Source organism: Isoptericola jiangsuensis, from assembly GCF_002563715.1.
Taxonomy (GTDB): domain Bacteria; phylum Actinomycetota; class Actinomycetes; order Actinomycetales; family Cellulomonadaceae; genus Isoptericola; species Isoptericola jiangsuensis.
Genome location: NZ_PDJJ01000001.1, coordinates 3,183,804 through 3,241,474 on the forward strand (window position 1 = coordinate 3,183,804; position 57,671 = coordinate 3,241,474).

A 57,671-nucleotide genomic window follows, 5' to 3' on the forward strand; every position below is an offset into this window, starting at 1 on the left:
AAGGGCATGACCGACGAGATGCTCGCCTGGCAGACCGAGCGGTTCCGGGAGCTGGAGACCGCCGACGACGGCTGGGTCGTCACCGTCCGCCCCGAGCAGGTCGTCGAGATCGCGTTCGACGGCGTCCAGCGTTCCACCCGCTACCCGGGCGGCGTCGCGCTGCGGTTCGCGCGCGTGCTGCGCTACCGCGACGACAAGCCCGCCGCCGAGGCCGACACGATCGACACCGTGCGCGGCCACCTGCCCTGACGCCGCCCCGCCGGGTGTCGAGCGTCTCTGAAAGTCCGGCATGGAGCGCGGATGCCGGACTTTCAGAGACGCTCGACGCGCGGTGTCTGTCGGTCAGCGGCGCCCGCGCCCCCCGGACCTGCCGCCCTTGCCGCCCTTCGGGCCGCGCCCGGACCCCTTGCCGCCCGGCGTGCCGCCCTTGCGGGGGCCGCCGCGACCGGCCTGGCCGCGCGAGGACCCGCCCTTCGACGCGCCGCCTGCCCCGGCGCGCGCCCCTCGGCCCTTGGTGTCGCGGGACTTCTTCTCCGCGGGTGCCTCGGCGGCGCGCGGCCCGCGCGAGCTGTTCGCGGTGCGGCCCCGCACGATGCCCACGAGCTCCTGGACGAGGTCGTCGTCCCGGTCGCGCGACCACACGAGACCCACGGGGGCGAGGGGCGCGTCGTCGATGAGCCGGTGCACGACGTCCTTGCGGTGGTGCAGGCGGGCCAACGACATCGGCACCACGGTGATGCCGGACCCGTTCGCCGTCCACGCCACGGCCTCGGCCGTGGTCGACGGCGCCGGGGTCACGAGGGTGCCCGAGCCGTCGTCGTACACCTCCGGGGCGCGGCCGGGGCGCGGCTCGTCACCGCCGAACAGGACGTCGTCGGCCGCCACCCACACCACGTCCTCGGCGAGGTCGGCCGCGGCGACGTGCTCGTCCTCCTCCGTCGCGGCGAGCAGGTGGTCCTTCGACACGACGACGACCGGCACCTCCTCGTACAGGCGGATCGCGTGGAAGTCGTCGGCGTCGACGGGCAGGCGCCCCAGCGCGGCGTCGACGTCACCGGTCCGCAGCGCGGCCTCGACGGCCGCGGCCTCGACCTGGACCAGCTCGAGCCGGACGTCGGGGACGCGGTCCCGCCAGGTCCGTGCCCACTTCCCCGGGGTCGCGCCGGGCACGTACCCCCAGCGGAACACCGGGCGGCCGTCGTCGGGCTCCTCGGGCAGCTCGTCGTCGGGATCGACGTCGGGCCAGCCCTCGGGGACGTCCGCCGCCTCGTCGTCGCGCTCATCGTCGCGCTCGGTGTCGACCGCGGAGCCGTCCGCGCCGTCGGCGTCACGCTCGGCGTCGACCGCGGAGCCGTCCGCGCCGTCGGCGGGCCCGGCGTCCTCGGGCGTCACGTCGTCCGGGGTCCGGTCAGGCGTGCCGTCCGGCACCGTGTCGTCGCTCACGCGACCAGGCTACGTGTCGGCGGCAGGGGCCTGCCGCGTCTACCCTGGGCTCATGGCCGGAACCCCCTACTCCCAGCAGGTGCTCAAGCCGACGAACGCGGCGAAGCGGCTCGGCGTCTACCTGCCCGCCACTCCCCCGGAGTTTCAGGAGAAGGGGATCACGCGCGCGGAGCTCGAGCAGCTCGAGGAGAACCCGCCGCAGTGGCTCGCCGACCTGCGTCGCAACGGGCCGCACCCGCGTCCCGTGGTGGCCGGGCGCCTCGGCATCTCCATCGCCGGTCTGGCGCGCGGCGGCATCACCGACCCGCTGACCACCGAGGAGATCGACGCCCTGCGCGACGAGCCGCCGGCCTGGCTGGTCCGCGAGCGCGAGACGGCCGCGAAGGTCCGCGCCGAGGAGGACCGCATCGCGGCGGAGCGCACGCCCCGCGACTGACGGTGGTGGTTCGTCGTCCGGACCGAGGTCCTGGGCGCTCGAATGAATCGGTCGCTTCGCTCCCTCTGCTCTCGCGACCAGGACCTCGGTCCGGACGACGACGCTTCGGTCTACTGCTGGCCGACGCGGTCGGTGTGCCCGAGGGCGAGGTCGGGGGCGACGGCGTCCCGCACGGCCTTCTTCAGCGGCGGGATCTCCGGGAACCCGCCCTGCTCCTTGCGGTCCCACAGCAGCACGGGTTCGCTGCCGGGCGTGGTGACGAGCTCGACGCGGAACACCCCGCCGGTGCCGGGGACGAGCGCGACCTCGCCGAGCCGGGTGCGGAACGTCTGGAGGAGCTCCTGGGCGACCCAGGCGGCGCGCATCAGCCAGCGGCACTGCGTGCAGTAGGTGATGGTCACGCGGGCGTCCGACGACGTGGCTTCGTCCATGCGCCCAGACTACGGTCGTGCCGTGACTGATCCTTCGCTGCCCGCGCAGCTCACGCCCTTGCTGGACGGGCTCGTGCCCTGGCCCGACGACGGCACCCGCGCGGACGGGCCGGTGGCGGTGGACGCCACGGACCGGTTGTTGCTGGCGCACGCCGCGGAGCGGGTGGCTGCGGCGGGTCCGGGGGACGTGGTGGTGCTGGGCGACCGGTTCGGGGCGCTGACGGTCGGGGTGCTGGCGCTCGGTGCGCCGGACGTGCGCGGGCACACCGACGCGGTGACGGCGGAGCGGGCGATCGCCCGCAACCTCGACGAGACCGCGGCGGAGGTGGGCGTGGGCCGTCCCGTGCGGCTGGTGCCGGAGCTCGGCCGGGACGTCCTCGACGGCGCCCGGACGGTGCTGCTGCAGCTCCCGAAGTCGCTGGCGGAGCTCACGGAGGTCGCGGAGGCCGTGGCCCGGTGGGCGGCGGACGACGTGGTGCTGCTGGCGGGCGGGCGGGTCAAGCACATGACGCGGGCCATGAACGACGTCCTGACGGACCGGTTCACGGATCTGCAGGTCAGCCTGGCGCGCGGCAAGTCGCGCCTCCTGGTCGCGTCGGGCGTCCGGCCCGAGGCCCGGCAGGCGCCGCCGCTGTACCCGGCGCGGGAGCAGGTGACGGACCCGGAGCTGCTGGCGGCGGCGACCCCTACCGCGGGCGGCGCCGCGCCGACGCACCTCGACGTGGTCGCGCACGGCGGCACGTTCGCGGGTGCGGCGCTGGACCACGGCACCCGGTTCCTGCTCAGCACCGCCGGGCGGTGGCCTGCCGCGGCGCGCGTGCACGACGCCGTCGACCTGGGCTGCGGGTCCGGGCTGCTGTCCGTCGTGCTCGCGCGCCGCTACCCGGACGCGCGGGTCGTCGCGACGGACCGGTCGGCGTCCGCCGTCGCGTCGACGCTCGCCACGGCCGCGGCCAACGGCGTCGACGTCACGGTCACGCGGGACGACGCGGGCGGCGACCTACCGGACGCGAGTGCCGACGTCGTCGTCCTCAACCCGCCGTTCCACGACCGGGCCGCGCTGCGCACGGACGCCGCGCACCGCATGTTCGCGACGGCTGGCCGCGTCCTGCGTCCGGGCGGTGAGCTGTGGTGCGTCTACAACACGCCGCTGCGCTACCGCGGCTCCCTGAGCCGCGCCGTCGGCCCGACGGAGCACGTCGCGCAGGACGTCCGCTTCACGGTCACCCGGTCGCGCAAGCCCTGATCCCCGCCTGCCGGGAGCCGACCCCGGGTGCCGAGCCGGCTCCCGGCCACGGCGGTTCCACTGCGCGTCGAGCGACGACCGTCGTCGACGACGGTCCAGGCCGGGAGCCGGCCGGACGACGTGGGTGACCTCACCCCAGACCGTCACGGACCGACGGGAGGCAGGGGACGCAGGCGGGGCAGGTCCTCCTGCGCCTGGTCGTCATCCCCGAAGTGGAGGGCCCCCTGGGGCCCGTGAACGCGACCTGGCGCAGGAGGACCTGCCCCGCCGGAACCGATCAAGCCGGATCAGTGCACGTCGACGACGTCCACGACGAAGACGAGGGTCGCGCCGCCGGGGATGCCGGCCTGCGGGACGCCGCGCTGGCCGTAGCCGTGCTCGGCGGGGATGGACAGCAGGACACGGTCGCCCACGTTGCGGCCGACGAGGCCCTTGTCCCAGCCGCCGATGACGGCGCCGACGCCGATGGGGAAGTCGATGGTGGCGCCGCGGTCGTAGGAGTTGTCGAAGACGTCCCCGCCCCAGGTCTGGCCGAGGTAGTTGACGACGATGGTGCGGCCGGCGTCGACGACGGGGCCGGTGCCCTCGACGAGAACCTGGACCTGGAGGCCGGCGGGCGCCTCGGGCGTCGGGAAGGTGATGACGGGCTTGTCGCCGAAGGTGCCGGTGGCGGTGGGCAGCGTGGTCACGGTGTACCTCACGGGGTCGGGGGGCCGCCGGTCGTCCGGCGGCAGTGCGCCGTCCAGCCTACGCGGAGACGGGTGCGGGGGCCGTGCGCGCGCCTGTGATCTCGCTGGTGGCGGAACGTCCTTGGGCGAGGAGCTCGGCGACGGCGGTGCGGGCGGGCGGGCTGGCGGTGAGGCCGTCGCGGACGAGGGCGTACAGGGCGCGGACGGGGGTGGGCCGGACGACGGGGACGGCGACGACGCCGGGCGGGAGCTGGGCGGCGCCGAGGCGGGGCAGGACGGTGATGCCGATGCCGGCGCGGACGAACGCGACGGCGGTGGGGTAGTCGTGGGCCTCGACGTGGAAGGTGGGGCGGAACCCGGCGGCGTGGCACGCCTCGAGGAGGTTGCGGCGGCACCAGCCGCGGGCGAAGTCGTTGTCGATCCAGCGTTCGGTGCGCAGCTCGGCGAGCTCGATCTCGGCGCGGCCGGCGTGGGGGTGGTCGGTGGGCAGGACGGCGACGTAGGGGTCGTCGAGGAGGTGGTGGGCGGTGAAGCCGCGGCCGGGGTCGTAGCCGTCGTAGGCGACGACGACCTGGACGTCGGGGCGGTCCTCGACGCGGTCGGCGATGGTCTCGGCGAGGGCGAGGTCGAGCCGGACGCCGGGGTAGTCGGTGGTGAGGCGGTGGACGACGCGGGGCATCCAGGCGGCGCCGACGGAGGCGAAGTAGGCGACGGACAGGGTGCCGGTGCGGCCGGCGCGGAGGTCGGCGACGACGGTCTCGGCCTCGCCGAGGCGGGCGAGGACGCGGTCGGCCTGGGCGGCGAGGGCGAGTCCGGCGGCGGTGGGTCGGACGCCGCGTCCGGAGCGTTCGAGGAGGGTGAGGCCGGTCTCGCGGGCGAGGGCGGTGACGTGCTGGCTGACGGCGGAGGGTGTGTAGCCGAGGTTCTCGGCGGCGGCGGCGACGGAGCCGCTGGCGACCACGGAGCGGAAGATGCGGAGCCGGTGCACGTCGAGCATGTCTCGACCATACAGTCGCACTGAACGATCCGGAAGTGATCGGGACTGGTGCTGAACGGTCGACGGGGCGACGATCGTGCCATGACGACCACGACGCCCGCTCAGCCTCCCCGGACCGTCCCCGGCCTCGACGCCTCCCCCGGCGCCCCGGTCGTCGTGCCCGCCTCCCCGTCGGGCCCGGGCGCGCCGTCGTCGGGGACGTCGGCCCGCACGGTCGCCGCGATGGTCGTCACCGTCGTGCTGTGGGCGTCGGCCTTCGTCGGGATCCGCGCGGTCGGGCACGACGTCGCACCCGGTCCGCTCACCCTCGGTCGGGTCGCCGTCGGGTCGGCGGCCCTGACCGTGCTGCTCGGCGTGGTCGCGCTGCGCCGTCGCCGGTCCGCCGCACGCACCGCGGGCGGCGCTCCCTCCGGGGTCGCGGGGTTCCCCCGGGGCCGCCTCCTCGCCCTGGTGGCCGCCTGGGGCGTCGCCTGGTTCGGCTTCTACAACCTGGCCCTCAACGCCGCGGAGCAGCACCTCGACGCCGGCACGACGGCCCTGCTGGTCGGCATCGCGCCCGTGCTCGTGGCGCTCCTCGCGGGCTCCCTGCTCGGGGAGGGCTTCCCGCGGCGGCTGCTCGTCGGGATGGCCGCCGCGCTCGCCGGGGTGGTGGTGATCGCGGTGTCGACGCCGTCGGGCCGCTTCGACGTCGCCGGCGTGCTGCTCGGCCTGGCCGCCGCCGTGCTGTACGCCGGGTCCGCGACCCTTCAGAAGCGGCTGCTGCCGCACCTGGACGCCCTCACCATGACCTGGCTCGGCTGCCTGGCCGGCACCGTCGCGGCGCTGCCGTTCCTGCCGGCGCTGGTCGACCAGCTCGCGGACGCGCGGCCTTCGGCGGTGCTCGGGATCGTCTACCTGGGCGTGTTCCCCACCGCGATCGCGTTCACCACGTGGGCGTACGTGCTGCGCCGCACGACGGCGGGCCGCACGGCCGCGGCGACGTACGCCGTGCCGCCGCTGACGGTCCTGCTGTCCTGGGCGGCGCTCGGCGAGGTCCCGCAGGCGGCGGCGCTGGCGGGCGGCGCGGTCGCCCTGGCCGGAGTGGCCGTGGCGACGCTCCCGCGGCGGCGCGCGGCCCGCCCGGCCTAGGCCTTCTGTCCGACCAGGCCGAGCAGCCGGTCGACCAGCCGGCCGGCGTCCGCGGCCGGCAGCGGAACGGAGAACAAGGCGTAGAAGTACAGGGGCGCCACGACGACCTCGAGCAGCTCGGCGAGCGTCGGCACCTGCTCACCCCGGTCCCGCGCACGGTCGAGCATCGCCTGGAGCTGCCGCTCGCGCTCGCGGAACGCCCGGCTTGGGGTGCGCGGCTCGCCGGGGCGGATCTCGAGGACGACGGCCCGCAGGATCAAGGGCACGAGCGAGTCCTGGAGCGGCGCGGCGACGGCCGCGGCGTAGACCTCGAGGTCGCCGCGCAGCGTGCCGGTGTCCGGCAGCGCGGCGGTGGTCGACGACCACTCGTCGACGACGTCGTCGAGCAGGGCGGGCATCGTCCCCCAGCGGCGGTACAGCGTGGCTTGGTGCACCCCGGCACGCTCGGCGACCAGAGGGATGGAGATCTCTTCCCACCGGCGCTCCTCCAGCAGCTCCAGCGTCGCCTGGTGGACCGCGGCCCGGACCCGCGCCGAGCGACCGCCGGGCCGCCGCATCTCCTTGCCGTCGCTCACGCGGGTGATGCTAAAGCGAAACCTCTTGCGTTACGCACAGGACGCGCCATAACCTGCTGATGCGAACATTCTCGCGTTTAGCAACGGAGGATCGTCATGAACAGCTCCCGGACCGCCGCACGGCGCCTCACCCTCCACTACCTGGAGATGGTGCTGGCCATGTTCGCCGGCATGTTCCTTCTGGGCTGGGCATGGACGCTGGCCTGGCCCGGACGCGCGGAGCACGCCGGTGCCGACGCGGCGCTCATGGTCCTCGACATGACGGTCGGCATGGCCGCGTGGATGGCGGTCCGCCGCCACGGCACCCGGATGATCGTCGAGATGTCCGCGGCGATGGTCGCGCCCTTCGCCCTGCTGGCCGTGCCCGTCGCCGCGGGACTCCTCTCCGTCGACGTCCTCCACACCGTCGGGCACGGGGCCATGCTGCTCGCGATGCTCGTCGCGATGCTGCTGCGCCGCTCCCACTACACCGCCGACCACCGGTCCCACCGGCACCCGGCCCTGCCCGCCCCCGCACCGGCGGCGGAGCCGGCCGCCGACTGACCGGCGGCTACAGCGCCGCTGCCTTGCCCTCCAGCACCCCCCGCTCGCGGGCGTTGCCGCACAGCCGGGCCGCGAGCGCCAGCTCGGCGCGGGCCTCGTCGGTGCGGCCCAGGCGGGCGAGGAGCTCGCCCCGGACGCTCGGCAGCAGGTACGACCCGGACAGCACCTCCCGTGCCACGAGGTCGTCGACCAGGGGCAGGGCGGCGGCCGGGCCGGACGCCATGGACACGGCGACGGCGCGGTTGAGCTCGACGACGGGTGACGGTGCGACCTGCCCGAGCGCCTCGTAGAGCAGCACGACCCGTTCCCAGTCGGTGTCCTCGACGGAGCGGGCCACCGCATGCTGCTCCGCGATGGCGGCCTGCAGGCCGTACGGGCCCAGCCCGCGCCCGACGACGACGGCCCGGCGCAGCGCGGCCCGGCCGCGGCGGATCGCGCCGACGTCCCACCGGCTGCGGTCCTGGTCGGCGAGCAGCACCGGGGAGCCGTCGGGGCGGGTGCGGGCCGGGAACCGGGCGGCGGTCAGCTCCAGCAGGGCCAGCAGCCCCGCGACCTCCGGCTCGTCCGGCAGCAGACGCGCGAGCACGCGCGCCAGCCGGACCGCCTCGCGGGCGAGGTCGGCCCGCATCCAGTCGTCGCCGCTCGTGGCGGACGACCCCTCCGTGAAGATCAGGTAGACCACCTGCAGGACGGACCCGACCCGCTCGGGCCGGTCGGCCTCCGGCGGCACCTCGAACGGGACCCGCGCGGCGGCCAGCGTCTTCTTCGCGCGGGTGATGCGGGCCTGCACGGTGGGGGTCGGGACGAGGAACGCGCGGGCGATCTCCTCGCTCGACAGGCCCCCGACGACGCGCAGCGTGAGCGCGACCCGTGCCTGCGTGGACAGCACCGGGTGGCAGGCGGTGAAGATCAGCGCGAGCCGGTCGTCCGGGATGACGTCGGGGTCCCACAGCAGGTCCGGGTCCTCGTCCGCCACGAGCGACCCGCCCGCGTGGGCGCCGCCCTCGGGCAGGTCCCGGCCCAGCGTGGCGTACCGCTCGTCGCGCCCGGACCGACGACGGAACGCGTCGATGGCGCGACGTCGCCCCGTCGTGAGGAGCCACGCCGTGGGATCACGCGGCACGCCGTCGCGGGGCCACGCGACGAGCGCCTCGGTGAGCGCCTCGGACGCGACGTCCTCCGCGAGGGCGAGGTCGCCGGTGTACCGCGCGAGCGCGGCGACGATCCGGGCGGAGTCCATCCGCCAGGTCGTCTCCACGGCGCGGCGTGCGGCGGCCTCGCCCCCGTCGGCGCCGGTCACGGTCGGTCCGTCCCTCGTCGTGGCTCGTCGCGGGTGGCGGCGCTCAGAGCTGGCCGGCGCGCTCGCGCCACGCCCGCTCGGCCTGCACGTACTCGTTGTCCGCCGGGAACTCGTCGATCGACGGGACGCGGCGGATCTCCACCTTCATGCCCGGTCCGGCGAGCGGCGCCTTCCTCGCCCAGGCGACGGCCTCGTCCTTCGTCGCGACGTCGAGGATCCAGAAGCCGTTGAACAGCTCCTTGGTCTCGCCGTACGGGCCGTCGGTGACGGTCGGCTCGGGCGTCGAGTAGTCGACGACGACGCCCTGCGACGGGTCGTCCAGCCCTTCGGCGGCGACGAGCACGCCGGCCTCGATGAGCTCGTTGTTGTAGCGGCCCATCGTGGCGAGCATCTCGTCGAAGCTGATGTCCGAGCTCTCGAACGCCGCCTGGCTCTCGTCGGTGCCCCGCATGATCAGCATGTACTTGGCCATGATCGTCCCCTCGTCGGTGAAGGCCCCTCGGTGGGACCCTCTCACCCCCAGGTCGAACGGGGAACCGGAGGATCGACACGCGTCGTGAGACTTTCTTCCCGGCGGCCGCCCGGGGCGCGCCGCGGTGCGTGCCACCTGCCCGTCGGCGCGCCACGTCACGAGCGTGTGAATCTTCTCGCCGCAGGGCGGTCGCGGCTGGCGCGCGCGCCCCCGCACGTCGCACCCTGGTCCCATGACGCTCGACTTCCAGGCCCCGCCCCGGCCCGACGGCCGCAGCACGTTCCCGTCGATCGCGGACTACGCCTTCCTGTCCGACTGCGAGACCAACGCCCTGGTGGCCCCGAGCGGCGCCGTGGAGTGGATGTGCGTGCCGCGGCCCGACTCCGCCAGCATCTTCTCCGCCGTGCTCGACCGCGGTGCCGGCCACTTCCGCGTGGGGCCGCACGGGGTGCGGGTCCCGGTCGCGCGCCGCTACCTGCCCGGCACGCTCATCCTGGAGACCACCTGGCAGACGTCCACCGGCTGGCTGGTGGTGCGCGACGCGATGGTCATGGGGCCGTGGCACAACGTCGAGGAGCGGTCCGGCACGCACAAGCGCACCCCGACCGACCACGACGCGGAGCACGTGCTGCTGCGCACCGTGAAGTGCGTGTCCGGCACGGTCGACCTGGAGGTCGTGTGCTCCCCCATGCCGGACTACGCGCGCGGGGAGGCCGACTGGGAGTACGTGGGCGACGGCTACTCGACGATGGTGGCGCGCACGGGTCACGCGAACCCGGACCTGCGGCTGTCGTCCTCGCTGCGGTTCGGGCTGGAGGGCCGGCGCGTGCAGGCCCGCTCCCGCCTCGAGGAGGGTGACACGCACTTCGTGGCGCTGTCCTGGTCCCCGCTGCCCGCCCCGTCGTCGTGGGCGGAGGCCGTCGAGAAGATGTGGCGCACGGAGCAGTTCTGGCGCGACTGGATCACGCAGGGCGCGTTCCCCGACCACCCGTGGCGCATCTTCCTGCAGCGGTCCGCCCTCACCCTCAAGGGCCTCACGTACGCCCCGACGGGCGCCCTGCTCGCGGCGGCCACGACGTCCCTGCCGGAGACGCCCGGCGGCGAGCGCAACTGGGACTACCGCTACGCGTGGATCCGCGACTCCACGTTCGCCCTGTGGGGCCTGTACACCCTGGGGCTGGACCGGGAGGCGAACGACTTCTTCGCGTTCATCCTCGACGCGTGCCGGGACAACAAGCAGCTCCAGATCATGTACGGCGTCGGTGGGGAGGAGGACCTCACCGAGCACGAGCTCTCCCACCTCACCGGGTACGAGGGCGCGCGCCCCGTGCGTGTCGGCAACGGCGCCTACGACCAGAGCCAGCACGACGTGTGGGGCGCCGTGCTGGACTCGGTGTGGCTGCACACCCGCAACCGTGAGCAGCTCCCCGAGGCGCTGTGGCCGGTGCTCAAGCGGCAGGTGGAGGAGGCCGCGAAGCACTGGCACCTGCCCGACCGCGGCATCTGGGAGGTGCGGGGCGAGCCGCAGCACTTCACGTCGTCGAAGCTCATGTGCTGGGTCGCGCTCGACCGCGGCGCGCGCCTCGCCCGCCTCTACGACGAGCCCGACTTCGCGGAGCAGTGGCAGAAGCTCGCCGACGAGATCCACGCCGACATCTGTGCGAAGGGTGTCGACGAGCGCGGCGTGTTCACCCAGCGGTACGGCGACGACGCCCTCGACGCGTCGCTGCTGCTGGTGCCGCTGCTGCGGTTCCTGCCGCCGGACGACGAGCGGGTGCGCGCCACGGTGCTCGCCATCGCGGACGAGCTCACCGAGGAGGGCCTCGTGCTGCGCTACCGCGTGGAGGAGACCGACGACGGCCTCAGCGGTGAGGAGGGCACGTTCACCATCTGCTCGTTCTGGCTGGTGTCCGCGCTGTGCGAGATCGGCGAGATCGACCGGGCGCGGTCGCTGTGCGAGCGGCTGCTGTCGTTCTCGTCGGCCCTCAACCTGTACGCCGAGGAGATCGACCCGCACACCGGCCGCCACCTGGGCAACTTCCCGCAGGCGTTCACCCACCTGGCGCTCATCAACGCGGTCATGCACGTGATCCGCGCCGAGGCCGAGCCGGTCGACCACCGCTCGTTCCGCACGCCGCACCGCTCCTGACCGGCTCGCGCGAGCCTCCCGCGCGGCGGGGACGACGACGGCCGGGCACCTCGTGCGAGGTGCCCGGCCGTCGTGGTGGGGTGCCGTCAGGCGCCGGAGGTCACTCGCCGCCGCGCAGGATGGCGATGAGGCGCAGCAGCTCCAGGTAGAGCCAGATGAGCGTGACCATGAGGCCGAACGCCGCCGACCAGGCGTACTTGGCGGGGGCGCCGCCCTCGACGCCGCGCTTGATGGCGTCGAAGTCGACGATGAGGGACATCGACGCGAGCACGACGGCGACGAGGCCGATGATGATGCCGAGCGTGCCGCCGCGCATGCCCCAGCCGTCGAGGACGCCGGTCCACACGAGGATCATGTTGACCAGCGAGAAGACGAGGTAGCCGACCATGCCGATGAGCAGGAACCGCGTGAACTTGGGGGTGACGCGGACCTTGCCGGAGCTGAACAGGGCGAGCGCGGCACCGAACACGGAGAGCGTGGCGAGCACGGCCTGGAGCACGATGCCGTCGGACTGCGCCTCGTAGAACGCGGAGATGCCGCCGAGGAACGCACCCTGCGCGATCGAGTACAGGGTGATGAGCACCGGGCTCGGGTTCTTCTTGAAGGCGTTGACCAGGCCGAGCACGAGGCCGACGATCATGCCGCCGACCCACAGCATGGGCACGGTGTCGACGAGGGACCAGCTGACGGCCGCCATGACGACGAGCAGGGCGAACTGCCCGGCGGTCTTCATGATGACGTCGGTGTACGTCAGGCGCTGGGTGTCGGCCGGCGTGGCCGACGGCGCCTCGTACATGTTCTGCAGCGACGCGGCGTCGGCAGCCTGGGCACCGTACTGCCCGTACTGGCCGTACTGCGCCGGGCGCGACGCCGTCGCCGTGCCACCGCGTGCGTCACGCCGCGGCTCGCCGAACACGTCGCTGTTCGAGAAGACGGGGTTGCTCATGAGCTCCTCCTGGTCGCGGCTGCCGGGTGTCCCCCGACGGGTCGTCGGGCGGGCAGAGCCGGGTCGCTGGCCGTGAATCCATCCTAGGCAACGCGCCGGGGGCGCGTCAGGTTCCCGGCGGGGCGAATCGCGGCGGGTCGGCAGGGTGCCGGTCCGGTGGCCGTGGCCGCCGGACCGGCACCTCCGGGGTCGCGTCAGCCGTCCACGCGGCTCGCCGCGCGGGCGGCCTCCCGGTCACGGCGCTCCACGTCGCGGGCCTCCTGCTTGGCGTCGCGGCGTGCCGCCCGCTTCGCGCGCCGGGCGGCCCGGCGGTCCTTGCGCCCCTCGACCAGCACGTACAGGGCGGGCAGGACGAGCAGCGTGAGCAGCGTGGACGACACGAGGCCGCCGATGACGACGAGCGCGAGCGGCTGCGAGATGAACGCCCCGCCGCCGGTGAGGCCGAGCGCCATGGGGGTGAGCGCGCCGATGGTGGCGAGCGCCGTCATGACGATGGGCCGCAGCCGCTTGCGGGCGCCCTCGCGCACCGCCTCGTCCAGGTCGCGCCCACGGACGCGGTACTGGTTGATGAGGTCGATGAGCACGATCGCGTTGGACACGACGATGCCGACGAGCATCAGCGCCCCGATGAGGGCGGCGACGCCGAGCGGGGTGTCCGTGACGAGCAGAGCGACGAGCGCGCCGGTGACGGACAGCGGCACCGAGACGAGCAGCAGCAGCGGCTGCACGAGCGACTTGAAGGTCGCGACCATGATCAGGTAGACGATCGCGATCGCCGCGAGCAGGGCGAGGCCGAGGTCGGCGAACGCCTCCTCCTGGTCGGCCGCGACACCGCCGACCTCGACGGACGCCCCGGCGGGCAGGTCGAGGCCGTCGACGGCGGTCGTGACCTCGGTCGACAGGGTGCCGATGTCCTGCGCGTCGGGGGTGATCGACACGGTCGCGGACCGCTCGCCGTCGACGCGGCTGATGGACGCCGGGGTGTCGACCTCCTCGACGGTCGCGACGTCCGTGAGCGGGACGAGGCCGGTGGCCGTGGGGATCTCGACGTCCTCGATCTCGGCGACGGTGGCGGGTGCCTCGCCGGACACGACGACGACCTCGAGCGGGCCCTCGCCGAGGTCGACCTCGCCGATGGTCTGCTCGGGGTTCATCGTGCTGGCGACGATCCCGGCGACCTGCGTCTCGGTGAGCCCGACCTCGGCCGCGGCCTCCCGGTCGACCTGCACCTGGAGGATCGTGCGGGACGTGGCGAGGTCGTTGGCGACCTCCGCGACGCCGTCGAGGTCGGTGACGGCGGCCTGCACGGCGTCGGCGGCCGTGGCGAGGTCGTCGGTGTCGTGGGCGCGGACCACGAGGTCGATGGTGGTGGAGCCGAACCCGGAGTCGCCGCCGGCGACGGACACGGCGGTCGTGGGTGCGGTGTCCGCGAGCTCCTCCGCGGCGGCGCGGACCTCGTCCTGCACGGCGACGCCGTCGGCGTCCTCGTCCAGCGTGATCGAGAACGTCGCGGACGCCCCGCCCCCGCCGAAGAACGCGGCCTGGGCGGCGTCGGCGGTGCCGACGGTCGTCTGGATCGTCGCCACGCCGTCGACGGCGGCGAGCGCGTCCTCCATCTCGCGGGCGGCGTCGTCCTGCGCGGCCAGGGAGGCCTCGTCGGCGAACGTCTGCGTGACGGTGACGGTGTCCTGCCCGGAGTCGCCGATGAAGTTCGTCTCGAGGCGCGGCACGAGCGCGAGGGTGCCGGCCAGGATGGCGACGGCGACGAGCACGGTGATCCACGGGTGGCGCAGGGCCGTGCCGAGGCTGGGCACGTACGCGCGCTGCCACAGGCCGCGACGCTCCTTGGCCTCCGCGGCCTCGCGGATCGACGCCCCGCCGTCGGTGGCCTCGGCGGCGCCCTTCGGCGGCTTGACGAACCAGTAGGCGAGCACCGGGACGATGGTGAGCGCCACGAGCAGGGAGGCGAGCATCGCGATGGCGACCGTGAACGCGAACGGCCGGAACAGCTCGCCCGTCATGCCGGACACCAGGCCGAGCGGGAGGAACACCGCGACGGTGCAGATCGTGGACGCCGCGATGGCGCCGCCGACCTCGCGCACGGCCGTGAGGATCGCCTCCGACTTGTCCTCGCCGTACGACAGGTGCCGCTTGATGTTCTCGATGACGACGATCGCGTCGTCGACGACGCGGCCGATGGAGATGGTGAGCGCGGCGAGCGTGAGGATGTTGAGGGTGTAGCCCGTCGTCTGCATGACGAGGAACGCCGTGGCGAGCGACAGCGGGATGGACACCGCGGACACGGCGGTGGCCCGCACGGACAGCAGGAACACCAGGATGATGAGGATGGCGAAGACGAGGCCGAGCCCGCCCTCGGTGGCGAGACCCTCGATGGACTCCTCGATGAACGGCGCCTGGTCGAACACGACGGCGGTCGTGACGCCGGCCTCCTCCAGCACGTCGGCGTTGTCCGCGATGGCGTCCTGCACGGCGTGCGACACGTCGACGGTGTTGCCCTGGGGGGTCTTGGTGATGGCGACGCCGAGGGACGGCTCGCCGTCGAGGCGCGAGTAGGACGTCGCCTCGGTGGGCTCGACGGTGATGTCAGCGACGTCGCCGAGGCGCACCGGCTCGGGCAGCGCGGGCGGCGCGTTCGCGTCGGGCAGGCCGGTGACGTCCGAGCCCTGGCCGCCGTCGGTGGACGGCGTGGTGCCGGCGGTGCCGCCGGTCGCGGCCTGGTCGCCCGCGCCGTCGGGGACGGTCGCACCGGTGTCGGTGCCGCCGGTCGTCCCGGCGCCGTCGGACGACCCGGTGGTGGCGGTGGCGCTCGGGACGAGCGGGACGTCCTCCAGCTCCTCGACGCTCGCGAGGCGGGTGCCGGCCTGGAGCGAGTAGGTGGCGCCGTCCTCGGTGACGGTGCCGGCGGGCAGCACGACGCCGTGGTCGGCGAGGACGTCGGTGACCTGCGTGAGCGTCAGACCCTGCTCCGCCAGCTCGTCGGTGTCGACGTCGACGCGCACCTGGTCCGCGACGGCGCCGGTGACGGCGACGGAACGGACGTCGTCGACCTCCTCCAGGGCGGGCACGAGGACGGTCTCGATCTCGTCCGCCAGCGCGGCGAGGTCGTCCCCGCCGGACGCGGCGATCTGGATGACGGGGAGGTCGTCGAGGGAGCCGGTGATGACCTGCGGCTCGACGTCGTCGGGGAGCTGTCCCTGGACGCGCGTCACCGCGGTGGTGAGGCGCTGGGTGGCGGCGTCCATGTCGGTGCCGTAGGTGAACTCGACCATGGTGGTCGACACCCCGGTGGACGCGGTCGAGCTGATGGACTCGATGCCCTCGACGCCCTGGGCGGCGGCCTCGAGGGTCTCGGTGACGTCCTGCTCGACGACCTCGGGGGACGCGCCGGGGTAGGTCGCCAGGACGACGCCGGCGGGGAGCTCGAGGGACGGGATGAGCTCCTGCTTGAGGGAGGTCAGGCTCAGTGCGCCGAAGGCGAAGATCGCGACCGTGACCAGGGCGACCAGGGCACGGTTCGCCAGGGACAGGCGGGCAAGGCGGAACACGCTCACTCCAGGGGGGTGGGAGGTGCACGACGGCTCAGTCGTACGGGGTGCACAACGGAGCCTACGTGGCTCCGGTTCCCGCAGGCGACGACGTGGTGCCGCCCTGCCCGGCGGACGGGCGGGAACCCGGTCGCGACCAGTTGCAAAGAAACGCTTGCAAAGAGTTCTTTGCGGTTCTATCGTGGTGCTCACCAGCCACCACCACCGCCCGAGGAGCCCGCCATGATCGCCCTGACCAGCCCGTCGCTCCCCCGCACCGCCGCCCCGAGCACCCGCACCCCGCACCACCCCGGTGCCGCCGCCCGCGCCCTCGACACCACCGGGCGCCTGCTCGTCGTGGCCGCCGCCCGCCTCGCGACGGCGACCGCCGCCCGGGACGAGCGCCGTGCCCGCCGCGCCGCCACCACCACAGCCCGCTCGGAGCAGCTCCGCACCGCGGACGAGCTGCGCCGCGACAACGCCGCCCAGGTCCACCCGCTCGGCCTGCGGTGAGCGGGTGGACGAGTACGGTCGGGGCATGAGCGACACGCCCGCACCGGTCGAGGCCCCCGCACCGGCGGAAGGCTCCGCACCGCACACCGGGACCACCCGCCAGCCGCTCGGCCCGGAACGCCTCAAGGCGCTCTCCCACCCGCTGCGCCTGCGCATCCTCGACCTGCTCCAGCGGCACGGTTCGCTCACGGCGAGCGGCCTGGCCGAGCTCGTCGGGGAGTCGAGCGGCTCGACCAGCTACCACCTGCGCCAGCTCGAGCGGCACGGGTTCGTGCGGGAGGTCGAGGGCAAGGGCACCGCGCGCGAGCGCTGGTGGGAGACGGCGCCCGGGGGGTACTCGATCTCGTCGGACCCCGACGACGACCTCGGGACCCGGTCGGCGAAGTCGCTCGTCAACGGCGAGCTGGAGCGCGCCCGCCAGGCCAAGATCTGGCGGCTGCTCGACGTCATGGAGCAGGGACCGGGCGCCGACCCGCGCTACGACGCCTGGAAGGACGCCACCACCCTGAGCACGATCTCGCTCTGGGCGACGCCCGAGCAGCTGGCCGGCGTCGTCGAGCAGCTCCAGGAGCTCCTGGAGACCGCCACCGAGACGCTGCGCGGCCAGGAGGGCGTCGAGGGCGCCGCCCCGGTGCAGATCCACTTCAACGCGTTCCCCGTGTTCGGGGACGACGCCGTCTGAGCGCCCCGCGGGGCACCCCTTCTGCCGGTGGCGGATCCGCCCGGGGCAGAGCAGGCTTCCGGCCCGGGCGCGAGCGGCGGACGGTGGAGCCATGAACGCACCCGCACCCCCCACCCCGTCCACCCTCGACGACCAGCTCGCCGCCCGTCTCCTGCACCAGCGCATCGTCGTCCTCGGCCAGGAGGTCGACGACGCCGTCGCGAACCGCGTCTGCGCCCAGCTCCTGTGGCTGTCCGCGGAGGACCCGACCGCCGACGTCGCCCTCTGGATCAACTCGCCCGGCGGCTCGGTCAGCGCCGGGCTCGGCGTCCACGACACGATGCGGCTGCTGCCGAACGACGTCGTCACCGTCGGCTTCGGCTTCGCCGCCAGCATGGGCCAGTTCCTCCTGACCGCCGGCACGAGGGGCAAGCGCTACGCCCTGCCCCACACCCGCGTGATGATGCACCAGCCGTCCGCCGGCATCGGCGGGACGGCCGTCGACATCGCGATCCAGGCGGAGAACCTCGAGCACACCAAGCGCCTCGTGCACGAGTTGACCGCGAAGCACACCGGCCGCACCGTGGAGCAGGTCGCGGCCGACAGCGACCGCGACCGCTGGTTCACGGCCGCCGAGGCGCGCGAGTACGGGCTGATCGACCACGTCGTGGAGCACGTCGACGACGTCCGTCCCGCCGCCCCCGGCCGGAAGGCGGGCCTGTGATGACCGGCTACACCGTCCCCCACGTCGTCGAGCGGACCCCGCTCGGCGAGCGCTACGCCGACGTCTTCAGCCGCCTGCTGCGCGAACGCATCGTCTTCCTCGGCACGGAGGTCGACGACGGCGTCGCGAACGTCGTCATGGCCCAACTGCTGCACCTGGAGTCGGAGTCGCCCGACCAGGACGTCCACCTGTACATCAACTCCCCCGGCGGCTCCGCGACCGCGATGACCGCGATCTACGACACGATGCAGTTCGTGCGGTGCGACGTCACGACGACCTGCATGGGTCAGGCGGCGTCCGCCGCGGCGGTGCTGCTCGCCGCCGGGACGCCGGGCAAGCGGACGATGCTGGAGCACTCCCGGGTGCTGCTGCACCAACCGTCCGCCGAGGGGCGCGGCACCGTCTCCGACCTCGCCATCCAGGCCCGCGAGGTGCTGCGGCTGCGCGCCGAGACCGAGCAGGTCCTGGCCCGCCACACCGGCCGGTCGGTCGACCAGCTCCGGGCGGACACCGACCGCGACCTCGTGCTGACGGCCCGCGAGGCCGTCGACTACGGGATCGCGGACACCGTGGTGACGTCGCGCAAGCTCACCGCCGCGGCCTGACGGGCGCGCCCGGCGCCGCCCCCACCGGGTGCCGCCGGGCCGTCGGTGCTCCGGCGCTCGTCACCCGGGGTGCGGCGCCCGCGGTGCGGCGCCTGCGGTGCGGCGTCCGGGGTGCGGCGTCAGGCCGCGAGCAGCACGGTCCCGTCCACGGGCCGGGCCGGCGCGGGGCCGGTCCGCAGGGTGCGCACCGGGGACGCCGTGGAGGTCAGGACCCGCACCCCGCGCCGGTCCGCGTGCGTCGTCGCCGCCAGGGCGTCGTGCGCCTGGGCGACGAGGTCGACGAGGCGGATGCCGAGCGCGCCGCACACCGCGGCGAGCATCTCCGACGACGCCTCCTTGCGGCCGCGCTCGACCTCCGACAGGTACGCGGTGGACATGCGCGCGGTCGCCGCGACCTCCTGGAGCGTCCGGCCCTGCGCGAGCCGCGCCCGGCGCAGGATGCCGCCCACGAGGTGGCGCAGCAGGGGCTCGCGCGCGCCCCGGGCCGCCCCGGGCGCACCGGGCTCGGCGGGGGTCGTCGTCACCGGCGTCATGGGCTCGACGCTACCCCCGGGGCTCGCGGCACGGACGGGCGTCGCGCCCCGGCCGTCACCGTTCTGCTACGGGCAGAAGCCGGCCGTCCGGGTCCCGGTGCCCCGGCGCGGCGGCGGCCCCGGCGGGCGACACCGGCTCCGCGGGCCCGCGCCCGGCGGTCCCGGGCGCTGTGGTGCCCGGCACGGCGGTCCCGGCGGGTCCGGGCCGGGCGGTGCGCGCGGGGCGGCTGCCCCACAGCACACCGCCGACGACGAGCAGCGCGCCCGCGAGCTCGCCGGGCGTGACCTCCTCGCCGAGCACGAGCCAGGCCGAGCTCATCCCCACGACGGGCACCAGCATGGAGAACGGGGCGACCACCCCGGCGGGGTGCCGGGCCATGAGCCACGTCCACAGCCCCGACCCGGCCACCGTGCCGAGCAGCACCGTGTACGCGAGGCCGACGACGGCCCACCACGCGGCGGCGTCGTCGTAGGTGGTCAGCGAGGTCCAGATGGCGTCGCGACCCTCGACGACCCACGACACGGCGAGCATGGGCAGCGGCGGCACGACGGACATCCACAGCACGAGGTGCAGGGGGCTGCGGGGCTTCGCGAGACGGTTGCTGACGTTGCCGATCGCCCAGCCGAACGCCCCGGCGAGGGTGAGGAGGAACGGCAGGAGCGCCGCGTTCTCGGCCCGCTGCCAGCCGACGGCCGTCAGCCCCGCCACCGCGACGAGGATGCCGACGACCTGCCGTCCCGACACACGCTCGCGCAGGAACACCGCGCCGAGCACCACCGTGAACGGACCCGACATCTGGAGGACCAGCGAGGCGAGGCCGGCCGGCATGCCCGCGGCCATGCCCCAGTAGAGGAACGCGAACTGGAGCACGCCGAACCCGAGCCCGTAGCCGACGAGCCAGCGCACGGGCACCCCGGGCCACGGGACGAGGAGGACGGTGGGGACGGCGAGGACGGCGAACCGCAGCGCGACGAGGAACATCGGCGGGTAGTGCGCGAGCGAGGCGTCGATGGCGAGGAAGTTCAGGCCCCACAGCAGGGCGACGACGACGGCGAGGAGACGGTGACGGGTGGGCACACGGCCATCGTCACCGGCAGGTCGATGAAGGACAAGCAACCATTCCTGAACCTCTCGGTAGGCTGCCTTCATGGACGTCCGTCATCTCGACCTCCTGCGCGAGCTCGCCGACCGCGGCAGCGTCGCCGCCGTCGCCGCCGCCACCCACCGCACGCCGTCCGCCGTCTCCCAGCAGCTGCGCACCGCGCAGCGCGAGCTCGGCACCGAGCTCGTCCGACCCCACGGCCGCGGGATCCGCCTCACCGACGCCGGCCGCCTCCTCGCCGCCGAGGCCGTGCAGGTGCAGGTGGCCCTCGCCGACGTCCAGGCGCGCTGGGACGCGTTCCGCGGCGCCCCCGCCGGCACCGTCTCGGTGGCGGCGCTGCCCAGCGCCGCCACGTTCCTCCTGCCCGCCGTCGAGGCGGCGCTCGCCGGGGGCGGCGTCGACCTGCGCCTCGCGGACGTCGACCTCGCCGAGGACGCGTTCGGGGCGCTCACCGCCGACCACGACGTGGTCGTCGCCCACAGCCTCACGAGCGTGCGACCCGCGGGGACGGACGGGCTCGTCGTCGTGCCGCTGGCCGACGAGCCGCTCGACGTCGCGATGTCCCCCGCGCACCCGCTGGCGCGGCACCGCACGGTGTCGGCGCGGCAGGTCGCCGGGTGCGCGTGGGTCGGCGTGCCCCGCGGCTACCCCTTCGACACGGTGCTGATCGGGATCGAGCAGGTCACGGGCGAGCAGCTCGACGTGCGGCAGCGGATCGTCGACAACCGGCTCGTCGAGGCGCTCGTCGCGACGAGCGACCGGGTCGCGATCCTGCCGCGCTTCACCACGCCCGTCGGCGACCGGCTGACCCTGCGGCCCCTGACGGGGGTCCCCGCGGTGCGGCACGTCGTCGCGGTCCTGCGGCCCGACGTCGCCCGACGGCGGGCGGTCGGCCACGTCCTGGACGCGCTGCGCGACGCGGCGGCCGACGCCGAGCGCCGGCATCGCGCGGGCTGACTCAGAGCTGAGCGGCCGCCTCGGCGGGCGTGCCCTCGACCTCGGCCGCGGCGGCGTCCCACCGCCGCCAGAGCACCCGCTCCCCCACGGGAGCCGCGATGCGGTGACCGAGGAGCAGCATCGTCGCCACCCCCACGACGAGCACGCCGGCGCCCACCCAGAACGGGGCGGCGAGCCCCACGTGCTCGGCCAGCAGCCCGGCGACGACGGGGGCGGGCGCGGCGAAACCCCAGCGCACGAGGTTGAACGCGCCGGTGGTCACGCGCCGGTCGGGGTCGCCGACGCCGAGCGCCAGGTCGGTGACGTTGGCGTTCGTCACGCCCATGGCGAGACCCGCGACGACGAGCCAGACCACGCTGACGGCCGTGCCGGGCGAGGTCGCGAGCCCGACGAGGGCGGCGAGGAGCACGACGAGCGCGGCACCGACGGTCTGCACGGCGCCGAGGCGGTGCGCGAGCCGGTGCCCGACGACGAGGATGCCGACGGCGAGGCCGACGCCCCACCCCGTGAACACCAGGCCGAGGGGGACGACGTCGAGGCCGAGCGCGATCGGCGTGTAGCCCAGCACGATGAAGAACACGAAGTTGTAGGCGGCCACGACGACGGACAGCACGACGAACGCGGGCCGCCGGAAGGGCGCGAAGACCTGCCGGTGACGCAGCGGGGCGGGCCGCTCGTCGGGGTCGCGGAGCTTGACGATCGACAGCACCATCGCGCCGACCATGAACACGCCGCACGCGAGGAACGGGACGCGCCACGAGATCTGGCCGAGCAGCCCGCCGAGCAGCGGGCCGAGGGCGAAGCCGAGGCCGAGGCACGTCTCGTAGAGCTCGACGGCCCAGCCGCGGTCGTTCGCGAGCGACACGAGCAGCACCATGGCGGTGACGAAGAACATCGCGTTGCCCAGCCCCCACAGACCGCGCAGCAGGGCCAGGCCGACGAGGCCGCCGGCGAGGGCGGCACCGACGGCGGCGACCGCCACGACCCCCACCCCGGCGACGAGGATCTTCTTGTACCCGAAGCGTCCGGTGGCGACGGTGGCGGGGACCATGCCGAGCGCCATGACGGCCACGTAGGCGGTGAACAGCAGCTCGATCTGCCAGGTGCTCGCCCCGATCTCGTGCCCGATGACGGGCAGGATCGGGTCGACGATCGCGATACCCGCGATGGCGAAGAACGCCGTGAGCGCGGTCGCGTAGATGGCGGTGCGGTGGGGTTCGTCGTGGTGGGCCACGGGTGCGCCTTCCTCGGTGGGGTCGGACCGAGGCTACGCCGCTTGATTGCTTGGGGCAACTATCGGGACGAGGTCGTCCCCTGCGCACGGCGTGCCCCCGCCCGGGTTCGAACCGGGACTGGGCCGGGTTTAAGCCGGCTGCCTCTGCCAGTTGGGCTACGGGGGCGACGAGACACGGCGACGGGCGGTCGCCCCCGGCGCGACGACCGCGACCGGCACCTCACGGTACCGGGCGCGACCACACCCACCGGGCACGACCGCCCGTCATGCCTCGAACGGAAGGTCAGCCCTTCTCGGCGACCGCCGCGGACGACTGCGCCTTCTGCTCGACCTTCTCGCCCGCCGGCTTCGGCGGGACCGACGCCTTGCGGAACTCGTCGCGCGGGTCGTGCAGCGAACCGAGCGAGACGATCTCGCGACCCATGAGGAACTGCCCGATCCAGCCCACGAGGATGCGGAGCTTGCGGTTGCCCGTCGGCATCGCCATGACGTGGTAGCCGCGGTGCGCCAGCCACGCCAGCGGGCCGCGCAGCTTGACGAAGCCGAACAGCTCCGCCACGCCCTTGTACAGGCCGAGCGACGCGACGACGCCCACGCTCTTGTGCTTGTACTCGACCGGCTGCTCGCCCTTGAGGGTGGCGACCAGGTTGTCGGCGAGCTGGTTCGCCTCGCGGATCGCGTGCTGGGCGTTCGGCGGGCAGAACGAGCCCGGGTTCAGCAGGTCCGGCACCGCGGCGCAGTCGCCGGCGGCCCACGCGTCGGGGACGACCTCGCCGTCCTCCGTGGCGACCTGGAGGGTCGCCTTCACCGTCACGCGGCCCATGCGGTCCACGGGGAGGTCCGAGTCCTCCTTGATGACGGGGTTCGCCTTGACACCGGCCGTCCACACCAGGGTGTCCGTGTCGAACTCGACGCCCGTCGACGTGACGACGTGGCCGTCGACGCACGACGACAGGAACGTGCTGAGGTGGAACTCGATGCCGCGCTTCTTCATCTCCTCCAGCGCCCAGAGCCCCATCGGCTCCGACACCTCGGGCAGGATGCGCCCGGCGCCCTCGATCATGACGAAGCGCAGGTCCGACGGCTCGATCGTCGGGTAGTTGCGCGTCGCGTAGCGCGCCATGTCCTCGATCTCGGCGAGCGCCTCGATGCCGGCGAACCCACCACCGATGAACGTGAAGGTCAGCATCCGCTTGCGCAGCTCGACGTCCCACGTCGAGGAGGCCACGTCGAGACGGTTCAGCACGTGGTTGCGGACCGCGATGGCCTCCTCCACGTTCTTGAAGCCGATCGCGTTCTCCGCCAGGCCCGGGATGGGCAGCGTGCGCGAGACCGAGCCGAGACCGACGACGAGGTGGTCGTAGGAGACCTCGTAGTCCGGGCCCTCCTCCGGCGAGATCGTGACCTTCTTGTCACCGTGCGCGATGTGGACGACCTTGCCCTGGAGCACGTCGACGCCCTTGAGCGCGAGACGGTGGGGCGCGACGACGTCACGGGCGTCGATCGAACCGGCACCCGCCTCCGGCAGGAACGGCGCGTACGTCATGTACGGGCGCGGGTCGACGACCACGACGGCCGCCTCGCGCTTGCCGAGCTTCTTGCGCAGGCGGCGCGCCACGTACAGGCCGACGGAACCCCCGCCGAGGACGACGACGCGGGGGACCTTGCGCGGGCGCGAGGTCGTCTCCACCACGCCCAGGGCAGAGTTGTCCGAGGACAGATCGTTCTGAGGCATGCTCACAGTCTACGACCGTACGCCGGGAGAACTTTCCCCGCGTCCGCGGAGCAGTCAGGCCAGCGACAGCGCGATGCCGTCGAGGATGTCGCTCTCGCTCGTCACGACGTGCGTCAGCGCGCCACCCGCGGCGGCGACGTCGTCGCGCACCCGCTCCACGACCCGCGCCCACACGAGCGCCCCCGCGCCGATGACGTCCGCCCTCCCCGGGTGCATGAACCCCAGGTCGAGACGCTGCGCGCGGGTCCGGGACAGCAGGTCGTCGCACGCCGCGAGGGTGTCGGACACGGTCAGGACGGTGCCGTTGACCCGGTCCCGCTGGTAGGTCGGCAGCCCGAGCGCGTGCGCCGTCACCGACGTCACAGAACCCGCCAGCCCCACGAGGGTCGCCGTGCGGCCCCACGGCACCACCGGGGCGGCGGCGTCCAGGGCGGCGTCGACGTCCGCGCGGGCCGCCGCGACCTCGGCCGCGGTGGGCGGGTCGGAGTGCAGGTGCCGCTCCGTGAGCCGCACCGACCCGACGTCCGTCGACAGCGCCGCCTCGGGCGACGACGTCCCCAGGACGAGCTCGGTCGAGCCGCCGCCGAGGTCCACCACGAGGTACGGGCCGGGGTGGGCCGACGCGGCGCCGCTGGTCGCGCCGCGGAACGACAGCAGCGCCTCCTCCTGCCCGGACACGACCTCCGGCTCGACGCCCAGCGCGGCGCGCACGCCCGCGACGAACACGTCGCGGTTGCGGGCGTCGCGGGTGGCGGACGTCGCCACGAACCGGACCTTCGTCGCACCCAGGTCCCCGGCGACCTTCGCGTACTCGCGTGTCGCCGCCAGGGTCCGCTCCAACGCCTCGGGCGCGAGCTCGCCGGTGCGGTCCACACCCTGGCCGAGCCGCACGATCTCCATGCGCCGGTCGAGCTCGACGAGGGTGCCGTCGGGGGCCACGTCGGCCACGAGGAGTCGGATCGAGTTGGTGCCGCAGTCGACGGCGGCCACGCGGGTGCTGCTCATCACCGGCACACCCTCTCATCACGCCCCGACACGCGCGCGCCCTGCCCGCGGCCCGGGCACGACACCGCCGGACGGTCCGCGGTCAGCACGAGCAGCGGTCCGGACGCCACTGGTCGCGGACGCGCTCCAGCGCCTCGTCGCCCAGCGGGTTCACGCCCGGCCCCGCGGCCAGCGCGTGCCCCATGAGGACGTGCAGGCACTTCACGCGCGTCGGCATGCCGCCCGCCGAGATCCCGTCGATCTCCTCGACGTGCCCCAGCTCCGCACGCTGCGCCAGGTAGTGCTCGTGCGCCCGGGCGTAGGCCGCCGCGAGCTCCTCGTCCTGCGTCAGCCGGTCCGACATCTCCTTCATCACGCCGTCCGCCTCCAGGCGGGACGCCGCGGCCACCGCACCCGGGTGCGTCAGGTAGTACGTCGTCGGGAACGGCGTGCCGTCCGGCAGGCGCGGGGCGGTGCGGACCACGAGGGGCCGCCCGCACACGCAGCGCGCGGCGATGCCGACGACACCGCGCGGCTCGCGGCCGAGCTGCTCGGCGAGCACCTCGAGGTCGTGGGCGGTGACGGCGGTCGGGTCGTCGGTGGCAGGCGTGGAGGTCACGGGTTCATTCTCCCCCGTCCGGGGCGGGCGACGCGTCGCCCGCACCGTCGCGCTCGTCACCGTCGGCCGGCGCCGACGGCGACACCGCGGGCGACGGGAGGTCCTCCGGCGCGGCCGCCCGGTCGGTGACCTGCACCGACTCCCACAGCCCCTCGTACCAGGGCGCCCCCGTCGGGGCCGCCGCGACCGTCGGCGCGTCGCTCTGCCCGGCGTCCGCGGCGTCGTCGCCCTCGATCGCGTCGGCGTCGACGACCCGCCACACCGTGTCGCCGGGCACCACGTAGTTCAGGCGGCTGCGCGCCTGCTGGATGACGTACGACCGGTCGTCCCACCGGTCCAGCTCGTCCTGGAGCGCGGCGCGCTCCGTCTCGTGCGCGTCGAGCTCCGCCTGGAGGCGGTCGATCTGCGCCTGCTGCTGCACCGCGCCGCGCACCGTCGGCAGGATGAGCACGAACGCCAGCAGGACGACGACGCCGAGCACGAGCAGCCGGACCGTGAGGACCTCGGGCAGCACCAGGCCGAGCCGGCTGCGGCGCCGCTCGTCCCGCGCCGGACCCGACGGACGACGTGTGCTGCGGGGCGCCGTCGTGCGTGCCGTGCTCTTCGAGGCGCCCGTCGACCGCGTGCGGCCGCCGGCCCGGGCACCCGGCCGCCCGGACGTCCGGGACGACGGCCGGGACGAGGGGCGCGGGTTCGGGGCGGCGGGACGACGGGACGGCACGCCTCGATTGTGCCGAACCGTCCCCACCTCGCCGCGGACCCGCCCCGGCGAGTCAGCGCACCTCCCCGCGAGTCAGCGCACGCACGCGCGAGTCAGCGCAGGACTCGCCGAGTCAGCGCACGATCTCGTGCCTCGACGCAGACCCAGCCCGGAACGACGGAACGGCCGGCCACCCGAAGGTGACCGACCGTCGTCGTGCACGCTGCCTGCGCACGATCCTGCGCTGACTCGCGCCGGATCACGCTGACTCGCGAGACCTTGCGCTGACTCGGCGAGTCCTGTGCTGTCCCGCGGGAACCAGTGCCGGCTCGCGCAGGCCCGCGCCGGCGCACGGCCGGCGCGAGGGTGTCAGCCCTGGAAACGCGGGAAGGCCGAACGACCGGCGTAGCGGCCGGCGTCGTCCAGGGCCTCCTCGATGCGCAGGAGCTGGTTGTACTTGTTGATGCGCTCGCCACGGGCCGGGGCACCGGTCTTGATCTGACCGGCGTTCGTGGCCACCGACAGGTCGGCGATGGTGGTGTCCTCGGTCTCGCCGGAGCGGTGCGAGGTCATCGTGGTGAAGCCGTTGCGCTGCGCGAGCGTCACGGCGTCGAGCGTCTCGGTGAGGGTGCCGATCTGGTTGAGCTTGACCAGCAGCGAGTTCGCCGACTTCTCCTGGATGCCGCGGGCGAGGCGCTCCGGGTTGGTGACGAACAGGTCGTCGCCGACGACCTGCACCTTGTCGCCCACCTCGGCGACGAACTGCGTCCAGGCGCCCCACTCGTCCTCGGACAGCGGGTCCTCGATGGAGACGATCGGGTAGTTCGCGACCATGGACGCGTACAGCGCGATCATGTCCTCGGTCGAGTGCACCTCGCCGTTCTTGAAGTGGTACGCGCCGTCCTTGAAGAACTCGGTGGCGGCGACGTCCATCGCGATGGCGATGTCGGAGCCCGGGGCGAACCCGGCCTTCTCGATGGCCTCGAGGATGAGGTCGAGCGCCGCGACGTTGGAGGGCAGGTCGGGGGCGAAGCCGCCCTCGTCACCGAGACCGGTGGAGAACCCCTTCGACTTCAGGACGCTCTTCAGCGCGTGGTAGACCTCCGTGCCGGAGCGCAGCGCCTCCTTGAAGGACGACGCGCCGATCGGGGCGATCATGAACTCCTGGAAGTCGACGGTGGAGTCCGCGTGGGAGCCGCCGTTGAGGATGTTCATCATCGGGACCGGCAGCACGTGGGCGTTCGGGCCGCCGACGTAGCGGAACAGGTCCAGGCCGGACGACTTCGCGGCCGCCTTGGCGACGGCGAGCGAGACGCCCAGGATCGCGTTGGCGCCCAGCTTGCCCTTGTTCGGGGTGCCGTCGAGCTCGATGAGGGCCTGGTCGATGAGGCGCTGCTCCTCGGCGTCGTAGCCGATGAGCTCGGGGGCGATGTCGTCGATGACGGCGTTGACCGCACCCTCGACACCCTTGCCCAGGTAACGGCCCTTGTCGCCGTCCCGACGCTCGACGGCCTCGAACGCGCCGGTCGAGGCGCCGGACGGGACCGCGGCACGCGCGAACGTGCCGTCGTCGAGGGCGATCTCCACCTCGACGGTGGGGTTGCCGCGAGAGTCCAGGATCTCGCGCGCGCCAACGGCTTCGATGCTTGCCACGGATGCTCCTTCTTGCAGGGCTCGCGGGCTGCCGGGGCCGCGCCAGGGAGCGTTCGCACCCGGGCAAGCCGACGCCCGCGACGTTGGAGGTTGACGCCCCCAGCCTAGACCCGACACGGAGCGCGCGCGCCGGGGCCCACCTGGTGGTCGCCCTGGTGTCGGTGCGTGACCCTCGACCGCCCTCCCCGGCCCGGGTCGGTCGGCGTCGGGACGACTATCGTGAGTGCGGTGATGAACGGCTTCTGGGACTTCCTCGGTTCCTACTGGTGGCTCGTCTTCCCGCTCGGTGCCGCGTTCGGCGGCTGGGCGAAGGGGCTGCGCCGGTGGGACGACCGCCGTCGTCGCGACAAGATCGAGATGTACCGCCTCAGGTACGGGGACCGGCCGGGCGCCGTCCAGGCGGAGGAGTCCCTGACGAGCGAGATCGACCGCACCGTCGCCGTGCACGAGGAGACCGTGCGGCGCTGGCTCGACTACGAGCTCGACGCCGTGAAGATCCTCGAGTACCCGCTGATGACGGACATGCGCGAGCAGGTCATGGTGGACTTCCACCGGGCTCGGCGCGACGCGGAGGCGCTGCGCCCCGACGACCTGGCCGAGCTGCGCGACCGGCAGCGCCTGGAGCGCTACCGCACCGCCGTCCTCGACCTGCAGACACGGTTCGACGTGGCGGAGGCCGAGGCCCGGCGGCGGCGCGCCTCCGACCTCACCGACGCCGAGCGCCGCGCCGTGGACCGCGCGAAGAAGCTCCTCGCCATCGCCGACGACCCGGCGGCGTCCTCCGCGGAGCGGCAGTCCGCCTACCGGCGCGCCACGAAGGAGCTGGAGGGCGTCATCGCGCTGCCGGACGCCGCGACCGACGCCATCGAGCAGCGCATCGCCGGCGCCATCGAGCGCGGCGACTGACCAGCCTGCGCTGAGTCGCGGAGGCCTGCGCTGAGTCACGGCAGCCAGCGCTGACTCGCGGCGGTCAGTCGCCGAGGGCGACCTGCGCCGCGGCCAGGCGGGCGATCGGCACGCGGTACGGCGAGCAGGACACGTAGTCGAGACCGATCTCGTGGAACAGGGCGATGGACGCCGGGTCGCCGCCGTGCTCCCCGCACACCCCCGTCTTCAGGCCGGGCGTGGTGGTCCGCCCCTTGGCGACGCCGATACGCACCAGCTCCCCGACACCGTCGACGTCGATGCTCGCGAACGGGTTGTCCGGCACCACGCCCGCGTCCACGTACGTGTGCAGGAACGACCCCTCGGCGTCGTCCCGCGAGATGCCGACCGTGGTCTGCGTGAGGTCGTTCGTGCCGAACGAGAAGAAGTCCGCGTGCTCCGCGACGGCGTCCGCGACGAGCGCGGCCCGCGGCAGCTCGATCATCGTCCCGACGGAGTACGGCAGGTCCCCGGCCGGCACCTCCTGCTCCCACGTCGACACGACGACGTCGCGCATGCGCCGCAGCTCCTCGGCGAACCCGACGAGCGGCACCATGATCTCGACGTGCGGGTCAAGGCCCCGGGCCCGGACCGCGAGCGCCGCCCGGGCGATGGCCCGCACCTGCATCTGCGCGATCTCGGGGTGCAGCAGCGCGAGCCGCACGCCGCGCGTGCCGAGCATGGGGTTCATCTCGCTGAGTCGCTTCACGTGCGCGAGGAGGGTCCGGGCGTCGTCGAGCTCGGGCCCCGTCGTCCCGGCGTCCTCCAGCCGCTGCACGAGGAGCGACTGCTCGACGAGGTCCGGCAGGAACTCGTGCAGGGGCGGGTCGATGAGCCGGATCGTGACCGGCAGGCCCGACATCGCCGTGAAGATCTCCTCGAAGTCGGCCTGCTGCATGGGCAGGAGACGGTCGAGGGCGGCGGCCCGCTCGGCGGGCTCCTCGGCCAGGATCATGGCCTGCACCACGGGCAGCCGGGCCGCGTCCATGAACATGTGCTCGGTGCGGCACAGGCCGATGCCCTCCGCGCCGAGCTCGCGCGCCTTCGCGGCGTCCGGGCCGGTGTCGGCGTTGGCGCGCACGCCGAGGCGGCGGACGTCGTCGGCCCAGCCGAGCACCTCCGTGAAGTCGTCCGTGACCTGCGGGGGCACGAGGTCCAGCGCCCCGGCGTACACCGCGCCCGTCGAGCCGTCGACCGTGACGACGTCGTCCTCGCCGAGCACCGTGCCGCCCACGGAGACGGTGCGCGCCTCCACGTCGATGCGCAGGTCGCCGGCGCCCGCCACGCACGGCTTGCCCATGCCGCGCGCCACCACCGCGGCGTGCGACGTCATGCCGCCGTGGGACGTCACCACCGCCTGCGCGGCGATGACGCCGTGGATGTCGTCCGGCGTCGTCTCCCAGCGCACGAGCACCACCGGCTCGCCCGCGGCGCCCCGCTCGGCGGCGGTGTCGGCGTCGAACACGAGCCGGCCGACGCCCGCGCCCGGGGACGCGTTCAGCCCGCGCGTCAGGGGCGTCCGCCCGTGGTCGGGGTCGAGGCCGGGGTGCAGGAGCTGGTCGAGCTGCCCGGGCTCGAGGCGGCGCAACGCCGTGGCCCGGTCGATGACGCCCTCGGCGACGAGGTCGCGCGCCACCTTCAGCGCGGCCGCCGCCGTGCGCTTCCCCGTGCGGGTCTGCAGCAGGTAGAGGTGCTCGTCGTCGACCGTGAACTCGATGTCCTGCATGTCGCCGTAGTGCTGCTCCAGCCGCGCCATCGTGTCGAGCAGCTCGCGGTACGCGCCCGGCAGCACCTGCTCCATCTCCGCGAGGGGACGGGGTGTGCGGATGCCCGCGACGACGTCCTCCCCCTGAGCGTTCACCAGGAACTCCCCGTACAGCTCCTTCGCGCCCGTCGACGGGTTCCGCGTGAAGCACACCCCCGTCGCGGACGTGTCGCCCCGGTTGCCGAACACCATCTGCATGACGTTCACCGCCGTGCCCAGGTCGTCGGCGATGCCGTGCGCCCGCCGGTACACCCCCGCCCGCGGGGTGTCCCACGACGCGAACACCGCCCGCACCGCCCGGCGCAGCTGCTCGCGCGGGTCCGTCGGCAGGTCCTCGCCCGTGTGCCGCCGCGCCACCGTGCGGAACGTCCCCACCAGTTCCGTGAGGTCCTCGACGGTGAGGTCGGTGTCCTGCTCGACGCCCCGCCGGTTCTTCAGCGCCGCGATCTCGTCCGAGAACGCGTGCGCCGGGACGCCCTCGACCACCTCGCCGTACATCTGCAGGAAGCGCCGGTAGCAGTCCCACGCGAACCGCGGGCTCCCCGACTCCTCGGCCAGCGCCACCACCGACTCGTCCGAGATTCCCAGGTTGAGGATCGTGTCCATCATCCCCGGCATCGACACCACCGCGCCCGAGCGCACCGACACCAGCAGCGGCCGCTCCGCTCCCCCCAGCCGCCGCCCCGTGCGCTCCTCGAACGCGTCCAGGTGCGCCTCGATCTCCGCCCACAGGCCGTCCGGCCACACCCCGCCCGCCTCCATCGCGGCCACGCACGCCTGCGTCGTCACCGTGAAGCCGTCCGGCACCGGCACACCGATGCGGATCATCTCCGCGACCCCCGCGCCCTTCCCGCCGAGCAGCGGCTTCATGTCCGCGCCGCCCTCCGACAGGTCGTACACCATCCGCGGGCGGGCGCCGCCCACGGTGCTCGCGCCGGTCACGCCCGCGGCCTGGTCGCTCATGGATCGCTCGCCTCCGTCTCGGACGCCGGCGACGTCGCCGGCAGGTCGGGTACCGGCGCGTCAGGGACCGTCGGCATGTCGAGGTGCTCGTTCAGGACTGTATGGGCCCGACGCCGCGCTGTCACCAGGTCGATGACCCGCCCCGCCGCCTCCTCCAGCGCCAACGACGTCGTGTCCAGCACCGGGCACCCCAGCCGCCGCTGCACCCGCGCCACCTCGTCCAGCTCGTCGAAGATGCGCGCCAGGTCCGCGTACCCGCCCAGGCGGCCACCGTCCGCCAGGCCCGCACCCATGAGATCCACCCGCCGACGACGGATCGCCAGCAGCCGCTCCGGGTCGATCGTCAGCCCCACGACCTTCCACCCGTCCACCCGGAACAGCTCGCCCGGGGGTGCCACGCCCGCCACCAGCGGCACGTTCGCCGTGCGGAACCCCAGATAGCCCAGGTACATCGACAACGGTGTCTTGCCCGTCCGCGACGCGCCCACCAGCACCACCTGCGCCTCCCGCAGGCTCTCGTCCGACACGTGGCCGTCGTCGTTCGCCACCGCGAACTCCATCGCGTGGATCCGCTCGAAGTAGTCCGCCGCCAGCCCCACCGGCTGCACCACCCGCGTCGGCGCCGCCCCCGTGCGCGCCACCACGGCGTCCAGGGCCGGCGTCAGCAGGTCAGCGCACGGGATGCCCAGCTCCGCGCACCGGTCCAGCACCTGCGCGTGCAGGGCCTCGTCCACCACCGTGCAGAACACCACCGCCGGCCCCGGGTCCGCCCGCAGCTGCTCCACCACGTCGTCCAGGCCGTCCTGGCTGTGCAGCCGCGGATGCCGCACGATCTCCAGCTCGTGGCCCGGGTACTGGGCCCGCACCGCCCGTGCCACCCGCGCACCCGTGTCGCCCGTCGAGTCCGCGACGACGTGGATGACGACCCGCTCCGGCCTGCCCATCGCCCCAGGCTAGGGGCTCCGGCACCTCCCGACACGGCGACCGCCCGGAGCGCGAGTCAGCGCAGATCCCCGCGAGTCAGCGCACCGCCACGCGACTCAGCGCACGTCCCCGCGAGTCAGCGCAGCACGGCGCGAGTCAGCACAGCGCCACGCGAGTCAGCACAACTTCCCGCGCTGACTCGCGTCAGGGCGTCGGGAGCAGGCCGTCGGGGATCTGCCCGACGAGGTCGTCGCAGGCGGTGACGTCCCCGGTCTGGCACCGGTCGGCGAGGTCTCCGAGCTCACCGACCTGGCCGACCGTCCCGACGAGCTCGCCGATGTCGTCGAGCGTCCACTCGCCGGTCAGCCCGTCGAGCGCGAGGTCTGGCAGGGACAGCTCGGGCAGCGAGGTGCCCTCGATCTGGTCGAGCCCTCGCCGCAGGTCGTCCGCGACGGCGTTCCACAGCAGCAGGCCGCCGACGACGACGGCAGTGGTGACGACGACCTGGATCGAGCCGAGCACGGTCGCCGTGCGCGCCATCCGCCGCCCGGCGGTGCCCCGACGTCGGGCCCGGTCCGCGCCGATGCCGCCGAGCACGATGGCGAGGATCCCGACGAGGGGAACCAGGAATCCGACGACCGCGGCGACCATCGCGGCGACGGCCGTCGGTTCGGTCCCCGAGGCGCGCGACGGCTCCGCGGCACGTCGCCTGTCGGCGGCCCGCGGCCCGGTCCCCAGCGGCGGTACGGCGCGCTGCGGGGCGACGGGCGGCTGCGCCGGCGCGGGCCGTGCCGGCCCGTGTGCGGCGCGGGGCGCCGTCGTGGACGGGCCGGTTCCGTGCTGCGCCGGCGGGGACGTCGGCCAGGAGGACGGCTGCTGGGCCGAGGGCGTCTGCCACGCCGGCTGCTGCTGCGCGGGAGGGGCTGGCCGGACGGGGGCGGCGGGCGGGTGGCCCGGCCGCGCGGACCGCGGGGTGGACGGGTACGCCTGCCGGGGTGCGGGCGGCGGGGTGCGCCGCGGGGACGTCGGGGAGGAGGCCGATCCCGCGGTCCCGACACCGGGATACCGGGCGTGGTCGCCGTGGTGGGTGGCGCTCGGCGGGAGCACCGGTGTCCGTCGCACCTCGGCCGGGGCGGACGGCCCACCCTGCGCGGGCATCACCTGCGTCGCGTCGGCACCAGGTGCGGAGATCACCTGCGTGGATCCCGGCGGGAGCCAGTCCTCGACGGCGTAGGCGGGCACGACCTGCGTGCGCTCGGGCTCGATCGCCGACACCACCGGGGTCGCGTCCGGCGACGTGGTCGGCGGCGTCACGGTCCCGACCACCTGGGTCGCGTCCGCTCGGAACGCCGGGAACGCCTCGGTCGGAGCAGACACGGACCCGACCACCTGCGTCGCGTCGGGCACGGCCCCCAGGATCCGCGTGGGCCCTGCGCTCGTCGAGAACACCTGCGTCGACCCGGCGCTCTGCATGACGACGTCCTCGGCGGGCAGGGCGCGGGTGGCCCCGGGAGCCACCGACGAGATGACCTGCGTCCGGTCCGCGCCCGGTACGCCGGAGACGCCCTCCGGCGGGAACCCCTGCGTCGGAGGGACGTTCGGGTCGACCCCGGGTGACTGGCTCATGGTCCTCCTGCTCGGCGGATGGGCAGGGCCGATGCTACCGACGTTGCCCGCCCGTCATCGGCCCGGCCCACCACGACCGCCATCGGACCACGCCCGCCTACATCACCCGGGCAGGACGGTGCTGACCTGCGACGACGCCCGCCGCCCGCGCCTCTCACGCCCGCGAGAGCCGATCCGCGGGATCTCGTGCTGACTCGGCGACCCAAGCGCTGACTGACCGCATCCCACGCTGACTCGCGAGGACCTGCGCTGACTCGCCGGAGCATGCGCTGACTCGCGCCAAACCGCGCTGACTCGCCGGAGCATGCGCTGACTCACGGGAACCTGCGCTGACTGGGCGACGCCAGCGCTGACTCGCCGGGAGGTGTGCTGACTGACCGGAAACTGCGCTGACTCACGGGGTGGTGGAGGGGGCGGGCGCGGTCGTCAGACCGGAAGCGGAGGTCGCGCAGCGACCGTGAGCGCGACCGCGCCCGCCCCCTCCACCACCCCGAACCCCACCCGACCGGACCCGACACGGCAAGGGCCCCGCGCGCCGAGGTGGCACGCGGGGCCCTGCCGGTGGGTCAGGTCAGCCGACCTTCGTCCAGGGGCCCCACGGCGAGGCGCCGGGGGTCTGGTTGCGGGTCCACCACTGGGCCTCGTACCGGACGCCGTCGTGGGTGACGACGTCCCCGGCGACGAAGATGCGGGACGCGGTCCAGACGGCGGTGCCGTCGGGGGCGGTGGCGATCTCCTGCCAGGAGCCCCAGGGGCTCTTGCCGGGCTTCTCCGTGGTCCACCAGGTGGCGCGGTAGAGGGCGCCGTCGTGGGTGACCTCGTCCCCGGCGGTGTACACCTGGCCCTTGACCCACGCGGGGGCCTGGGGTGCGGGGGCGGCGACGAGCTCGACGACGCCCCAGCGGTCGGTGTACTGGTAGCCGGTGCCGGTGGGGTCGGCCCAGCTGGTGATGCCGGTGCGGGTGCCCGCGGTGGCGTCGTTGACCTGGAGGTCGAGGCCGTGGAACGTGCCGGCGCCGCCCTGCCCGTCGAGGGTGACGGACGCCTCGACGAGGTAGCCGCCGTCGGTCAGGGTGGTGGCGGACTCCACGCGGGCGGCCTGCTCGTCCGGGTCACCGGTGCCGAAGGAGACGGCGTTCTCGGCGCTGATGCGGATCTGCGTGTCGTCGGCCTGGTAGGAGCCGTTCTTGGCGTTGCCGGCGTCGAGGAAGATCTCGACGGAGTCCTGCACCCACGGGTCGGACGCGGAGACGTCGACGGTGGGGTCGGCGACCTCGGCGAGCACGTAGAGGGTGTCGTCGGCCCAGAGGGTGCGTACGGTCGCCTGCGCGCCGTCGCTGCCCTGCACGTTCTTCGCGGTGGTGAGGGTGTCCACCCCGGACCACACGGCGTCGACGTCGCCGTCGACGACCGGGACGGTGGTGGTCTCGGCGACGCGGGCGAAGCTCAGCTCCTCGACGAGGGTGAGGGTGCCGGTGGTGCCGGGGCTGTTCCACCCGGTGGTGTCGCCGGCGTCGGTGACGCGGACGTCGAGGCCGAGGGTGTCGCCCTCGGCGGCGGCGTCGAGCGGGAGGTGCGCGACGACGGCGTAGCCGGTGCCGGTGCCGGCGACCTCGGCGGTGACGTCGCCGGTGGTGGTGCCGTCGCGGCCCACGGTGGCGACGTTCCCGGCGAGCTGGAGGGTGACGGCGTCGTCGGGGTCGGCGGCGGCGTCGTCGACGGTCACGTAGACGGTGAGGTGGTCGGGCGCCCAGCGGGTCTGGAAGCGGGCGACGGTCTCCCCGGCGTCGGTGACGGGGTGCAGCGGGAGCCGCTGCCACTGGGCCGACGTGGTGGCCGACCCGTCGAGGGCGACGTCGCCGGCGAACACGTCGGCGGAGCGCTGCTGGGCGGGCAGGTCGCCGTCGACGACGCCGTGGTAGGCGGGCTTGGCCTGGTAGGCGTCGTCGAACAGCAGGGGTGCGCCGGCGTCGGCACGCCAGGAGCGGCCGTCGGTCAGGCCCCACACGGTGACGGAGTAGAGGGAGTCGGCGTGGGCGCGGAACACGTCGAACGCGTCCTTGAACCAGTAGCCCTGCTCGACGAGGTTGGCCTGCGTCTCGGGTGTGCCGATGGTGACGTCGAGCTCGGTGACGGCCTGGGTGACCGGCAGGTCCTCGAAGCGCTCGATGGCGGTCTCCAGCGCGGAGACGGGCATGGCGAGCGAGACGTGGAACTGGTGGCCGACGCCGTCGACGGGGACGCCACGCTCCAGGAGGCGGCCGACGAGGGCGCGGTAGCGGTTCTGCTTGTCGACCTGCTCGGTGTTGTAGTCGTTGATGAACAGGGCGACGGGCCGGTCGGTGCCGTCGGCGGCGTAGACGTCGTTGAACGCTTCGTCGGCGTACTCGAAGGACAGGTCGATGAACTCCTCGCCGAGGATGCGGTACCACTCGCTGCGGCGCAGGCCGTCGTCGGTGGCGCCGTCGGACACGACCTCGTTGACGACGTCGAACGCGGTGACGGGGTTGTCCGCGCCGAACTCGCCGTAGCTCTCGGCGAGCCACTGCGCGACGGCGAAGATGTGCGTGCGGAGCCGGTCGCGCAGGACCTGCTGGTCCTCGGCGGACGTCGTCAGCGGGTCGCCGGCGGCGTCGGTGAAGAACCACGCGGGCGTCTGGGAGTGCCAGGTCAGGACGTGGCCGTACAGGTCGAGGTCGTTCGCGCTCGCGAAGTCCATGAGGGCGACGGCCTCGGGGTGCGGGCGGAAGGTGCCCTCGTCGTCGTACCAGGCCTCCGGCTTCATGTGGTTCTCGGGCGTGATCTGGTCGAAGTGGCGCAGCAGCAGCTCGGCGGCGGTGCCGGAGGTCTCCCGGGAGTCGATGGCGACGCCGGTGTGGAACGGCACGGTGTCCTTGATCGGCGTGAGGTCCTGGACGACGGCGGGCGCCGGCACGGCGACGACGACGTCGTCGACGAGGAGGTCGCTGGTGTTGGTGCCGTTGTAGTCGGTCTCCAGGTAGAGGTAGAGCTCCTCGCCGGCGGGCGCCTGGAAGGAGGCGGTGACCTCGGTCCAGCCGTCGGCGGTGACCTCGCCCCACTGGGCGAGCGTGGAGTAGGTGGTGGTGCCGGCGGCGGTGGACGCGAGCGACAGCCAGACGGCGTCGGCGTCCTGCCCGGGGGCGAACCGCACCTGGGCGGTGAACTCGTAGCGGACCCCGGCCGTCAGCAGGCCGGAGACGTCGCGGCCGATGCCGTCGCCCTGACCGTCACGGTCGGTGACGAGGGCGGAGGCGGTGCCGGAGACGGCGTCGTCGCCTGTGATCTCGACGGTGGGCGCGGTGTCGCCGCCGGTGCGGGGGCCCCAGCCGTCGAGCCCGTCCTCGAAGTCGGTGGCGAGCACGGGGCCGCTGCGCGGCGGGGTGCCGGCGGGGAAGGTGAACTCCCAGCCGTCGGCGAGCAGCTCGGCCACGACGGTGCGGGTCGCGGCGAGCGAGCCGGAGCGGTCACCGCCGCCGTCGTGGACGAGCACGAGCTCGCCGTCGGTCATCGCGGCGCGCAGGTTGTCCGTCAGGGTGGCCTCGTCCTGGGTGGTCCAGTCCGAGATCGTGTTCGTCACGGCCAGCGGCTGCATGCCGAGGGCGACGGCGACCTGCGGCGTGGCGCCCCAGGACCCGTTGGGGGCGCGCCAGAACGGCACGGGGGCGTTCGGGTCGCCGAGGGCGTCGCGGATGATCTCGAGGTTGGCGAGCATGTCGGCGCGGGCCTGCTCCGGGGTCATCGACCCCATGTCCGCGTACCCGGTGGAGTGGTTGCACAGCGTGTGGCCGTCGGCCACGATCCGCCGCAGGATCTCGGCACCGCCGGCGGCCTGGACGTTCTGGCCGATGACGCAGAACGTGGCCTGCAGGTCGTTCTCGGCCAGGAAGTCCAGCAGGGCGGGGGTGGTGCCCGGGTTGGGGCCGTCGTCGAACGTCAGCGCGGCGACGGGCGTGCTCGCGGTGCTGCCCGCCTGGGCGGCGACCACGGGCGTGGCGGTCGGGTTGACCGCGCCGCCGGGCACGAACCCGTCGGGCAGCTCGCCGCCGACCTCCTGGCCGGTGACGACGAGGTCGTCGACGAGGAACGACGGGTGGGTGCTGCCGACGGCGGCGGCCTCGAGGTAGAGCTGGGCGCCGGTGAGGCCGTCGGGCATCGTGTAGGAGCCGCCGACCTTGACCCAGTCGGCGGCGGTGACGGGCACGTCCCCGCCGACCCAGGTGTAGGCGTCGCCGGCCGCGGAGGTCTCCTGGACGGTGAAGTGGATGCTCGTGGCGGGGGTGTCGGCGGGGAGCTTGACCCAGGCCTCGACCTGGTAGACCTCGCCGGGCGCGAAGAGGCCGGCGACGGAGGTGGCGGGGCCGTTCCAGTTCCCGGTGCGGCCGGTGACGCTCAGCGCGCCGTCGCCCGTGCGGGCGTCGTCGGTGATCGCGAGCGTGACGGGGCCGCGCGGACCCCAGGGCTCCCAGCTCGTCTCGAAATCGTTCTCCATCACGACGTCGTCGGCAGCCGCCGCGCTCCCCGCCCCCACGGCGGCGGCGCCGAGCGCGCCGCCCGTCACGAGCGCGGCCGCTCCGATCCCCGCGACCATCCTGGTGAACCTCTGCCTCATCGTCGCTCCCTCGCGAGTGTCCGCCGGCGGCGACGATGCCGCGGGCGCGGGCGTGGCGACGCCCGTGCTCCCGAGGCTAGGTGGGCTTCGAAAACGATGTCAATGGCGTCGGGGCCGGTCCCGGGCTCGAAAGATTTCGGACCGCGGACGACCGACCGCATCGGCCGGTCGTCCGCGGGGCACGTCCGTGGCGTCAGCGGGACGCGGTGCCCGCCGTGGCCGCCGCCGCGACGTCCCCGAGGATCACCGCGTCGATGAGCTGCTCGGCCCACCCGAGCAGCGCGGCCCCCCGCAGCGGCTTGCCACCGATGCGCGCCGTCGTCGGGTACGGCACCAGGACCGCCCGGATCGCCGGCTTGAGGATCGTGCCCGGGTAGAGCCGCTTGAGGCGCAGCTGCGCCGACTCCGGCAGGTCCACCGGCGCGAACCGGATGTGCTTGCCCTGCGCGGTGACGTCCGTCAGCCCCGCCCGGCGGGCGTGGTTGCGGAACTCCGCCACCTCGAACAGCGCCTCGGTGGCCTCGGGCAGCTTGCCGTACCGGTCGACCAGCTCCGCCCGGATCTCCGCGAGCGCCGCCGCGTCGCGCGCCGACGCGATCTTCTTGTACGCCTCGAGGCGCAACCGCTCGGTGGCGATGTACGTCTCGGGCAGGTGCGCGTCGACGGGGAGCTCGATGGTGACCTCCGGCTCCTCGGCGTCCGCCTCGCCCTTGTACGCCCGCACGGCCTCACCGACCATGCGCACGTACAGGTCGAACCCGACGCCCGCGATGTGCCCGGACTGCTCGCCGCCCAGCAGGTTGCCCGCCCCGCGGATCTCGAGGTCCTTCATGGCGATCTGCATGCCCGCGCCGAGGTCGGTGTGCGCGGCCATCGTGGCGAGACGGTCGTGCGCGGTCTCCGTGAGCGGCCGCTCCGGCGGGTACAGGAAGTAGGCGTACGCGCGCTCGCGCCCACGGCCCACGCGGCCGCGCAGCTGGTGGAGCTGGGACAGGCCGAAGGTGTCCGCGCGCTCCAGGATGAGGGTGTTGGCGTTGGAGATGTCCAGGCCGGTCTCGACGATGGTGGTGCACACCAGCACGTCGAGCTCCTTCTCCCAGAAGCCGCGGATGACCTGGTCGAGCTGGCTCTCGCTCATCTTGCCGTGCGCGACGCCGACGCGGGCCTCGGGCACCATCTCGCGCAGGCGGGCCGCCGTCCGGTCGATCGACTCGACCTTGTTGTGGATGTAGAACACCTGGCCCTCGCGCAGCAGCTCGCGCCGCACGGACGCCGCGATCTGCTTCTCCTCGTACGCGCCCACGTAGGTGAGGACGGGGTGGCGTTCCTCGGGCGGCGTCTGCAGGGTCGACATCTCGCGGATGCCGGTGACCGCCATCTCCAGGGTGCGCGGGATCGGGGTCGCGGACATCGCCAGGACGTCCACGTTGGTGCGCAGCTGCTTGAGCGTCTCCTTGTGCTCGACGCCGAACCGCTGCTCCTCGTCGACGATGACCAGGCCGAGGTCCTTGAACCGCACGGAGCCGGTGATGAGGCGGTGGGTGCCGATGACGACGTCGACCTTGCCGGTGCGCAGCCCCTCGATCGTGTCCTCGGACTCCTTGGCGCCCTGGAACCGGGACAGCGCCCGCACGGTGACGGGGAACCCGGCGTACCGCTCGGAGAACGTGTCGAAGTGCTGCTGCACGAGCAGGGTCGTGGGGACGAGGACGGCGACCTGCTTGCCGTCCTGCACCGCCTTGAACGCCGCCCGGATCGCGATCTCCGTCTTGCCGTAGCCGACGTCGCCGCAGATCAGGCGGTCCATCGGCACGGACTTCTCCATGTCGGCCTTGACCTCGTCGATGGTGGACAGCTGGTCGGGCGTCTCGACGTACGCGAACGCGTCCTCCAGCTCACGCTGCCACGGGGTGTCCGGGCCGAACGCGTGCCCCTCGGTGGCCATGCGCGCCGAGTACAGGCGGATGAGCTCGCCCGCGATCTCCTTGACGTGCTTGCGGGCCCTCGCCTTGGTGTTCTTCCAGTCGGCGCCGCCCATCTTCGACAGCGACGGCGACTCGCCGCCGGTGTACTTGGTGACCTGGTCGAGCTGGTCCATGGGGACGAACAGCCGGTCGCCCGGCTGCCCGCGCTTGGAGGAGGCGTACTCGATGACGAGGTACTCGCGGGTCGCCGCGTTCGCGCCCGCGCCGAGGGTGCGCTGCACCATCTCCTCGAACCGGCCGACGCCGTGCTGCTCGTGCACCACGAAGTCGCCCGCCTTGAGCTGGAGCGGGTCGACGACGTTGCGACGCCGCGACGGCATCTTGCGCATGTCCCGCGTGGTGGAGCCCTGCCGACCGGTGAGGTCGGCCTCGCTGAACACGGCGAGCCGCAGCTCCGGCGCGACGAAGCCCTTGCCCACCAGCGCCGGCACGACGTGCACGACACCGCCCTCGGGGGCGTCGGTGAGGTCCGTGGACAGCCGGGCGGCCGTGTCCGCCGCGCCGAGCTGCTCCACCATGCGGCGCGCGGGGCCGGGGCCCTCGGTCGTCAGCACCAGGCTCCACCCGGCGCGCTGGAGGCCCTTGACGTCGTCCAGGGCGCGGGCCACGTCCCCGCGGTAGGACTCGACGTCGCGGGCGGCGACCGTGATGGTCGTGCCGTCGGCGCCCGTGGTCACGGGCTCCGGGGCCGTGCCGTCGGCGGCGGTCGCGGCGGCCTCGGCCGCGTCCAGGGAGAACGCGGACAGCGTCCACCAGCCCAGCCCGCGCCGCGCCGCCACGTCCCGGGTCTCGGAGAACGTCGCGAACGACGCCGCCGACAGGTCGATCGGGCTGTCCGCCCCCGCGACCGCCGACGTCCACGCGGCCGCGAGGAACTCCTCGGTCGTCGCGACGAGGTCGTGCGCGCGCCGCCGCACCCGCTCCGGCTCGTCCAGGACCAGCAGCGCGTCGTCCGCGACCAGCTCCAGCACCGGACGCATCCGGTCCACCAGCACGGGTGCGAGGGACTCCATGCCCTCCACCGCGATCCCGGCGGCCAGCTTGTCCAGCATGTCCGTGGCGCCCGGCAGCTGCGCGACCCGCGACGCCGCCCGCTCCCGCACCGCGTCCGTCAGCAGGATCTCCCGGCACGGCGGCGCCCACAGGCCGTGGTCCGCGATCTCCAGCGACCGCTGGTCCGCCACGGAGAACCAGCGGATCTCCGTGACCTCGTCGCCCCAGAACTCGATGCGCAGCGGGTGGTCCTCCGTCGGCGGGAACACGTCGAGGATGCCGCCGCGCACCGCGAACTCGCCACGCCGCTCGACCATGTCCACCCGGCTGTAGGCGGCCGCGACGAGCGCGTCGCCCACCGCGGTGAGGTCCGCCGTCTGCCCGGTCGACAGCTCGACCGGGACGAGCTCGCCGAGGCCGTCCACGACGGGCTGCAGCAGCGCCCGCACCGGCATCACCAGCACGCGCACGGGACCCGCCTGCCCGGCCTCCGCCGTCGGGTGCGCCAGCCGCCGGAACACCGCCAGGCGCTTCGCGACCGTGTCCGCCCGGGGCGACAACCGCTCGTGCGGCAGCGTCTCCCACGACGGCAGCACCGCGACCTCGTCCGAGCGCTCGTCCGGCAGGTAGGCGCGCACGCTCGCCGCCAGCTCGTCCGCGTCCCGTCCCGTCGCCGTCACCACCACCAGCGGACGACGACGCGACGCCGCCGCCAGGAGGGGCGCGCGCACGCCCTTCGGGCCGACGACGTCCACCTCGCCGCGGCTCGGGATGGCCTCCAGCGCGGCCGCCGCACCGGGGTCGGCGAGCAGGGCGGGGACGATTCCGGTGAGATTCATTCCAGGTCCTTCGGGCGCACGACGACGGGCCCACCTCACCCCGGGACGGGGTGTGCGGGCTTGCCGTCCCAGGGTACGCCGGGCCACCGACCCTCCGACGGGGCCGCGGACGGGCCGGACTTCACCCGGGCGCGGCCCTGTTTCATCCTCCCCGCCCGACGCCGCACGATGCCAGTCTGGGGAGCATGTCGACGCCGTCGGACCCGGCCGCGCCCGAGACGAAGCCCCGCTTCCACTCGGTCGACGCGCTCCGCGGCGTCGCGGCGCTCGCCGTGGTGCTGTTCCACCTGCTGCGCAACTCCCCGCAGGCCGACACACTCGCCGCGACCTTCCCGGCCCCGTACGTGACGGCGTCGGACTACGCCCGCGGCGGCGTCGCCGTGTTCTTCGTCCTCTCCGGGCTCGTCATCACCTACACGGTGCGCGACCTCGGCCGCCGACCCCGCGACGCGCTGCGGTACTCGGCTCGCCGGCAGCTGCGCCTCGACCCGCCGTACTGGGCGATGATGGCCGTCGTCCTGGCGATCGCGGCGGCCGAACGTCTCGTGCCGGGCCTGGACTACCGGTCGATCGGCGCGGCCGACGTGGCGGCCAACGCCGTCTACGTCCAGGGGTTCGCCGCGGCGACGCCGGTGCTCGCCGTCGCTTGGACGCTGTGCCTGGAGGTGCAGTTCTACCTCGTGATCGTGCTGCTGGTGCTCCTGGCCGGTCGCCTGCCCCACGGCGACGACGTCACCGCGCGCCGTCGGACGGTGCGGTGGACCGCGTGGACGCTCGGCGCCGCCTCGCTGGTGCTCCTCGCGACGGGGACGAGCACCGGGCCGTGGTTCCTCGGCACCTGGTGGATGTTCTGCCTCGGGGCGACCGTGGCGTGGTACCTCGTCGGCGACGTCGGCCCCGCCACGCTCGGCGTCGCCCTGGGCGTCGTCGCCCTCGCCGTCGCGGTCGAGACCGCGACAGGGGCGGCCGACCCGTGGCGCACCGAGTGGTTCGCCTGGACGACGGCGGCGCTCCTCGCCGTCCTCGTCGCCACCGGCCGGCTCGGGGTGCGGCCCTGGGGCTGGCTGATCTTCCTCGGGACGATCTCCTACTCCCTCTACCTCGTGCACCTGCCGTCATCGACACCGTGATGGCCGCCGCCTACAAGGTGCTCGGTGACGGCCCCGGTCCCGCGCTGGCGGCCTACGCCGTGGGTCTCGGGGCCGCCGTCGGCGCCGCCGTGCTGCTGCACCGCTGGGTCGAGCGGCCCGCGATCCGGCTGTCGCGCGCGCTGACCACGGGCAGCCGGGCCGAGGTGTCGGCCCGCGTGACGGCGTTCGCGGGCCGGTGGCGGCCGTCCGTCGCGCTGCGCCGGTCCCCCGGCCCCGCGGCACCGGACGAGGCGTAACGCCGGCCCTGCGCCCACGTTCACCCGCCCTCGGCGAGGCGGCGCCCGCAGGCCGCCGATAGCCTCGAGGAGAACCCCCGTCCGCAGGACGGCCCGGCTCCGGGTCGCTCACCGGACGGCACGGACCACGGCGAGGACGCCGGACGTCGTGCCACGGGGCGCTCGTGACGGAGCGAGCCGGGAGCGGACCTGCCGCCCCCGCACCGGGCCGTCGGTCGCGCCCCCGGCCGGCTCGCCGGCCCGCGCCGGCGAGCACGACGAGGGAACGATGCTGGTCACGAGCGACGCGGAGCTGCCCGACCTGAGCCGGACCGACGTGTGCGTCGTCGGCGGCGGGGCGGCCGGGATCGCGCTGGCCACCGAGCTCGCCGGGAGCGGGCTGCGCGTGGTCGTCCTCGAGGAGGGCGGGCCGACCGCGGACACCGCGCAGCGCGAGGCGTACGAGGTCGCCCCGGGCGCGCCGCCCACCCTGGGGACGGCGGGCGGACGACGGCTCTTCCTCGGCGGCAACTCCAACCACTGGTACGGCAACTGCCGCCCCCTCGACCGGGAGGACTTCGCCGCCCGCCCCTGGATCCCCGGCAGCGGGTGGCCGATCACCCGCGACGACCTCGACCCCCACTACCGCCGCGCCCAGGAGCTCTGCGGGCTCGGCGACCTGCGGACCTACGAACCGGACCGGGTGGCCCAGGCGCTGGCGCGCCGTCACGGGCCCGCGCTGCTGGACTCCGCCACCCTGGAGACGCGGATCGAGCAGACCACGCCCGAGTTCAGCCTCGCCGTGCTGCACGCCCGCACCCTGCGCCGGTCGCGCGACGTCGTCGTCCTGCTGGGCGTCCACGTGACCGGCCTGGAGCGGGGGCGCTGCGGCGGTGTGCGCCGGGTGCGCGCCGTCCGGGCGTCCGGCGAGACCCTGACCGTCACCGCACGGCGCTACGTCCTGGCGGCGGGCGGCATCGAGAACGCGAAGATCCTGCTCGCCTCGCCGGGCGTGCCCGACGGCGCGACCCGCGACAACGTCGGCCGCTACTTCCAGGAGCACTGGTACTACGTCTTCGACGCGTTGCTGCCCGACCGCGACAACCTGCGGCTCTACCACGTGGGCCGCGGCCGCCACGTCGACGAGCTCGGCGACCGACGGCAGCGGATCGACGGCGCGCACGTCTGGGCACAGCTCGTGCTCGCCGCGGACGTCCTCGCCGAGCACCGCCTCCCCGGCCTGGCGGTGTGGTTCCAGGACGGCGGCGCCCCGGCGGCGCTGCGTGCCCTCAAGCACGCGCCACGACGACCCGGCCCCCTCCTCGCGGCCGCGGCGGGCGTCGCGCGACGGCCCGGGCACGTCGCGGGCTACGGCGCCCGCCGGCTCCTGCGCCACCCCAACCCGTCGCGGCGGCTCGCGATGATCGCCCAGATCGAGCAGGTGCCGGACCCCGCGAGCAGGCTCCGCCTCACCGACGCCCGCGACCCGTGGGGGCGGCCGCACGTGGCGCTCGACACCCGGCTCGACGCGACGCAGCGGGCGGACCACGCCACGGCGCTGCGCCTCGCGGGTCGCGCGCTGGGCGTCGACGGCGACGCCCTCGCCTCCTCGATGCAGGACAAGTACGCCGCGGGCGACCTCGGCTTCTACTTCCACCACACCGGCACCACCCGGATGGGACGCGACCCGGCGGGCAGCGTCGTCGACCGGCACTGCCGGGTGCACGGGACGGACAACCTGTACGTCGTGGGGAGCTCGGTGTTCCCCACCAGCGGCACCGCCGAGCCCACGCTCACCGTCGTGGCGCTCGCCGCCCGGCTCGCGGACCACCTCGTGTCCCTCGGCCGGGTGGGGTGACCCCGCCCGGCCCCGGCGTCAGACCGCGAGCAGCTCCAGGTCGTGCCGCACCATGCGGGCGACGATCTCCTCGAACGCGACCGTCGGCCGCCAGCCCAGCACCCGCTCGGCACGCGCGGGGTCGCCCACCTGCAGGGCGGGATCGACCGGGCGGACGAACCGCGGGTCGATCTCCACCCGGTCGCGCCAGTCGTCGACCCCGGCCGCCGCGAACGCCGCCGCGACGAACTCCTCCACGGAGTGCGTCCGCCCGGTCGCCACCACGAAGTCGTCCGCGACGTCGTGCCGCGCCGCGCGGACCATCGCGTCGACGTACTCCGGGGCCCAGCCCCAGTCCCGCCGGGCCGCGAGGTTCCCGAGCGCCAGCGTGCCGCCACCGTCGTGCGCGATCCGCGCCACCTGCGCCGTGATCTTGCGCGTGACGAACGTCGTCGGACGCCGCGGCGACTCGTGGTTGTACAGGACGCACGACGACACCCCGAGCCCCCGGGACCGGAACACCGCCGCCATCTGGTGGGCGTACGCCTTCGCCGCCCCGTAGGGCGACACGGGACGCACCGGCGTGGACTCGTCCTGTGGGGACCGGACCGGCGAGCCGAAGATCTCCGCGCTGGACGCCTGGACCACGCGCACCGGCGACCCCGTGCGCTCCTGCGCCGCCCACGACGCCTCGAACAGCGCGACCGCACCGAGGCCCGACACCTCGCCCGTCAGCACCGGCTGCTCCCACGACTGCGCGACCGAACTCACCCCGCCGAGGTTGTAGACCTCCGACGGGCCGACGGCCCGCACGAGCGCGGCGAGACCGTCCCGGTCGCGCAGGTCGCCCTCGTGGAGCGTCACCTCCGCCGGGAGGGACGCGGGACGGCCGTCACCGCGCGTCACCAGGCCGTGGACCTCGCAGCCCTCGGCGACCAACCGTTCCGCCAGGTACGACCCGTCCTGGCCCGTGACACCCGTGACGAGCGCGACCGTCACTCAGCGACCCACCAGGTCCGACTGCTCACGCAGGTCGTTCTCCACCATCATGCCGACCAGTGTGGCGAAGTCGATGCTCGGCTTCCAACCCAGCACCTGGCGCGCCTTCGACGGGTCCCCGATGAGCAGCTCGACCTCGGCCGGGCGCATGAACTGCGGGTCCTGACGCACCAGCCCGCTCCAGTCCTCGATCCCGACGTGCGCGAACGCCGCGTCCAGCAGGTCCCGGATCGAGTGCGTCTCCCCCGACGCGACGACGTAGTCGTCCGCCGTCGGCTGCTGCAGCATCAGCCACATCGCCTCGACGTAGTCGCCGGCGAAACCCCAGTCCCGCTTCGCGTCGAGGTTGCCCATGACGATCTCGTCCTGCAGCCCCAGCTTGATCCGCGCGACCGCCTGCGACACCTTGCGCGTCACGAACTCCGGCCCGCGCCGCGGCGACTCGTGGTTGAACAGGATCCCGGACGACGCGTGCATCCCGTACGACTCGCGGTAGTTGATCGTCATGTAGTGGCCGAACACCTTCGCGACGCCGTACGGCGAGCGCGGCCACAGCAGCGTCGACTCCCGCTGCGGGACCTCCTGCACCTTGCCGAACATCTCCGAGCTGGACGCCTGGTAGAAGCGCACGCGACCCGGGTCGTCGAGGGTGTGGAGCCGCACGGCCTCCAGCATGTTGAGCACGCCCTTGCCCGTCACCTCGCTGGTGACCATCGCGTTCTCCCACGAGTACGCGACGTACGAGATGGCGCCGAGGTTGTAGACCTCGTCCGGCCGGGACGCGGACAGCGCACGCATGAGGGACGACAGGTCCGTCAGGTCGCCCGTGACCAGACGGACGTCGGGCACCGTGCTGCGGACCAGGTCGAGCTTCGGGTTGTTCTGCCCGCGGATCAGCCCCCAGACCTCGTACCCCTTGGCCAGCAGCAGCTCCGACAGGTAGAGCCCGTCCTGCCCGGTGATCCCGGTGATGAGTGCTCGAGGCATGTCCGTCCGCCCATCCGCGTCGATCCTGCGGCGCCGCCACGCGCGGCCCGCTCGGCTGTGGAAACACCAGTCACACTAGACACGGCACCCCGCGAGCGGACCCCTGCGCCCGGGTGAACTGCCGCCCCGGCCGGGTGAATCCACCGCGGCCCGCGACCCGCACCGGAGCCCCGAATTCACCCCTCCAGCCATCGACCCCCCGGCGACGGCCGACGACAATCACAGGTGTGACGACACGGCCGGGGGGGCGTGCACGGGACCTGCTGCGAGCCGCTGCGCTCGCGGTCACCTTCGCGCTCCTGTACGTCGTGGGGGTCCTCAGTCCGTGGGGGCAGCGCGCCGACGAGTTCCTGCTCGGGTTCGTCGCCGGACGCCTCGGGCTGCCCGGGCCCGTCGCCGGGATCGTGCGCGAGGCCGTCGTCGTCGCCCTCGCGGCGCTCGTCGTCGCCCTGGGCCTGCTCGCGCTGCGCCACGGACGCTGGACCGCGACCGGCGGCATGGTGCTGCTCTGCCTCGCCGCGCCCGCGCTCAGCGTCTGGCTGCGCGACGTCCTGCTGGCGCGCCCGTTCCACGACGAGACCTACGGCTACGCGTACAACACCTACCCCAGCACCCACGTCACCGCCGTCGCGGTCCTCGGCGTCGCGGTCCTCGTGCTGTGGCCGTCGCGCACCCTGCGCCGGCACACCGTGGTCCGCCGCACCGTGCTCGCCGTCGTCGTCCTCGCCTGCCTCGCCAACGTCGTGGCGTTCGCCCACCGGCCGGCCGACGTCGTCGGGTCCCTCCTGCTCGTCGCGAGCCTCGCATCGTTGCTCGCAGCAGCGATGCCGGGCACGTTCCGCCCGGCGCGGCGGCGATTTCACCCGGCACCCCAGGAGAGTTCACCCGTACCCGCCGACTGAGCCGCTCACCCGCGGCGTAGCGTCCTGACATGGCTTCCCGACAGGCGCGCAGCGCGGCAGTTCTGGCCCTCGGACTGATCGCCGCGAGCCTCTCGGCACCGGCGGTCGCCGTGGTCGACCTCGCCGCCCAGGACACCCCCTCCCAGCAGGTCACGTGGGACTGCACGGGCTCCCCGTGCCCCTGGGGACCGTCGACCGCCGGCAACGCCGCGGTCTGGTCCGACGGGACCACCGCCCGCTACGGCTACACCACGTCCGTGGCGGTCTACCTGCCCGCGGCCTCGGCGCTCGGGCGGACGATCACCGTCACCTCCGGCAACGCGTCGGTCTACGCGGGTCCGGCCGACAGCCCCCACCGCGCCCTCGCCCACCTGGCGTCGGGCGACGCCTACACCGTCAGCGGGCTGGACGCCGGCGACATGCTCTCCCTCCAGAACGACGGCGGCTCCTTCACCTACACGATCGAGGCCGCCGCACCCGCGCCCGAGCCGACGCCCGACCCCACCCCGGAGCCGTCCGTCGAGCCCACGCCCGAGCCGTCGGACGAACCGTCCGTCGAACCCACGCCGACCACGGAGCCCTCGGTCGAGCCCACCGTCGAGCCCACGCCGACCGTGGAGCCCTCGGCGGAGCCGACACCCCAGCCGTCGGACGAACCGAGCGCCGAACCGTCCGTCGAGCCCACGCCCGAGCCGTCGGTCGAGCCCACACCGACCACGGAACCCTCGGCGGAGCCGACATCCGAGCCCTCGACGACGCCGACGGTCACGCCGACGTCGGAACCGTCCACCGCACCGAGCGCGGACCTCTCGTCGCAGTCCGTGACCTGGACCTGCACGGGCAACAGCTGCCCGTGGGGAGGCCAGCTGTCGGGCAACGCGGGGGTGTGGCCCGACGGCGTGTCGACCCGGTACGGGTACACCACGTCCGTCGCGATCTACCTGCCGGCCGCCGCGGCGAACGGCACCACGATCACGGTGACGTCCGGTTCCGCCGGGATCTACGCCGGTCCCGTCGACAGCCCGCACCGGTCGCTCGCCCAGCTCGCGACCGGCGAAGGCCACGCGATCGACGGGCTCGCGTCCGACGAGGTGATCTCCATCCAGAACGACGGCGGTCCGTTCACCTACACGGTCGCCGCGACGGTCGAGCCCAGCCCGGAGCCGACGCCCTCACCGACGCCGAGCACGGAGCCCAGCCCCGAGCCGAGCACCGGACCGACGCCCTCCCCCGAGCCGTCGACCGAGCCGTCCGCCGGCGCGGGCACCCCGTCGCAGGCGGTGACGTGGACCTGCGCCGGCGCGAGCTGCCCGTGGGGCGACCAGCTCTCCGGCAACGCCGTCGCCTGGCCGGAGTCCACGGGTGCCCTGAGCACCCGCCACGGCTACACCACCTCCGCGGCGATCTACCTGCCCGCCGAGGTCGCGAACGGTGACACCGTCACCGTCGTGAGCGGCTCGGCGGCGCTGTACGCCGGCACGCCGACGGGTTCGCACCGGCAGGTCGGCCAGGCCTCCGCGGGCGAGTCGGTGACGATCGACGGCCTCGCGGCGGGCGAGGTGCTCTCGGTCCAGAACGACGGCAGCGCCTTCGCGTACGTCCACACCAGCGGGGAGCCGACCGAGCCCACGCCGGAGCCCACCCCGACGTCCGAGCCCACGCCCGACCCGACGCCGACGACCCCGCCCGACGCGGTCGTCATGCAGTCGACCCTCGCGCTGTGGCACTGCACGGCGTTCGCGGGCTGCGAGAACGACTGGGCACCCTGGTCCGGCGGTGCGGTGTCGTGGCCGTCGTGGGCGGCGTACCCGAACAACGACCGGCAGGGGTCGAACGCCCGCACCGTGGAGTCGCTCGACGGCGAGACCCTCTACCCGTACATGGGCGAGTGGGCGGACGGCTGCGAGATCCTCGTCCTCGAGGGTGACGTGCTGGTCATCGAGTGGGAGCGCGGCACGGACGTGTGGCGGTCCACGTACCTCAGCCCCGGCGACAGCTACACGATCGACCTCCAGCCGGGTGAGGACGGCGCGATGATCGAGACGCCGGACACCCCGACGTCGTTCACGGTGGCGCTGTCGAGCTGCACGCCGCAGCCGCTGCCCTGACGCCCGACGAGACGACGGCGGCCGCCCCGAGGATCGGGGCGGCCGCCGTCGTCCGTGTGCAGTGCGAACGGTTCAGACGGTGCCGCGGTACAGCGCCTCGTAGCGGTCGACGACGCTCTCCAGCGTGAACTCCCGGACCCGCTCCAGCGCCGCGCCGGCGAGCACCTCGCGCCGGTGGTCGTCGGCCAGCAGCTCGGCGAGCGCCGTCCCGACGTCCTCCAGCGGGGTGACCACCGCGGTCCGGCCGCCGTCGGTGACGTAGAGCGCGCCCGGGTTGGGCGTGGCGACGACGGGGGCGCCGGACGCCATGGCCTCGACGTACGGGATGCCGAAGCCCTCGTAGTCGCTGGGCAGGCAGAACACCCACGCCTCCTGGAACGCGGCGACGAGCTCGTCGTCGGAGAGGCGGCCGAGGGCACGGACGCCGGGACCGGGGTCGTCGGGGACGTCGCGGGCCACCATCCACAGCTCGGCGTCGGGGTGCTTGGGCAGCACGGTCTCCTGGAACTGGCGGGCGAGCTCCGCGCCGCGCTTGCGGCCGTGCCAGTAGCCGACGAACAGGACGACGGGGTGGTCGGCGTGCCGGGACGGGTCCGGGGCGAAGCGGCGGACGTCGGTGCCGCACGGCAGGACGTCCCGCACCCAGGGGTACCAGCGCCGGGTCTCGGGCGAGATGACGACGGTGTGGTCGGCCACGACGGAGGCCAGCACCTCGGACAGCCCGAGGAGCACCATGCGGGTCTTCTCCTTGAGGCCGCGGATCGTGCGGGCCTCCTCGAAGCAGGACCCGGCGAGGGTGCGGACGTGCCGTGGGACACGGCGCCGCCACAGCCAGTAGTCGTCGCCCCAGGCGTGCAGGACGTCGTACCCGGACAGGTCGACCTTGCGCAGCGCGAGCGCGAACCGGAAGGTGCGCAGCGAGCCCGTCATGCGGACGTGCCGGTGCCCGTAGACGGCCCCGTCGACGGGCGGGCAGTCGCTGAGCACGGTGACGTCGTGCCCGCGGCGGGTGAGCTCGGTCGCGAGCTCGTGCACCTGGTAGCCGATGCCCTGCTTGCTGGTGCTGGGCAGGTAGTAGGAGATGATCGCGATGCGCAGCGGCCCCTGGCCGGTCATCGCAGGCCGTCCCGGAGCGCCTCGAGCCAGGCGCGGCCGTGGCGCAGGTCGGGCTCGAGGTGGTTGCCCTCGGCCCACTCGTTCCACGACTTGACCCACAGCAGCCGTTCCTCGGCGGGGCGGTGCGCGATCGACGCGACCGCCTGGCGGACGTTCTCGCCGAACTTCTCCGGCGTCGCGCCGTGCAGGACGACGCCGCCGCGGCCGGAGCGCGGCGTGTTGTCCCAGTTGGGGTAGACGCACGGCTGGACGAGGTCGCCGGTGCGGTTCTGCGCGGCCCAGTCCGTCGAGTACGGGTGGATCTGCGGTCCCCCGGCGACCTTGCGCCAGGCGCGCATCCGCAGGGTCTCGCCGCGAGACGTCCCGGCGGGCATGCGCATGTAGACGCCCGCGTCGAACCCGTCCTCCTTGACCCGGTCGTAGCGCACGCCGCCGGCGAGGAGGTCGCTCATCTCCGCCACGAGGTACAGGCCCTCCAGGCCGTGCCGGCGCGCCAGCGACTGCCACAGGTCGACGAACTGCCCGGCGTCCGGCAGCTCCTCGGGACGGAAGACGTAGAAGACGGGCCGTCCGTCGACGCGCAGGTAGCGGGGATCCCGGAAGGCCGGCAGCACCGCCTCGAAGTGGGCGGTGTAGTCCTCGACGCCCGGGTAGTGCTGCTGGACCAGGACCCGGTCGGCCTCACCGTGCCAGATCCCGCTCCAGGTCTGGTTGGCCCACGCCAGGCAGAACGACACGTCGGGGCTGCCGCTCGCCAGGACCTCCGCGAAGGGGCGCTCCAGGATGCGGCGGCCGTTGCCGAACCAGTAGTGCCAGTACGCGAACGCCTCGACGCCGTACTGGTGCGCGAGCTCGGCCTGCGCGGCACGGGTCTCGGCGACGCGCAGGTCGTAGAACCCGAGGTCGGCCGGGACCAGCGGCTGCCGGTGACCCGGGTACAGGCGCTTCGCCCGCGCGACGTTGGTCCACTCGGTGAACCCCTGCCCCCACCACTCGTCGTTCTCCGGGATGGGGTGGAACTGCGGCAGGTAGAAGGCGACCGCCCTGGCTTCCAACGTGCTCTCCGTTCTCATCGGTTCGGTCCGGGGTTCACCCGCGGGCCGCTGCCATCAGGCGCAGCACCGGCTCGGCGACACGGCGCAGCCTCGCGGGGACCGAGCGCCCGACGGCGTCCACGTCGGCGGTGGTGAGTCCCGTCCTCGTGAGCCACAGCAGGCCGACGTAGAGCACGAGGCCGACGATCCCGGCGAGGACGGCGGAGGGCACCGGGCTCCAGCCGAGCCACGACACGCTCCACCACGTCACGACCGAGACGGCCGCGCCGAGGAGGTACGGCGCGACGGCGGCGACGATCATCCGGGTGACCTGCTGCAGCGCACGGACCTCCAGCACGAGCAGGCAGGTGAAGAGCACGACCGCCCCGCAGAGGTTGCCCAGGACCGCCGCCCAGACGCCCAGGTAGGGCAGGAGGACGACGATGAGCCCGACGTTGACCACGAGGGTCGCCAGGTTCATCCACAGCAGCCACGTGCCCTTGAGCCGCGCCATGATGAACGCCTTGAGGGGGCCGGCCATGACCAGGAGGCCTCCCGAGACGCTGAGGACGATCAGGACGGGCGGGACGTCGGCGAACTCCTCGCCGTACAGCACGGGCACCAGCATGGCGAACGCCGGTGACGCCGCGGCGACCACGGCCGCCGTGGCGGTCGCCGACGCCCGCAGCGTCCGGGCGAGCGCGCGCCCGACCGCCTCGACGTCGACCTCGCGCAGGCCGGAGATCGCCGGGACCAGGGGCCCGAGCAGCGACTGCGCGGGCGCGAACAGGTGGATCGACAGCCCGAAGGCGAGCGCGAAGACACCCGCGGCCTCGGCGGCGTCCATCCAGGTCAGGACGAGCACCTCGCTGCGGGAGGAGACGAACGCCTCGACCAGACCGGCAGCGCCGGCGGGCAGGGCGAACTTCCAGAACCCGGCAGGGAACCGGCGCAGGCGCGGCCGCAGCAGGGCCCGGCGGTACGGTCGGTCGACGAAGTACAGGTAGGCGAGGGCACCGATGCCTCCCGCCACGAGCCGGACGGCCCAGATGGCGTCCGCCGTGCCGGCGGTGGTCGCGGCGATCACCACCATCGCCTGGGCGAACAGGTTGACGACCATGGCCGTCTGGGCGTTCTGGGCCGTCTTCGACTCGATCGCGAGCGCGTCGCCGGCCCCGTTGAAGGTGCAGGGGACCACGACACCGAACACCAGGGCGATCGCCATGAGCACGGGGTCGACGTCGACCAGGAGCAGGACCACCACGGAGATGGCCGGGATGCCGACGAGCATCTTGTAGCCCTGCGCCGCCTGGAGGATCCGCTTCACCTCGTCGAAGCGGCCGGCGGCGTGGGCCTTGGAACCGAACTGGACGACCCCGGTGCCGACGCCAAGGTCGATGGTCATCGCGACGATGATGAGGACGGTCGACAGGTAGGCGAGGCGGCCGTAGTCGACGACGCCCAGCACCCGGGCGATGACGATGTTGACCACGAAGGCCAGCGGGAGCGACACCGCGACGTGGAGCAGGGTCCACATCGCCCCGCGGATCGCCTTGTCCTGGAGCTCGCCGCGCGACATCGTCGCCGGGGTGGTGGCCTCGTCCGTCCCGACGGGCTCGGTGGTGGGCTTCTCGGTGCTCATCGGGACGCCGCGACCTTCTCCACGGCCTCGGGGCGGCCGCCCCGGAACGCGACCTCACGGAACCCGAGAAGGTTCCCGACGAGCCGCCCGGACCGGTCCGGACGGCTGCGGTCCCCCAGCCGCAACGTGTTCGAGCCCAGGTAGCGCCACCAGTCGTGCACCATGTTGCCGGCGGACTTGGTTCCCTTGCGCCACATGTGGAACGGGTTGACGATCTGGGCGAACCCGAGGGCCCGACCGTTCACCCGACCGGAGCCGACGGCGAGGTGCGCGGCCACGCAGCCCCAGTAGTGCACCACCCGGCCGTGCGCGTGGCACCGGACCGCGAAGTCGGTGTCCTCCTGCCAGGCGTACAGGCGCATGCGCTCGTCGAACGGTTCGCGCAGCGCGACGTGCCCGCGCGTCGTCATGTTGCAGCCGTAGGTCCCGCCGATGTCCTTGAGGAGGGAGGACTCCGGTGCCGCTGAGATGGCCGCGCGCGCCTCCTCCGGCGACAGCTCGCGGCCGAGCGCCGCACCGTCGACCACGACCAGGCCCGTGAGGAGCACGACGTCGGGCTCGCGCCGCATCACGTCGCGCAACCGCTCGAAGTAGTCCGGGGCCAGCAGGATGTCGTCGTCCAGGTACGTGACCAGGTCGGGGACCGGGTCGATGGACCGCAGCCCCGTGTTCCGCTGGACGGTCGAGCCGCGCTCCGAGACCACGACCCGCACCCCGTCCCGGGCGGCGAGCCCCGCCGGGACGTCCTCGGTGCCCGCGACGCTGAGCACCACCAGGTCCGCGGGCACGGTCTGCTCGAGGAGCGCCTCGACCGTCCGGCCGAGGAGCCCCGGACGGCGGGTGCTGGCGATGATCACGACGTGGTCGAGCCGCGTCGACGAGCCGGGTGGGTGCGTCACAGGGTCATCGTTTCCGAGGCACGCCCCTTTGCCGAGACCCGCGACCGGATTTCAGCCGGAGCCGTCGACTTTTCACCCCCGCGCCGACGGCCCCGGTGCCTAGGCTCGGGCCATGGCCGTCCCGGTAGGCAGTCACGTGCACGTGATCACCCCTGGTGACCACTTCTCGCCGTCAACGGGCAGCGCCGTGCCGACCGTCGTCCACGGGCTGGCCGGCGCCACGCCCGAGGGAGCGCCCCGCACGCGCGTCGCCGTCGCGGAGGGGACCTACCCGGACCACTACCCGACGGCCGAGGTGGTCCCCTACCCGCCCGCCGCCGCGCACCGGTCGGACCGCTACCGCGACCTCGCCGCCTCCCGCCTGGGTCTGGCGCGGGGCGGCGCCCGCCGCACCCTCGCGCCCGCCGTGGCGGACCAGGAGCGGTGGCCGCCCTCCGTCGTGGTCGGGCACAACATGCCGCAGCTCGTCGGGCTCGTCGACACCGACCGGCACGTCCCGGTGCTGTACGCGCACAACGAGCTGCTGCGCTCCTACGGGGCGCGGGAGGCCGGCCGCACGCTCGACCCGGCGGGTGGGATCGTGTGCGTGAGCGCCTACGTCGCCGAACGCACGGCGGAGCGGCTCCCGCCCCGCCTGCGCGACCGGGTCGTGGTGGTCCACAACGCGGTCGACACCACGCTGTTCGCCCCCGACGACACCCCGGCCGGGCACGACGGCCTGCACGTCGTGTTCGTCGGGCGGATGCTGCCCGACAAGGGCCCCGACCTCCTCGTGGAAGCCCTGGTCCGACTCGCCCGGCCCGACGTGCGGGCCACGTTCGTGGGCACCACGAACTTCGCTCCCGGCGCACCGCTGTCGACCTACGAGGAGTCCCTGCGCGCCGCGGCGAGCCCGCTCGGCGACCGGGTCCGGTGGTTGCCGTTCCGGCCGCGGGCGGACGTCGCGGCGATCCTGCGGACCGCCGACGTGGTCGTGGTGCCGTCCCGCTGGGCGGAGCCGTTCGCCCTCACCGTCCTGGAGGGCATGGCGTCGGGCGCGGCCGTCGTGGCGGCACGCGTGGGGGGGATCCCCGAGGCCACGGGCGACGCCGGCGTCCTGGTGGCGCCCGGGTCGCCCGACGACCTGGCGCAGGCGATCGAGCACCTCGCCGACGACCCGGTGCACCGCCGTCGCGTGCAGGCCCGGGGGCTCGCGCACGCCCGGGCGCACGACTGGCGGGCCGCGCGGCGCCGGTTCGACGAGGTCCTCGCCGAGCTGCGCATCACCGGCGGCTCCCCCGTCCCGTCCTCCGAGGTCGCTCGGTGACGAGCCCGGACGCGGCGGCCCGCCTCACGTCCGGCGGGCGACCGGTCCTGCCGTCCCTCACCTCGTGGCGCGCCGTCGCGGCGTTCGCGGTCTTCCTGTTCCACCTGGACCTGTTCGGTCTCCTCACCGTCCCCGGGGCCTCGGTCGGCTACCTCGGGGTGACCTTCTTCTTCGTCCTGTCGGGCTTCGTCCTGACGTGGGGGTCGCGTCCCGGGGCGACACCGGCGGACTTCTTCGTGCACCGTGTCGCGCGCGTCTACCCCGCCCACCTGGCGGCGCTGCTGCTCGTCCTCGGCGGCAAGCTCGCGCAGGGATCGGTGGCGCTGGGTCCGGACGTCGTCCTGCCGAACCTGCTGCTCGTCCAGGCCTGGTGGCCCCAGGACCTCGTCGCCTACGGGCTGAACGGCGTCTCGTGGTCCCTCAGCTGCGAGATGTTCTTCTACGCGGCGTTCCCGTTCCTCGTCCCCGTGCTCGCCCGGTGGCGACCCGCCGTCGCGGTCGCCGTGTCGGCGGCGCTCGTCGTGGTGCCCGTCGTGATCGCCGCCGTCGCGCCCGACACCGAGGGCTACCTCTACCACCTCCCGGCGGCACGGCTCGGCGAGTTCCTGCTCGGTGTGTCCGCCGCGCTCGCGCTGGGCCGGATCGGCTCGTCACGTCTGCTGAGCCGCACCTGGTCGACCGTCGCGGTCGTCGTCGCGGCCCTCGTGGTGGCCCTGGCGGACGCCACGGCGGTCCCCGCCGCAGCCCTGGTGTGCCTGCCGTGCGCCTACCTCGTCACCTCTTTCGCGCACGCGGACGCGGCGGGGCGCAGCGGCTTCCTCGGGCACGGCCTGCTCCTGCGCGCCGGCGAGGTGTCGTTCGCGTTCTACCTGGTGCACCAGACCGCGATCCTCGTCGTCGCACGG

General features: G+C 74.1%; 47 protein-coding genes and 1 tRNA gene (2 of these 48 cut by a window edge). 19 read left to right on the forward strand and 29 right to left on the reverse strand.

From position 1 onward, the window contains the following. On the forward strand, positions 1-249 hold the end of the coding sequence (locus ATJ88_RS14350) for an ATP-dependent DNA ligase (RefSeq protein ID WP_098464411.1). The gene continues 1,368 nt to the left of window position 1, outside the view; only the last 249 of its 1,617 coding nucleotides appear in the window; its start codon lies beyond the left edge, outside the window; the stop codon is at positions 247-249. A 93-nt stretch (positions 250-342) separates the two neighbouring features. Here the strand turns inward: ATJ88_RS14350 and ATJ88_RS14355 are convergent, their stop codons facing one another. After that, positions 343-1,443, reverse strand: a complete 1,101-nt coding sequence (locus ATJ88_RS14355) for a LysR family substrate-binding domain-containing protein (protein WP_245852451.1) — start codon at positions 1,441-1,443, stop codon at positions 343-345. A 52-nt stretch (positions 1,444-1,495) separates the two neighbouring features. Here ATJ88_RS14355 and ATJ88_RS14360 point away from each other — a divergent pair, with 52 nt between their 5' ends. Then, positions 1,496-1,879, forward strand: a complete 384-nt coding sequence (locus ATJ88_RS14360) for a DUF5997 family protein (RefSeq protein WP_098464412.1) — start codon at positions 1,496-1,498, stop codon at positions 1,877-1,879. Positions 1,880-1,989: 110 nt separating this feature from the next. Here the strand turns inward: ATJ88_RS14360 and ATJ88_RS14365 are convergent, their stop codons facing one another. Further along, entirely contained in the window at positions 1,990-2,310 is a 321-nt protein-coding gene (locus tag ATJ88_RS14365; RefSeq protein WP_098464413.1) for an Rdx family protein, read from the reverse strand. 22 nt (positions 2,311-2,332) lie between these two features. Between ATJ88_RS14365 and ATJ88_RS14370 the strand changes: the two genes are divergently transcribed. Continuing rightward, complete coding sequence (locus ATJ88_RS14370; protein WP_245852452.1) at positions 2,333-3,556, forward strand: class I SAM-dependent methyltransferase; 1,224 nt, start codon at positions 2,333-2,335, stop codon at positions 3,554-3,556. Between the two features lie 287 nt (positions 3,557-3,843). Here the strand turns inward: ATJ88_RS14370 and ATJ88_RS14375 are convergent, their stop codons facing one another. Then, complete coding sequence (locus ATJ88_RS14375) at positions 3,844-4,245, reverse strand: FKBP-type peptidyl-prolyl cis-trans isomerase (RefSeq protein ID WP_098464415.1); 402 nt, start codon at positions 4,243-4,245, stop codon at positions 3,844-3,846. A 58-nt stretch (positions 4,246-4,303) separates the two neighbouring features. After that, complete coding sequence (locus ATJ88_RS14380; protein WP_098464416.1) at positions 4,304-5,242, reverse strand: LysR family transcriptional regulator; 939 nt, start codon at positions 5,240-5,242, stop codon at positions 4,304-4,306. An 81-nt stretch (positions 5,243-5,323) separates the two neighbouring features. Here ATJ88_RS14380 and ATJ88_RS14385 point away from each other — a divergent pair, with 81 nt between their 5' ends. Next, positions 5,324-6,370, forward strand: a complete 1,047-nt coding sequence (locus ATJ88_RS14385) for a DMT family transporter (RefSeq protein ID WP_211287521.1) — start codon at positions 5,324-5,326, stop codon at positions 6,368-6,370. On the opposite strand, the gene ATJ88_RS14390 is transcribed toward ATJ88_RS14385, so the two are convergent. Beyond that, entirely contained in the window at positions 6,367-6,945 is a 579-nt protein-coding gene (locus ATJ88_RS14390) for a TetR-like C-terminal domain-containing protein (protein WP_098464417.1), read from the reverse strand. The two genes, ATJ88_RS14385 and ATJ88_RS14390, sit on opposite strands and share 4 nt — an antisense overlap. 96 nt (positions 6,946-7,041) lie before the next feature. Here ATJ88_RS14390 and ATJ88_RS14395 point away from each other — a divergent pair, with 96 nt between their 5' ends. Further along, positions 7,042-7,488 (forward strand): hypothetical protein, encoded by a 447-nt coding sequence (locus ATJ88_RS14395; protein ID WP_098464418.1) that lies wholly within the window; start codon positions 7,042-7,044, stop codon positions 7,486-7,488. Between the two features lie 7 nt (positions 7,489-7,495). Here ATJ88_RS14395 and ATJ88_RS14400 read toward each other — a convergent pair whose 3' ends face one another. Both ATJ88_RS14400 and ATJ88_RS14405 read right to left on the reverse strand, forming a co-directional pair. Beyond that, entirely contained in the window at positions 7,496-8,728 is a 1,233-nt protein-coding gene (locus ATJ88_RS14400; RefSeq protein ID WP_098465378.1) for an RNA polymerase sigma factor, read from the reverse strand. Between the two features lie 103 nt (positions 8,729-8,831). Further along, complete coding sequence (locus ATJ88_RS14405) at positions 8,832-9,260, reverse strand: YciI family protein (RefSeq protein ID WP_098464419.1); 429 nt, start codon at positions 9,258-9,260, stop codon at positions 8,832-8,834. Between the two features lie 232 nt (positions 9,261-9,492). Here ATJ88_RS14405 and ATJ88_RS14410 point away from each other — a divergent pair, with 232 nt between their 5' ends. Beyond that, the gene (locus ATJ88_RS14410) at positions 9,493-11,409 is read left to right on the forward strand and encodes a glycoside hydrolase family 15 protein (protein WP_098464420.1); all 1,917 of its coding nucleotides are present in this window, start codon (positions 9,493-9,495) and stop codon (positions 11,407-11,409) included. A 100-nt stretch (positions 11,410-11,509) separates the two neighbouring features. On the opposite strand, the gene ATJ88_RS14415 is transcribed toward ATJ88_RS14410, so the two are convergent. Continuing rightward, positions 11,510-12,355, reverse strand: a complete 846-nt coding sequence (locus ATJ88_RS14415; protein ID WP_098464421.1) for a Bax inhibitor-1/YccA family protein — start codon at positions 12,353-12,355, stop codon at positions 11,510-11,512. A gap of 194 nt (positions 12,356-12,549) precedes the next feature. After that, positions 12,550-15,927, reverse strand: coding sequence for an efflux RND transporter permease subunit (locus tag ATJ88_RS14420; protein ID WP_245852454.1), 3,378 nt, complete (start codon positions 15,925-15,927; stop codon positions 12,550-12,552). A gap of 216 nt (positions 15,928-16,143) precedes the next feature. On the opposite strand from ATJ88_RS14420, the gene ATJ88_RS14425 reads away from it, so the two are divergent. The 4 genes from ATJ88_RS14425 (at position 16,144) to ATJ88_RS14440 (ending at position 18,403) form a co-directional block, all read left to right on the forward strand. Continuing rightward, complete coding sequence (locus tag ATJ88_RS14425; protein ID WP_098464423.1) at positions 16,144-16,413, forward strand: hypothetical protein; 270 nt, start codon at positions 16,144-16,146, stop codon at positions 16,411-16,413. Between the two features lie 25 nt (positions 16,414-16,438). Further along, the gene (locus ATJ88_RS14430; protein WP_098465379.1) at positions 16,439-17,095 is read left to right on the forward strand and encodes an ArsR/SmtB family transcription factor; all 657 of its coding nucleotides are present in this window, start codon (positions 16,439-16,441) and stop codon (positions 17,093-17,095) included. Positions 17,096-17,186: 91 nt separating this feature from the next. Continuing rightward, the gene (locus ATJ88_RS14435) at positions 17,187-17,798 is read left to right on the forward strand and encodes a ClpP family protease (RefSeq protein ID WP_098464424.1); all 612 of its coding nucleotides are present in this window, start codon (positions 17,187-17,189) and stop codon (positions 17,796-17,798) included. Further along, on the forward strand, positions 17,798-18,403 hold the full coding sequence (locus ATJ88_RS14440; protein ID WP_098465380.1) for a ClpP family protease: 606 nt from the start codon (positions 17,798-17,800) through the stop codon (positions 18,401-18,403). The genes ATJ88_RS14435 and ATJ88_RS14440 overlap by 1 nt, the downstream gene beginning before the upstream one ends. A gap of 119 nt (positions 18,404-18,522) precedes the next feature. On the opposite strand, the gene ATJ88_RS19040 is transcribed toward ATJ88_RS14440, so the two are convergent. Further along, the gene (locus tag ATJ88_RS19040) at positions 18,523-18,936 is read right to left on the reverse strand and encodes a helix-turn-helix domain-containing protein (protein ID WP_098464425.1); all 414 of its coding nucleotides are present in this window, start codon (positions 18,934-18,936) and stop codon (positions 18,523-18,525) included. 55 nt (positions 18,937-18,991) lie between these two features. Next, positions 18,992-20,014 carry an EamA family transporter gene (locus ATJ88_RS14450; RefSeq protein ID WP_098464426.1) on the reverse strand — a complete coding sequence of 341 codons (1,023 nt, stop codon included), beginning with the start codon at positions 20,012-20,014 and terminating at the stop codon, positions 18,992-18,994. A gap of 70 nt (positions 20,015-20,084) precedes the next feature. On the opposite strand from ATJ88_RS14450, the gene ATJ88_RS14455 reads away from it, so the two are divergent. Then, positions 20,085-20,996: a LysR family transcriptional regulator gene (locus ATJ88_RS14455; protein ID WP_098464427.1), complete on the forward strand. Its 912-nt coding sequence runs from the start codon at positions 20,085-20,087 to the stop codon at positions 20,994-20,996. A 1-nt stretch (position 20,997) separates the two neighbouring features. On the opposite strand, the gene ATJ88_RS14460 is transcribed toward ATJ88_RS14455, so the two are convergent. The 7 genes from ATJ88_RS14460 to eno form a co-directional block, all read right to left on the reverse strand. Beyond that, positions 20,998-22,230 carry an MFS transporter gene (locus tag ATJ88_RS14460; RefSeq protein ID WP_098464428.1) on the reverse strand — a complete coding sequence of 411 codons (1,233 nt, stop codon included), beginning with the start codon at positions 22,228-22,230 and terminating at the stop codon, positions 20,998-21,000. Between the two features lie 92 nt (positions 22,231-22,322). Beyond that, positions 22,323-22,396: transfer RNA gene (locus ATJ88_RS14465), tRNA-Leu, on the reverse strand. Between the two features lie 117 nt (positions 22,397-22,513). Next, positions 22,514-23,965, reverse strand: a complete 1,452-nt coding sequence (locus ATJ88_RS14470) for an NAD(P)/FAD-dependent oxidoreductase (protein ID WP_098464429.1) — start codon at positions 23,963-23,965, stop codon at positions 22,514-22,516. 54 nt (positions 23,966-24,019) lie between these two features. Next, positions 24,020-24,970 carry a Ppx/GppA phosphatase family protein gene (locus ATJ88_RS14475; protein WP_098465381.1) on the reverse strand — a complete coding sequence of 317 codons (951 nt, stop codon included), beginning with the start codon at positions 24,968-24,970 and terminating at the stop codon, positions 24,020-24,022. Positions 24,971-25,052: 82 nt separating this feature from the next. After that, positions 25,053-25,568: a DUF501 domain-containing protein gene (locus ATJ88_RS14480; protein WP_098464430.1), complete on the reverse strand. Its 516-nt coding sequence runs from the start codon at positions 25,566-25,568 to the stop codon at positions 25,053-25,055. Positions 25,569-25,572: 4 nt separating this feature from the next. Then, on the reverse strand, positions 25,573-26,289 hold the full coding sequence (locus ATJ88_RS14485) for an FtsB family cell division protein (protein ID WP_245852455.1): 717 nt from the start codon (positions 26,287-26,289) through the stop codon (positions 25,573-25,575). A gap of 348 nt (positions 26,290-26,637) precedes the next feature. Next, positions 26,638-27,921, reverse strand: coding sequence for a phosphopyruvate hydratase (gene eno / locus ATJ88_RS14490; RefSeq protein WP_098464431.1), 1,284 nt, complete (start codon positions 27,919-27,921; stop codon positions 26,638-26,640). 231 nt (positions 27,922-28,152) lie between these two features. On the opposite strand from eno, the gene ATJ88_RS14495 reads away from it, so the two are divergent. Further along, a complete protein-coding gene (locus ATJ88_RS14495; RefSeq protein WP_098464432.1) occupies positions 28,153-28,827 on the forward strand; it encodes a hypothetical protein in 675 nt (224 codons plus the stop codon). Between the two features lie 64 nt (positions 28,828-28,891). Here the strand turns inward: ATJ88_RS14495 and ppdK are convergent, their stop codons facing one another. The 5 genes from ppdK to mfd all read right to left on the reverse strand — a co-directional run bounded on the left by ppdK (position 28,892) and on the right by mfd (position 42,570). Then, positions 28,892-31,513, reverse strand: a complete 2,622-nt coding sequence (gene ppdK, locus ATJ88_RS14500; RefSeq protein WP_211287592.1) for a pyruvate, phosphate dikinase — start codon at positions 31,511-31,513, stop codon at positions 28,892-28,894. A gap of 56 nt (positions 31,514-31,569) precedes the next feature. Next, positions 31,570-32,517: a pyruvate, water dikinase regulatory protein gene (locus ATJ88_RS14505; protein ID WP_098464434.1), complete on the reverse strand. Its 948-nt coding sequence runs from the start codon at positions 32,515-32,517 to the stop codon at positions 31,570-31,572. Positions 32,518-32,701: 184 nt separating this feature from the next. After that, the gene (locus ATJ88_RS14510) at positions 32,702-34,123 is read right to left on the reverse strand and encodes a DUF4190 domain-containing protein (protein WP_098464435.1); all 1,422 of its coding nucleotides are present in this window, start codon (positions 34,121-34,123) and stop codon (positions 32,702-32,704) included. Between the two features lie 571 nt (positions 34,124-34,694). Further along, complete coding sequence (locus tag ATJ88_RS18610) at positions 34,695-38,753, reverse strand: endo-1,4-beta-xylanase (protein ID WP_098464436.1); 4,059 nt, start codon at positions 38,751-38,753, stop codon at positions 34,695-34,697. Between the two features lie 193 nt (positions 38,754-38,946). Further along, positions 38,947-42,570, reverse strand: coding sequence for a transcription-repair coupling factor (mfd, locus tag ATJ88_RS14520; protein WP_098464437.1), 3,624 nt, complete (start codon positions 42,568-42,570; stop codon positions 38,947-38,949). 185 nt (positions 42,571-42,755) lie between these two features. Here mfd and ATJ88_RS14525 point away from each other — a divergent pair, with 185 nt between their 5' ends. The 3 genes from ATJ88_RS14525 (at position 42,756) to ATJ88_RS14535 (ending at position 45,794) form a co-directional block, all read left to right on the forward strand. After that, on the forward strand, positions 42,756-43,700 hold the full coding sequence (locus ATJ88_RS14525; protein ID WP_098464438.1) for an acyltransferase family protein: 945 nt from the start codon (positions 42,756-42,758) through the stop codon (positions 43,698-43,700). Further along, positions 43,700-43,957: a hypothetical protein gene (locus ATJ88_RS14530; RefSeq protein WP_098464439.1), complete on the forward strand. Its 258-nt coding sequence runs from the start codon at positions 43,700-43,702 to the stop codon at positions 43,955-43,957. The genes ATJ88_RS14525 and ATJ88_RS14530 overlap by 1 nt, the downstream gene beginning before the upstream one ends. Before the next feature lie 268 nt (positions 43,958-44,225). Next, positions 44,226-45,794 carry an FAD-dependent oxidoreductase gene (locus ATJ88_RS14535; protein ID WP_098464440.1) on the forward strand — a complete coding sequence of 523 codons (1,569 nt, stop codon included), beginning with the start codon at positions 44,226-44,228 and terminating at the stop codon, positions 45,792-45,794. 18 nt (positions 45,795-45,812) lie between these two features. On the opposite strand, the gene ATJ88_RS14540 is transcribed toward ATJ88_RS14535, so the two are convergent. Both ATJ88_RS14540 and ATJ88_RS14545 read right to left on the reverse strand, forming a co-directional pair. Continuing rightward, a complete protein-coding gene (locus ATJ88_RS14540; RefSeq protein WP_098464441.1) occupies positions 45,813-46,772 on the reverse strand; it encodes a GDP-mannose 4,6-dehydratase in 960 nt (319 codons plus the stop codon). Further along, entirely contained in the window at positions 46,773-47,759 is a 987-nt protein-coding gene (locus ATJ88_RS14545; RefSeq protein WP_098464442.1) for a GDP-mannose 4,6-dehydratase, read from the reverse strand. A 227-nt stretch (positions 47,760-47,986) separates the two neighbouring features. Between ATJ88_RS14545 and ATJ88_RS14550 the strand changes: the two genes are divergently transcribed. Both ATJ88_RS14550 and ATJ88_RS14555 read left to right on the forward strand, forming a co-directional pair. Next, complete coding sequence (locus ATJ88_RS14550; RefSeq protein WP_098464443.1) at positions 47,987-48,661, forward strand: hypothetical protein; 675 nt, start codon at positions 47,987-47,989, stop codon at positions 48,659-48,661. A gap of 29 nt (positions 48,662-48,690) precedes the next feature. Next, positions 48,691-50,769, forward strand: a complete 2,079-nt coding sequence (locus ATJ88_RS14555) for a hypothetical protein (protein WP_141538698.1) — start codon at positions 48,691-48,693, stop codon at positions 50,767-50,769. A gap of 72 nt (positions 50,770-50,841) precedes the next feature. Here the strand turns inward: ATJ88_RS14555 and ATJ88_RS14560 are convergent, their stop codons facing one another. The 4 genes from ATJ88_RS14560 to ATJ88_RS14575 are packed head-to-tail and all read right to left on the reverse strand — an operon-like array spanning position 50,842 to position 55,460. Further along, entirely contained in the window at positions 50,842-51,885 is a 1,044-nt protein-coding gene (locus ATJ88_RS14560; RefSeq protein WP_098464445.1) for a glycosyltransferase family 4 protein, read from the reverse strand. After that, entirely contained in the window at positions 51,882-52,940 is a 1,059-nt protein-coding gene (locus ATJ88_RS14565; protein WP_211287522.1) for a glycosyltransferase WbsX family protein, read from the reverse strand. Before ATJ88_RS14565 ends, ATJ88_RS14560 begins: the two co-directional genes overlap by 4 nt. A gap of 34 nt (positions 52,941-52,974) precedes the next feature. After that, positions 52,975-54,561 (reverse strand): oligosaccharide flippase family protein, encoded by a 1,587-nt coding sequence (locus ATJ88_RS14570; protein WP_098464447.1) that lies wholly within the window; start codon positions 54,559-54,561, stop codon positions 52,975-52,977. Beyond that, positions 54,558-55,460, reverse strand: a complete 903-nt coding sequence (locus tag ATJ88_RS14575) for a glycosyltransferase family 2 protein (RefSeq protein ID WP_098464448.1) — start codon at positions 55,458-55,460, stop codon at positions 54,558-54,560. The genes ATJ88_RS14570 and ATJ88_RS14575 overlap by 4 nt, the downstream gene beginning before the upstream one ends. A 112-nt stretch (positions 55,461-55,572) precedes the next feature. Between ATJ88_RS14575 and ATJ88_RS14580 the strand changes: the two genes are divergently transcribed. Then, positions 55,573-56,766 carry a glycosyltransferase family 4 protein gene (locus ATJ88_RS14580; protein WP_098464449.1) on the forward strand — a complete coding sequence of 398 codons (1,194 nt, stop codon included), beginning with the start codon at positions 55,573-55,575 and terminating at the stop codon, positions 56,764-56,766. Next, positions 56,763-57,671: the 5' portion of an acyltransferase family protein gene (locus tag ATJ88_RS14585; RefSeq protein ID WP_170023648.1), read on the forward strand. Its footprint extends 141 nt past the window's final position; 909 of the gene's 1,050 nt are visible here — the first part of the coding sequence; the start codon lies at positions 56,763-56,765; its stop codon lies beyond the right edge, outside the window. The genes ATJ88_RS14580 and ATJ88_RS14585 overlap by 4 nt, the downstream gene beginning before the upstream one ends.

Coding starts and splice junctions, on each gene's coding strand:
- ATJ88_RS14360 (WP_098464412.1), top strand. CDS start 1,496: ATGGCCGGAACCCCCTACTCCCAGCAGGTGCTCAAGCCGACGAACGCG.
- ATJ88_RS14365 (WP_098464413.1), bottom strand. CDS start 2,310: ATGGACGAAGCCACGTCGTCGGACGCCCGCGTGACCATCACCTACTGC.
- ATJ88_RS14380 (WP_098464416.1), bottom strand. CDS start 5,242: ATGCTCGACGTGCACCGGCTCCGCATCTTCCGCTCCGTGGTCGCCAGC.
- ATJ88_RS14385 (WP_211287521.1), top strand. CDS start 5,324: ATGACGACCACGACGCCCGCTCAGCCTCCCCGGACCGTCCCCGGCCTC.
- ATJ88_RS14395 (WP_098464418.1), top strand. CDS start 7,042: ATGAACAGCTCCCGGACCGCCGCACGGCGCCTCACCCTCCACTACCTG.
- ATJ88_RS14400 (WP_098465378.1), bottom strand. CDS start 8,728: ATGGACTCCGCCCGGATCGTCGCCGCGCTCGCGCGGTACACCGGCGAC.
- ATJ88_RS14405 (WP_098464419.1), bottom strand. CDS start 9,260: ATGGCCAAGTACATGCTGATCATGCGGGGCACCGACGAGAGCCAGGCG.
- ATJ88_RS14410 (WP_098464420.1), top strand. CDS start 9,493: ATGACGCTCGACTTCCAGGCCCCGCCCCGGCCCGACGGCCGCAGCACG.
- ATJ88_RS14415 (WP_098464421.1), bottom strand. CDS start 12,355: ATGAGCAACCCCGTCTTCTCGAACAGCGACGTGTTCGGCGAGCCGCGG.
- ATJ88_RS14425 (WP_098464423.1), top strand. CDS start 16,144: ATGATCGCCCTGACCAGCCCGTCGCTCCCCCGCACCGCCGCCCCGAGC.
- ATJ88_RS14430 (WP_098465379.1), top strand. CDS start 16,439: ATGAGCGACACGCCCGCACCGGTCGAGGCCCCCGCACCGGCGGAAGGC.
- ATJ88_RS14435 (WP_098464424.1), top strand. CDS start 17,187: ATGAACGCACCCGCACCCCCCACCCCGTCCACCCTCGACGACCAGCTC.
- ATJ88_RS14440 (WP_098465380.1), top strand. CDS start 17,798: ATGACCGGCTACACCGTCCCCCACGTCGTCGAGCGGACCCCGCTCGGC.
- ATJ88_RS19040 (WP_098464425.1), bottom strand. CDS start 18,936: ATGACGCCGGTGACGACGACCCCCGCCGAGCCCGGTGCGCCCGGGGCG.
- ATJ88_RS14455 (WP_098464427.1), top strand. CDS start 20,085: ATGGACGTCCGTCATCTCGACCTCCTGCGCGAGCTCGCCGACCGCGGC.
- ATJ88_RS14470 (WP_098464429.1), bottom strand. CDS start 23,965: ATGCCTCAGAACGATCTGTCCTCGGACAACTCTGCCCTGGGCGTGGTG.
- ATJ88_RS14475 (WP_098465381.1), bottom strand. CDS start 24,970: ATGAGCAGCACCCGCGTGGCCGCCGTCGACTGCGGCACCAACTCGATC.
- ATJ88_RS14495 (WP_098464432.1), top strand. CDS start 28,153: ATGAACGGCTTCTGGGACTTCCTCGGTTCCTACTGGTGGCTCGTCTTC.
- ppdK (WP_211287592.1), bottom strand. CDS start 31,513: ATGGTGTACGACCTGTCGGAGGGCGGCGCGGACATGAAGCCGCTGCTC.
- ATJ88_RS14505 (WP_098464434.1), bottom strand. CDS start 32,517: ATGGGCAGGCCGGAGCGGGTCGTCATCCACGTCGTCGCGGACTCGACG.
- ATJ88_RS14510 (WP_098464435.1), bottom strand. CDS start 34,123: ATGAGCCAGTCACCCGGGGTCGACCCGAACGTCCCTCCGACGCAGGGG.
- ATJ88_RS18610 (WP_098464436.1), bottom strand. CDS start 38,753: ATGAGGCAGAGGTTCACCAGGATGGTCGCGGGGATCGGAGCGGCCGCG.
- mfd (WP_098464437.1), bottom strand. CDS start 42,570: ATGAATCTCACCGGAATCGTCCCCGCCCTGCTCGCCGACCCCGGTGCG.
- ATJ88_RS14525 (WP_098464438.1), top strand. CDS start 42,756: ATGTCGACGCCGTCGGACCCGGCCGCGCCCGAGACGAAGCCCCGCTTC.
- ATJ88_RS14530 (WP_098464439.1), top strand. CDS start 43,700: ATGGCCGCCGCCTACAAGGTGCTCGGTGACGGCCCCGGTCCCGCGCTG.
- ATJ88_RS14535 (WP_098464440.1), top strand. CDS start 44,226: ATGCTGGTCACGAGCGACGCGGAGCTGCCCGACCTGAGCCGGACCGAC.
- ATJ88_RS14545 (WP_098464442.1), bottom strand. CDS start 47,759: ATGCCTCGAGCACTCATCACCGGGATCACCGGGCAGGACGGGCTCTAC.
- ATJ88_RS14555 (WP_141538698.1), top strand. CDS start 48,691: ATGGCTTCCCGACAGGCGCGCAGCGCGGCAGTTCTGGCCCTCGGACTG.
- ATJ88_RS14560 (WP_098464445.1), bottom strand. CDS start 51,885: ATGACCGGCCAGGGGCCGCTGCGCATCGCGATCATCTCCTACTACCTG.
- ATJ88_RS14570 (WP_098464447.1), bottom strand. CDS start 54,561: ATGAGCACCGAGAAGCCCACCACCGAGCCCGTCGGGACGGACGAGGCC.
- ATJ88_RS14580 (WP_098464449.1), top strand. CDS start 55,573: ATGGCCGTCCCGGTAGGCAGTCACGTGCACGTGATCACCCCTGGTGAC.